The following is a 57,671-nucleotide window of genomic DNA, read 5'->3' as shown; positions in this document are numbered from 1 at the left end:
CAGCATCAGGGCAACCACAAAACCGACATAACGACTGGCGACGCCGGTCAGCTGGATCACGCCATTGTTCTGGCCAAAGCAGGAGTTGGGGAAGGTATTAAACAGCGCTGAGACAAAAGAGTTCAGGCCGTTAGCCAGCACGCCGCCTTTCAGGCGCTTCATATATAGTGGTCCGCTGACGGGTTGCTCAGAGACGTCGGAGGTCGCAGTGATATCGCCAATGGTTTCCAGTGAGGTCACCATAAACACCAGCATCAGCGGAATGATCAGATTCCAGTCGAAGCCCAGACCGTAATAGAACGGCGTCGGAATGGCGATCAGCGAATCACTGGTCGCCGGGCCGCTCTGCGGCAACATATCCAGCGCCCATGCCAGCAGATAACCCACCGCCATGGCGATCACCAGCGAGGCAACGCGCAGATAAGCGTTACGCTGGCGATTCAGCAGAATAATTACCGCCAGTACCACGCCGGCCAGCAGCAGATTTTTCGGCGCGCCAAAGCTGTGATCGTTCATTGCGGCGAAGCCACCGCCAATCGATGTCAGCCCAACCTGAATCAGCGACAGGCCGATAATCATTACCACAATACCGGACACCAGTGGCGTGATAATGCGGCGCGCGAGGTGCAGTACACGCGACAGCAGCATTTCGGTACAGGACGCCACCATCAGGGTGCCAAACAGCGCAGCCATCATCGTGGGCACATCGGCGCCGCCATTTTTCAGTACCAGGCCACCCATAATCAGCGGCGTGACAAAGTTAAAGCTGGTGCCCTGAATCGACAGCAGGCCGGAACCGACCGGTCCCCAGGTCTTAATCTGCAGAATCGAGGCGACGCCCGAAGCGAACAGCGACATGCTGATAATATGCTGCGTATCCTGCGCCGGTAAGCCCAGCGCCTGACAAATCAGCAGCGCCGGCGTAATCACCGCCACAAACATCGCCAGCAGATGCTGACAGGCGGCAAACAGGGTTTGCGGCAGTGGTGGGCGGTCTTCAAGACGATAAATAAGTTCGCTTTTCGCAGCAGGTGTGGGGTTGCGATTGGCTGCGACAGCATCGATTTCGGCGGACATTTTAACGGTTCCCAGGCGGCAAAGTGGCGATTTTAATCTTCTGCCTGGCAAAAGCAATCGTTTGCCAGGCTGATCGCCACAATGTCCTGCTGAACAACCGCATCACAGGCTTATCCACGCGGTCAGATAACCACTACGCTTAAGGCTGTTCCGTAATTCAGCGGAGAAAAGATGAGGTACAGATGAGTCAGGTTTTTATTATTGGTTCCACGGGTGGCGTTGGTCGTCGTTTGAGAAAACAGTTAACCGCATCGGGTCATCAGGTCACCGGCCTGCATCGTAAACCCGAGCAGGCAGAAGAGTTACAGCAGGATGGCGTAACGCCGGTGCAACTTGACCTGCTGACCACCAGCAATAAAAGTCTGGCGGCCGCGATGCGTGGTTGTGATGTGGTGGTGTTCTCCGCCGGTGCGGCTGGCGCGGGTGTGGAATTAACTGACGGCATTGATGGTCGTGGCGCGAAAATCGCAGCAGAAGCAGCACGTATCGCCGGAGTTAAGCGCTTTGTTCTGGTCTCTGCTTTTCCGGACGCAGGACGTGGCAAACAGTTATCGCCCACTTTCGAACACTATATGAAGGTGAAACGTCAGGCCGACGTGATGCTGGCGGCAACCGATCTGGAATGGTAATTCTGCGTCCGGGCACCCTGACCAACCATGCAGGCAGCGGCAGAGTGCACAGCGGACTGGCTATCGCTTACGGTGAGATCCCGCGTGATGATGTGGCGGCGGTGCTGCACAGTCTGGTTGAGCAACCTGAAGTGAAGCGGGTGATTATCGAACTGACCAGCGGTGAACTGCCGGCAAGTGTCGCCGTGCAACAGATGGCGGCATATAGCGGGCGCTAAGCTTTATCAGGCGTTGGTATAACGTTCGGTTTCCGGCAGCCAGCGTTCAATCAGCGCCTGTGCCTGTTCGGGATAGTGCTGATGGATATGGCGCGCCACCCGCTGTACTTCCGGGATCATCGCCTGATCGCGCAGCAGGTCGGCGACTTTAAACTCGGCATTACCGGTCTGACGTGTACCGAGCATTTCACCTGGGCCGCGAATTTCCAGGTCGCACTGGGCGATCACAAAACCGTCATTACTGTCGCGCAGCACCTGCAGACGCTTCTGGGCGGTTTTGCTAAGCGGCGCTTTATACAGCAGCACGCAGTGGGAAGCTACAGCGCCACGTCCGACGCGGCCACGTAACTGATGCAGCTGCGCCAGCCCCAGGCGTTCCGGGTTTTCAATAATCATCAGGCTGGCGTTTGGCACATCCACGCCGACTTCGATTACCGTGGTGGCCACCAGCAGCTGAATATCACCCTGTTTAAAGGATTGCATCACCTGCTGTTTTTCCTGCGGCTTCATGCGGCCATGAACCATACCGACATTCAGATCCGGTAACGCAATTTTCAGCTCTTCCCAGCTCGCTTCTGCGGCCTGAGCTTCCAGCAACTCTGACTCTTCAATCAGCGTACAGACCCAGTAAGCCTGACGTCCCTCATCACTACAGGCGCTTTTCACCCGGGCGATAATATCTGCGCGCCGGGTATCAGGGATCGCTACCGTTGTCACTGGCGTACGCCCCGGCGGTAACTCATCGATAGTCGAGGTGTCGAGATCGGCATAGGCGGTCATCGCCAGGGTGCGCGGAATCGGGGTGGCGGTCATAATCAGCTGGTGCGGATGGAAACCCTGCTCCTCGCCTTTCTCCCACAGCGCCAGACGCTGGTGGACGCCGAAGCGGTGCTGCTCATCGATAATCACCAATGCCAGACCGTTAAACTGTACCTGCTCCTGGAAAATCGCATGGGTGCCGACAATCATCGATACCTGACCGCTGGCAATCGCTTCCTGTTGTGCCTGACGCGCTTTACCTTTCTGTTTGCCCGCCAGCCAGCCGACTTCAATGCCCAGTGGCGCAAACCACTGACGGAAGTTACTGGCATGCTGCTCGGCCAGCAGCTCAGTAGGCGCCATTAGCGCCACCTGCTTACCGTAAGCAATCACATTCAGCGCCGTCAGCGCGGCAACCAGCGTTTTACCGGAACCGACATCGCCCTGCACCAGACGCATCATCGGATAGTCGTGGGCTAAATCGCGTTCAATCTCCGCCACCACCCGTTCCTGCGCCGCGGTGGGCTTAAACGGCAGCGCGGCCAGCAGTTTATCGCTTAGCTCATGGCGTGCGGTCATTGGCAGAGCGTGGTAACGCTGCGCGCCGGCGCGTACCGCCAGCATACTGAGGTTGTGCGCCAGCAGCTCTTCCATAATCAGGCGGCGCTGTGCCGGGTGTTTCCCGCTTTCCAGATCGGCCAGCGCCATATCCGGCGGCGGACGATGCAGGGTGCGCAGCGCCTGTGGCAGGCTAATCATGCCCTGACTGAGATCGGGCGGCAGCAGTTCGGCAATCGCACAAGTTTCCAGCAGCGTCAGCGCCTGCTCAGTAAGATTACGCAGCGTCGCCTGGCGGATGCCTTCGGTGGTCGAATAGACTGGCGTCAGCGTCTCCTGCAGTTCGGTAACGCTGTTTTCGCCCTGCACGCGGTACTCAGGATGAATAATCTCAGCACCGCGCTGGCCGCGTTTGATCTCGCCATAGGCGGTTACGCGTTTGCCGGCGGCGAGGCTGTTTTTCATCCCGGCATTGAAATTGAAAAAGCGCATGGTGAGGATGCCGCTGCCATCGCTGATCTGACAGGTCAGCATGCGGCGGCGACCAAAGCTGATATCACTCTGCAATACTTCGCCCTCTACCGTGGCATAAATCCCCGGCAACAGATCGTTAATCGCATAGAGTTGGGTACGGTCTTCATAGCGCATCGGCAGATGGAGCAGCAAATCCTGCACGGTATGCAAACCGAGTTTTGCCAGTTTGCCCGCCTGACTGGCGCCAACGCCGGAAAGTGTACTGAGGGGTACGGCATCCAGCAGGCGGCCTTTCATTTTTTCACCGAAGACTGCATGGTTGCCCACCAGCTTTCGTCAGCGACCACCTCGCCATCGTCATTGATCAGCGGATACGGTAAGCCTTTATGTTTGGCAACACGAGCCAGCACCGGGTAGCCGCCTTCAAAGAGCAGGCGCTGCTGTTCCGCGTAGTCGAGGGTGCTGCTGGCGCGGTTATACATGCCGGCATTCTGCCGCTGACGCTGGGCTTCATAGAGGATTAATGCCGAGGCGACCGAGACATTCAGCGACTGCACCATGCCGATCATCGGGATAATAATATCCTGATCGGCCAGATCCAGTGCTTGCTGAGTAATGCCGGTTTTCTCTTGTCCCATCAGAATACAGGTAGGGCGGGTATAATCGATTTGGCGAAAATCCACCGCGCTATCAGAGAGATGGGTCGCCAGAATTTGCATTCCCTGCGCTTTAAGCTGACCGACGGCTTCGTTGATCGTCGGATGCGTTTTTACCTGCACCCAGCTGTTGCTGCCGGCGGCGGATGAAACCATAGTACGCATACGGTGGCCAGGCCAGACCGCATGAACTTCATGCACGCCAACGGCGTCTGCCGTACGAATGACGGCAGAGACGTTATGGGGCTTATGAACTTGTTCCATGCAGACGGTCAGATCGTGCTGACGCGCCGCAAGCATCTCGCGAATACGAGCAAAGCGTTGAGCATTCATGCGTTAATTACGGTTACGGTGAACTTTAATCACATCCGGCATAACGCGGATTTTGCGCATGATATTTGCCAGATGAACGCGGTCACGTGCGGTAAGGCGAATAAACGCGCTGTACACACGACCATCTTTCTCTTCAGTATTCAGGCTCTGAATATTGGAACCGGCAGTATTGATCGCGGCGGTCAGGTTGGCCAGTGCGCCCTGGTGGTTAAACATATCCACTTTAATTTCGGCGACAAACTCCTGCTCGGTTTCGGTATCCCACTCTACCGCCATAAATTTCTCCGGTTCCTTCTGGAAGCCACGGATATTACGGCAGGATTCATGGTGCACCACCAGTCCTTTGCCTGGGCTGACATGCGCGACAATCGGGTCACCCGGGATAGGTCGGCAGCATTTGGCAAAGGTAATCAATACGCCATCGGCGCCTTTAATCGGCAACTTACTGCGTGAGCCACCGCTGGCTGGTTGCACCGGTGCGGCCTGTTCGTTCTGTTGCAGGTTTTTTGCCACCACCACGCTCATCGCGTTGCCGAGGCCGATTTCCGCCAGCAGATCGTCCAGCGTCGCGAGCTTCATGCGCTCTAGTTCCTGCTGCAGGTTTTCCGGCGGGATCTCAGCCAGTTTACGGCTGCCGCCCAGCGCGTGATTAAGCAGGCGACGCCCAAGGCTGACCGAGTCATCACGCTTCAGGTTCTTCAGCAACTGACGAATTTTCGCCCGCGCTTTCGAGCTGACGACAAAGTTAAGCCATGCGGCATTCGGGCGTGCGCCCGGCGCGGTGATAATCTCCACTGTCTGGCCGCTGGTCAGCGACTGCGACAGAGGATAGGGCTGGCGATCGACACGTGCGCCAACACAGGCATGACCGATATCGGTATGCACGGCATAGGCAAAATCGACCGGCGTGGCGCCTGCGGGAAGTTCGACGATGCGACCTTCCGGGGTGAAAACGTAAATCTCATCCGGGAACAGATCGGATTTTACGCTCTCAATAAATTCAAATGAACTACCGGCGCTCTGTTGCAGCTCCAGCAGGCTCTGTAACCAGCGCTGGGCGCGGATCTGCGCGGTCGTGCTGCTTTCACCCTGCTCTTTATACGCCCAGTGTGCGGCAACACCCATTTCCGCCATCTGATCCATATCTTCAGTACGAATCTGCACTTCAACCGGCACGCCATGCGGTCCGATCATCGAAGTATGCAGCGACTGATAGCCGTTGGCCTTCGGAATGGCGATATAGTCTTTCACCCGACCAGGACGTGGCTTATACAGGCTATGCATCTGACCCAGCACGCGATAACAGGTATCGACATCGCTGACGATTACGCGAAAAGCATAGATATCCATGATCGAGTGAAAGCGCTGCTCTTTCAGATGCATTTTGCAGTAGATGGAGTAGAGGTGCTTTTCGCGACCACTGACGCGGCAGGAAATACCGGCTTCCTGCAGGCGACCGTCAATTTCCGAGAGGATCTTTTGAATCATCTCTTTACGGTTGCCGCGTGCCGCCTTCACCACTTCTTTGATTACGCGATAGCGGTTAGGGTAGAGCGCTTCAAAACCGAGCTCTTCCAGCTCAGTTTTCAGATGATGAATACCCAGTCGATGGGCCAGAGGGCTGTAGATCTCCAGCGTTTCCAGCGCAATACGGCGACGTTTATCCGGGCGTAATGAGCCCAGCGTGCGCATATTGTGGGTACGGTCGGCCAGTTTGATCAGAATGACGCGGATATCCTGCACCATCGCCATGATCATTTTGCGGAAGTTCTCGGCTTGCGCCTCTTTCTTGTCGCGGAATTTCAGCTTATCCAGCTTGGATACGCCCTCAACCAGTTCGGCAACACTTTTGCCAAACAGCTGCTCCATATCCTGATAGGTGGCGGGCGTGTCTTCAATTACGTCATGCAGAAGCGCGGCCATAAGTGTCTCATGGTCGAGCTTCATTTCAGCGAGAATGCAGGCGACAGCTACCGGATGGGTGATATAAGGCTCACCGCTGGAGCGTGTCTGTCCCTCGTGAGCATCACGTGCGACAAGATAAGCTTGCTTGAGGCGCTTAATCTGGTCCTCAGGCAAGTATTTTTCAATCAGTTGATTGAGGCTTTCAAACAGATACAAGGCGAGCCTTCCGGCAACTAATTAACGACGACCTTCAGCGATAGCGGTGACTGCCTGTAATTCAGCGGCTTCCTGCTCTTGCTGTTCCTGACGATCACGCACATCCAGAATCTGGTTAGTGATCAGGCCTTCTTCGATTTCACGAAGAGCGATAACGGTAGATTTATCGTTTTCTTCCGGAACCAGTGCATCTTTACCGCCAACCTGCATCTGACGTGCGCGACGTGCAGCGACCAGAACCAGGTCAAAGCGGTTGCCAATTTTCTCTACTGCGTCCTGTACGGTTACGCGTGCCATAAGTGTGATACTCCACGGGTGACGAAATGACTCGGCATCATACTGAAAGTGTCTTCAGTCTGCCAATAGTTTGCTGATTAAAGCATCATGTCGGGCTTTTTGACGGCCCATGCGCAGGCGCTCTGCGCGAATAATGTGTTTCAGATCGGACACCGCCAGATCAAAATCATCATTCACAATTAAATAGTCGTACTCGGCGTAGTGGCTCATTTCTGCGACGGCTTGCGCCATACGCTTCGCGATCACCTCTTCGCTGTCCTGCCCACGACCGCGTAAACGGCGATCGAGTTCATCTTTCGACGGCGGCAGCACAAAAATGCTGCGAGCCTGCGGCATTTTCTGGCGAATCTGCTGGGCGCCTTGCCAGTCGATATCGAGGAAAACATCCACACCGGTAGAGAGCACTTGCTCAATAGCCTTGCGAGATGTGCCGTAGTAATTGCCAAAAACTTCAGCATGCTCAAGGAAGGCATCTTCCTGAATCATCGTTTCAAACTCAGGTTTGGAAACGAAATAGTAGTGCTCACCGTGATTCTCACCGGGACGGACGTTACGCGTAGTATGCGAAATGGACACCTGCGTATCGTACAGCGGCTGAGTCTTCAACAGTGCCTGAATCAGACTGGATTTACCCGCGCCACTTGGGGCGGAAATAATAAAAAGCGTGCCTTGAGCCATGATTATTCTTGAAGTGTCTTAAAGTGCGGAGTCTGTTTCCTGCACAGTATACACAGCTTCCGCCCGCCATGCAGCGTTTGCGCCTTTCCGCTGCGCTTTTTCTTTATTTACCCGACAGATTACGCAGATTTTTTCACCATTTTCATCATTGCAGTAAAACTTCTGATACTGATTTCCATATTTTCAGCCTGCCGCTGGTGTTTGCCGTCGGACCTGCGTTAACTGGCCGCAGGTTAACAAGGAGAGCGAAAATGGCAGGGATGCGCTGGCTGGTGATATTGACATGGTTGTTTTGTGGCGGCGGGCAGGCGATCTGTCCGGTATGGGCGCCGGCAACCGCCCGTGAAGAGATTGCGCAATTACAATTGCAGCTGAATCAATGGGACCAGGCTTATTACCAGCAGGGTGAAAGCCCGGTTGATGATGCGCTGTATGACAGTCTGCATCAGCGGTTACAGCAGTGGCAACGCTGTTTCCTCCCCGCTTCCGCGCTGCGGGAGCCGCAAACAGGCGGGGGTGATCACTTGCATCCGATTGCCCATACCGGGGTAAAAAAGCTGGCCGACAGGCAGGCGGTGGCAAACTGGATGCAGGGAAAAGCACCACTTTGGCTGCAACCTAAAGTCGATGGCGTGGCGGTGACGCTGGTCTACCAGCATGGGCAGCTGACCGATGCTATCAGCCGTGGGAGTGGTTTACAGGGCGAGTCCTGGCTGGAAAAAGTGCGTCATATTAAGGCGGTACCGCAGCAGATTGCCACTGAGCGTGAGCGGGTTGTGTTACAGGGCGAGCTCTATTTGCCGATGACCGGTCATCAGCAGGCGACAATGGGCGGTGCAAATGCCCGTGCGCAAGTTGCCGGGGCATTGATGCGCCAGCGGCCATCGTCATTACTGGAAACCCTGGGGATTTTTATCTGGGCATGGCCTGACGGTCCGGCTTCGATGGCGCAGCGTCTGAGTCAATTAACGGCTTTTGGTTTTGGCACGGAATCACACTGGACGCAGCCCGTTAACACGGTGGAAGAGGTAGCGCACTGGCGTGAAAGCTGGTTCCGCCAGCCGCTGCCTTTTGTTACCGACGGCGTGGTGGTGCAGCGTGAACAGCGCTCGGCAGGTAAACACTGGCTACCGGGGCAGAGTAATGAGGTCGCGGCATGGAAATACACGCCGCCGGTGATTACTACTGAAGTGCTGTCGGTCGATTTCCCGATTGGTCGCACCGGTAAAATTGCGGTGGTGCTGAATCTGTTACCGGTGCAGCTGGATGATAAAATTGTGCGCCGGGTAAGTCTGGGTTCTCTGCGGCGCTGGCAGGAAGCGGATATTGTACCGGGCGATCAAATAGCCATTAGTCTGGCCGGACAAGGGATACCTCGTTTTGAGCAGGTTGTCTGGCGGGTAAAGCAGCGCCAGATGCCGCTGGCACCTGCGGCAGATGATTACCACATTCTCAGTTGTCTGCATCCCGTGACGGAATGCCGTGAGCAGTTTCTGGCGCGGCTAAGCTGGCTGAGTCAGAAAGAGGTACTGGATATCTCTGGCATCCAGCGCCGTAGCTGGCAGCGTCTGATACAGATGGATGCTTTCAGCCATCTGTTTGCCTGGCTAAGTTTTAGTCCGCAGCAGTTAGAGACGGTGCCGGGCATTACTGAAGCAAGAGCGCAGCAGCTCTGGCATCACTTTCAGTTGACCCGACAGCAACCTTTTAAGCGCTGGGTAAAGGCTTTGGGGGTGCCAGTGCCGACGGCGGCGCTCAATGCGTTAACCGATGACAGCTGGCAACAGTTAATGGCGCGGAATGAAAAAAGCTGGCAAACGCTGCCTGGTATTGGCGAAGCGCTGGCGCTGCGTATTACGCATTTTCTGCGCGATGAAGATGTCAGGCGGCTGATTGCCTTTTTACAGCATGAACTGGATATGTCCTGAGTCGCGTAACGGCGATTAGTGCTCAGGATGCGGATAATTGAAAATTGGCAGACCCAGTTTAAAGCGTAATGCCAGTAATCTGGCTGTAAAGCCAACCAGCAGTGTAATGGTGATGATCAGTTCATGGGACAACGGGGTTTTCAACAGCAGGATATAAATCCAGCTGGAAGCGAAGGCGATACCAGCATAAAGCTCTTTCTGAAATACCAGTGGAATACGGTTGCAGAACATATCGCGCAACACGCCACCAAACACACCGGTAATCACTGCACTGATGGCGGCGATAATTGACGCATGGCCCATATCAAGCGCGACCTTAGTGCCGATAATCGAGAAAACCACCAGCCCCAGCGCATCAAGTACCAGGAAGACTTTACGTAAGTGGGTCATAAGTGGCGCCACCAGGGTTGTCACCACTGCAGCGGCAGCGACAATCATGATGTATTCGGGATGCTTAACCCAGCCAAGTGGGTAGTGGCCCAGGAGCATATCGCGCACCGAACCACCGCCGATCGCGGTAACCGAAGCGATAATAATGACACCAAACATATCCATCTTACGACGACCTGCCGCAAGCGCACCTGTCATCGCTTCTGCGGTAATACCAATGATATAGAGAACAGTAAGTAACATGGCCAACTCCTGAAAAATCGCCGGCAAGACTAAACGTTTTATGCAGTTCAGACGACTGAGATTTTCTAAGGGTAATCAATTCAGATTATATAAATTAATGATATCAGGACAGGTATATCATATTTAACAAGACGTTATATATTAAATATCCTGGGTTATCAGTTATTTTTTTAGCAGGGTGATTAATCCCTTCTATTTACTCTCACCTTATGGCGGGAAGAAGGGGGATGCAGGTTAGGGCAGAGTATTACGTAATCGAGTTACTCGCTACCTGTGACGACAAAATTTTATAAAAAATCACCTGATCATTTAGATATGGTTGAAAAGTGTCGCGTTAATTATATAGCACACAATCGCAATATTTATCATCTGAAGATGATGGAACAGTTAATTGTCTAATTATTAATATATTTTCAATAATAAGATTCATTATGAGCTGACAGTAAAGTTGCTCTTTTTTTAGTTTAATCAGGATGATACACGGATGTTAACAGTGCAATGCAAAACCAAAAATATGACATCATCTTCTTTTCCTCTGATGTGCTGGCGGCGACAGGCCTTTGCCAGCTTTTGCAGCAATTGCCGATAAGCTTAAAAGTGCTTGAGGTGAATGCGATGCATGATATTGCTTTTCATTGTAAAAAACATCGTCCCAAATTGGTGGTCTGCATCTTTCATGAAAATATGGCGTTAACCGGTACTCTTCACAGCATTTACACCCACCAGCAACACTATCCGGATATTCGCCAGCTGGTTATTACCAGTAAATTGAACTCAGTAATGAGCGCGTTAAAAGAGTATTTACCTGGCACTAATGTGACCTCTCTGAAGACGCCACTGGCAGAACTGTCGTGGATTATTACTGCGGAATTGATGGGGGTTCGCAGTCAGCTGCCCAAAGACAGCGGTGCTGATGTGATGTTGCCTGAAAGACAGTTAAAAGTATTATTAATGCTTTCATGGTCATACAGTGCTGAGCAAGTCGCTCATCGCCTGGGGATAACGGCCAAGACAGTGTATGCGCACAAACTGAATGCACTGGCGCGTCTGCAAATTCACACCAGGCAGGATATCGTTGATCTCTACACCGTAATTGATGAGTTAAGAATGATCGTTACGATGTTACGCCTGAGACGTAAAGATAAAGATGCGTCAGAGAAGCCCGGTAAACAGGGTATACCTGCACTTATCTGGAAAAAATAAAATAGCGTGTCGATTACCCGACACGCTAACAGTGTGAACCGAGTTCATTCACTGGCTGTTCGCTCAAACCGCCTGATTACCCTTATTAAGATCGTGGTTTACTTTAAGTTTGCGGAACAGCATCGCCCGGGTTTCGATTATCACAGGCTCTTTACTGAGCAGCACCATTACAATATAGACAGCTGCTCCACTGAACACTTGTATTGCCAGTAGCGCATTGACTGAGAGCATCTGATCAAAGGCAAATCCTGCCAGATAGCTAATTGCATAGGTTGGTAAAGAGAGTTTGAATGGCATCCACAAACTGTATAAATACGCTTTACCGCTTTTCCCCAGTATTGGCCGGATAAGAAAGAAGTAATTAAGCACGAAGTAGAGAATCTGTAAGGCCAGGAAAGCCAATGCCGCTCCGGTAACGCCGCCAGTCACTACCCCCAGCCAGATAGCGGGAACGGTGATAACCAGACGCAGCGCATTTAATTTCGAGCTCACATTCACCAACGCTGTCGCCATTACCAGAGCGCCAATCGGATTGCTTATTGCCCGCAATAAACCCACCGCACATAAAATCTGCATAACGGGAGCAATAAACAGCCACTTTTCGCCAAACATAAGTAGCACGAAATTGTCAGCAACTGACATTAAACCCAGCAATGCAGCAAAATTAAGCAGTCCAACTATCGACAGCATTTTGTAGAAGTTGTGGCGCAGTCGTGGCTGATCATCCTGAATCCTCGCAAACGCCGGAAACAGTACCCGGGTGATAATCGGATTAATTTTCGCTGGTGGCATCACGGCAATATTAAAGGCCAGGTTATAGCCACCGGTCATCACGGCGCCCAGCACACGAGATAAAATCATGGTGGGGATGTTCATACTAAGCTGGTTGAACAGATTGTCTGTGGTTAAAAAAATACCGTAACGCAGATTGGATTTCACACCATCAAGCTGGAACACCGCTTTTGGCTGATAAATCTCGCGGCCGAACCAGCAAAACATCAGCATACGGACGGAAACGGCAGCGAGAAAACCCCAGATAGCGCAGAGCGCAACTGGCTTAAACCAGGCGCAGGCCAGGGTGACAACAAAACCGACCAGCGCACCGGTCATTTCTGTAACACTGATTTGGGTAAACTCGAGCTCTTTTTGCAATAAAGCACGGAATTGCTGCCCTTGCGGCATGATAATAAAGGCGACTGATAGCGTTTCAATAATTATTTCCAGCTCAGGCTGATGCAGGATCTGGCTAAAAAAATGGCTGCCAAAGAATAAAATAGCAAAAACGCCAACCCCAATAACTACATTGATCCAGTAAAGTGTGGAAAGCTCTGTCTCAGAAATATTCTTGCGCTGAATGATTGAGTTTGATAATCCAAAATCAGAAAATGTATCAACCAGAATTAATATAACCATTGCAATCGTCAGTAAACCAAACTCTTTTGGTTCAAGTAATCTTGCCAGTAATGTCAGTTGCAAAAGTCCAATACCGATAGTTGTGATCGACGACAGTGCCGACCATTTTGCACCATTAAATGTTCTTTCTTTTAAATTCATATATCGCTCCTAATGGCTGGCGCCATAGTGCAGGAGTGTGATTGCCACTCTTTTGCTATGTGGTAAAATTTATAATTATATAATGGCCAGGATAATTCCCTGGTGCTGAGAATTAAAATGTAGCCATCAGGATGCAATAGAAATGCTATCTATTCTGAAGCCCGGTAGTCCATGATTTACCCGCCAAAGCTTGATGACATCCACCATGCTTTTCGGTCCGTTGATATTAAATTCTTCCGGATAGCATATAAGATCGGTACCAGCAGGATGCCCGGAAACTAATACGAACTGCATAGCTGCATTGAGCAGTTCATCAGTTGTCGGGAATTGTGCAAGGAGAATTTTTTCAGCCAGCTCAATAAATTCTTCCTCAGAAAACTGCTGCAAAGATGTTTTTTCCATTTTGATGTTTCCTGGAATTTATATTTTTAGGTAATTGCTGTGTGCAAATGAGTTATACATCCTTTTAAATAAATAAACACCATAAGAAAACTCTGATATTTTTATTGTCAGGGCCGATCAATGAAAGGTTTTAATGGGTGTTTATTTACGATTAATTGTGCCGCACAGGATTGCTTACCAGAAGATTTAATCTTAAAAGCTGCTCATTACACTGCGGTTGGTTTAAGTTATTGTTTTGAAATAATAATGTTATTTTCTTTGTGGGTTGCATTAAGACGAATGCCATTTTTTATGCTTAAGAGATACTGTATAAATCGCGTGATTTTCATTTAGCTAAATGGATTATTGATAATCATGAAAGAGAGGGGGTTATGGTATTAAATCTTCAGGCGGTGAATATAACTCAAATTAAAAATGGCCCTGGCGGAGTGGCAGGGCCTGGAAGGGGCCGTATGGCGCGGAAAATAGCCGAAAAAAAACGTGCTGATAGTGATGAAGTTTTCAGGATGTCATCAATGCATGCAGTGTCTGTAAATCGCGCGTCACCCATTCAATGTCATGGGCAAACTTCTCATCTGACATCAGTGGCTGGCGAAACAGGGTGATTAGCACCTCTGCTCCTTCCTGATTGGCAATCACCCGCATTGGCACATAGACCTCTTTACCAAAACCGGTGTCGACATAGTGATCCATGACACCCAGCGCATTATGCTCAGTGAAGCGGATTTTTATTGCGCCGTCCGGCCCTTTCGCTTTCCAGTAATTCCCTTCGGCCATCAGCGGAGCATGGCTGAGTCCTGATGCCCATTTAGTAAAGAACTCGGGTTTCCAGATTGTTTCATAGAGATCCAGCCAGTTACGGGGGATGGTCTGGCTGATAGTTCGTGATGGCAGCATGTTACCTCCTGAAAAACACTGATAAGCGATTTAAGCATTGAAGTGCAGATAAGGAAACGGCAATGGCTGATTTAGCCGTTTGCTGCCACAGAACAAAAAAATAAAAAATTCACTAAAGTTCTGCGTCAGGGGGCCGATAACCCGATACAGAAGCCATCATTCATGCTGGTTTTGTCGCCTGCAGGTTTCAGCCGAAAAGGTGAGTGAATCTGCTGATAAGCACTGTTTAGCGTCGTTACGCACTGAAGTTCAGACAAAGCCCCATTGCAATGCATGACTCACTTGAACGATGATTTATTGGTACACACCCTCTTTACATTAATCTGTCTATATTAGTCTTGTTATCTGAAAATCTTATATTTTACCCAAATAATATTTGGCAGTTATCATCACTCACCGTTAGTTTGTGCTTTTTTTATTAAATAGACTGGTACTTTATACAGAAGGCAGATAGCGTTTTTTTTACTTGTTATCCTGTTATTGATTAATTTTGTGTATATATAGAAATAATAATTACGCTAAAGATATATATAAAAAATCTAATCATTTCATGCACAAAAAGAAAAGGGTGAATTATTTATTATATGATTAATATGGTTTTTATTTTTTCTCTTTTCACTGTGTTATGCATTATTGTAAAGTTTTATTGATATAACGAATAAGGTTATTCCTATTTACAATGTTTTTTACATTAATTGCTTTCGCTGGGGCTTGATAACTATTAGCGTATTAAATATATTTTTCTTTCAGAAATCGCTCCAGGGTAAATCAAAATGCAACCATCAATGTTGTTTTCATTAGTCATTGTCATGTTTTTTCTCGTTCTTTACTGTCTGTTTAAACACTTAAGAACCACCGCAGAAAGAAAGGTTGTTTTTAAAAGAAGAAACAAAGAGATGCGGAGTTAACAGTCGATGATTTTCACCATTTGTGATTTGAATTTTTATATTAAAAAAAATATAAAGGTGATGTAGCTCTGTATGCACGGATTCAGGGAGTCAGTGTCTTGCATATAAAAAAGTTAATAGAAAATGGCGCAGTTGTTATTAATGGTAAAATCTATATCCCTGTCAGGCATGTTAATAATTAGGGAAAATAAGATTAATTTTTTGGGGCATGGGAATGTATCGCATTTACTCGAATGACAATTTGCTAAAGTTATCTATCACTTCTCTTTTTGCATCATTAACTTATAATAAAAAGAAGCTCAGTGTGAAAGACAGCATTTACTTCACCGATCAGTATTATGATTCGCTGGAAAATGTTGTCAGTCAGTCTCTGGCAGATAAAGATGGCATCATTGTGATTTTCACCCACCAATCTCATAAACCCATCAATATTGGTAGCAGAATTATTCTGATAAGCCTGAATACGGCATTAAGTGCTATCTGCCAGTTTTTATCTGCACTGGTTAAAAGAACACTGCTCTCTTTACATGAAGTCACGCTCTCTAAAACGGAGATGCTGTTCCTGTTCTTATATTACAAGAACTGGAGCGTCGCAATGATGTCGGGCTTTCTTGAGATTCACCAGAAAACGGTCACCAACACCAAGCATTTTTTAAAGAAGAAGTACGGTATCAAAGACGACATTATGTTCGTCACGTTATCGAAAAGTTACTCTTTTTATCTGAACAGCCTCGGTTAACAAAAGTCTCCCTCTGCCCTGCCATCGCTGACGAGGCCCGCTTAACGCAGGTTTTGTCGTTACAGGCGGGATAATTTAATGTGACAAAAATCACTTTTTTCTGATCCCGATCCGGTACCTCAAAGTGTGACCCTTCTCAATCACCTGCTTCCCGCTTTTGCATACTATATCTGCAAGTTGTACATGATTGTCTATAGACAACCCAGGATGTTCAGGTGCGCGCCATGAAATCATTAAGTAAGAATTCCCATATCCCTCTCTACCAGCAGGTAGCTGAGTGGATAAGAGAGAGTATCTACACCGGGGAACTGGTAGAGGATGACCGCATTCCCTCTGAATTCCAGATTATGGATATGCTGGAAGTCAGCCGTGGAACGGTGAAGAAAGCGGTGGCTCAGCTGGTTAAAGAGGGCGTGCTGGTCCAGGTACAGGGGAAGGGCACTTTTGTCAAAAAGGAGAATATTGCCTATCCACTGGGCGAAGGACTGCTGTCGTTTGCAGAATCACTTGAGAGCCAGAAGATTCACTTCAATACCAGCGTGGTGACGGCGCGGATTGAAGCAGCCAATCGTTTTGTTGCTGAAAAGCTGCAGATTGAGCCGGGGCAGGACATTCTTTATCTTGAACGTCTGCGCTCAATTGGCGGTGAAAAAGTGATGCTGATTGAAAATCGCATCAATATAGAACTTTGCCCGGGGATTGCTGAGGTGGACTTTAATAAGGAAAATCTGTTTCCCACCATTGAGCGTCTGTCTCAGCAAAAAATACGTTATTCCGAAAGCCGCTACGCTGCCCGTTTGATCGGTAACGAGCGCGGTCATTTTCTGGATATCAGTGAAGACGCCCCGGTGTTGCATCTGGAGCAGCTGGTATTTTTCTCCCGTGAATTGCCAGTGGAATTTGGCAATGTCTGGCTGAAAGGGAATAAATATTATCTGGGCACCATCCTGCAGCGCAGGGAGATCAGCTGATGTTTTTATTTCCATCTGACTCATCCATTTTTAGTGAGGCGATTTATGCAGGGGATTGAGTTTAAACCCGATTATGTCCAGCATTTACCCGCAGGGCTAACTGTTGAGGCACTGGTTCGCCAGCTGGCGCGGCCGCTTATTGCTGACGGGCAGGTTGTCGAGGATTTTGCTGACTATGTGCTTGCCCGGGAAGAGACATTTCCTACCGGCTTGCCAACCGAGCCTGTTGGCGTGGCTATCCCGCATACCGATCATCGTCATGTGCATCACAACGCATTCGGACTGGGCATCCTGCCTGCGCCGGTGAGTTTCGCCGATATGGCTGGTGAGCCAGATCCGGTGCCGGTACGTGTGGTTTTCCTGCTGGCGCTGAGTGAAAGCAACAAACAACTTAATGCGCTGGGCTGGATAATGGAACTGATTCAGGATAGCGATTTTATGCAGGAATTGCTCACCATGAGTGATAAAGCTATTTATCACGCTATATCAGACAAAATGACCGAAAGAGGTGAAGTATGAGCCAGACTATTTTATTTGTATGTGCCACCGGGGTTGCCACTTCTACAGCTGTGGCCGAAAAAGTAATGGAATATTGCAAGGAGCATGGTCTTAACGTTAATTATTCTCAAACGAATGTCGCCTCTCTGCCGGGAAATACTGATGGCGCGACTTTAGTGGTCTCCACCACGAAGGTTCCGTATGAACTGGATATTCCGGTGGTAAATGCTCTGCCAATTATTACCGGTGTTGGTGAGGATAAAGTACTGGAAAAAATAGTCTCGATCCTGAAGGGACAATAATAACTCGTTTAAACTGTTTTAGATAATTTAACCTTTCCGATTAATTTATTCAGGCGCTAACGCGAGGTCTCGTTACGCCCGCAACAGGGGTTTGCCATGAATGAGATAGCTCATACCCTCTATTCAGTGGTGCAATATATTTTGGGTTTTGGCCCAACGGTACTATTGCCACTGGTACTGTTTATCCTTGCTCTGTTCTTTAAAGTAAAACCGGCAAAAGCACTACGATCGTCCCTGACGGTGGGTATCGGCTTTGTCGGTATCTATGCCATTTTCGACATTCTTACCAGCAACGTCGGCCCAGCCGCGCAGGCGATGGTTGAACGTACCGGAATCAATCTGCCGGTGGTGGATCTTGGCTGGCCACCGCTTTCCGCCATCACCTGGGGTTCGCCGATTGCGCCTTTTGTAATCCCGCTGACCATCCTGATTAATGTGGCGTTACTGGCATTAAACAAGACGCGTACGGTTGACGTGGATATGTGGAACTACTGGCACTTTGCCCTTGCCGGTACGCTGGTTTACTACAGCACAGGCAGCTTCCTGTTCGGATTGCTGGCAGCCGGTATTGCGGCGGTGGTGGTGCTGAAACTGGCAGACTGGTCAGCGCCGATGGTGCAGAAATATTTTGGTCTGGAGGGTATTTCACTGCCCACTCTCTCGGCGGTGGTGTTTTTCCCGGTCGGATTACTGGTAGACAAAATCATCGATAAAATCCCCGGCATTAATCGTATTCATATTGATCCGGAAAACGTGCAGAAAAAACTCGGCATTTTTGGGGAGCCAATGATGGTTGGCACTATTCTTGGCGTATTGCTGGGGATTATCGCTGGCTATGACTTCAAACATATTCTGCTACTGGGGATCAGTATTGGCGGTGTGATGTTTATTTTACCACGCATGGTACGCATCCTGATGGAAGGGTTATTGCCGCTATCCGAAGCCATTAAGAAGTACCTTAACACCAAATATCCTGGGCGCGACGATCTCTATATCGGTCTGGATATTGCGGTGGCAGTGGGTAACCCGGCCATTATCTCTACCGCGCTGATACTGACACCAATTTCCGTATTTATCGCCTTTATTCTGCCAGGCAATCAGGTGCTGCCGCTGGGTGACCTGGCGAACCTGGCCGTGATGGCGTCGATGATTGCGCTGGCCAGCCGTGGCAATATCTTCCGTACCGTGCTGGCCGCCATTCCGGTGATCGTTGCTGACCTGTGGATTGCGACCAAAATTGCGCCGTTTGTTACCGGTATGGCGAAAGACGTCAACTTTAAATTTGCTGAAGGCTCCAGTGGACAGGTTTCCAGCTTCCTTGATGGCGGCAATCCGTTCCGCTACTGGCTGCTTGAGATCTTTAACGGCAACGTCATTGCCATTGGCTTAGTACCGGTGATAGGTCTGGTGCTGTATGGCGTTTTCCGTCTGACCCGGAGTACTGTTTATGCCTGATTTCAGCGCGGCTATCGTCATTGATATCGGCACCACCAATTGTAAAGTCACCTGTTTTTCCTGCCAGGATGCCACACAGCTGGGGAGCAGAAAATTCGTTACTCCTAAACTGATATCGGCACAAGGGACGGTCGATTTTGACATCGACCTGCTCTGGCAGGAGGTTGTGGCGGCGATGTCCAGCCTGGCAGCGGAATCTACGCTGCCGGTAGCACACGTCAGTATTGCCAGCTTTGGTGAGTCTGGGGTGTTTATTGACGAAAAAGGAGAAATCCTGACGCCGATGCTGGCCTGGTACGATCGTCGTGGCGAAGAGTATCTCGCCACGTTAAGTGAAGCGGAAAATGAAAGGTTGTATGCGATCACCGGCTTACCGCCGCACAGTAACTACTCGGCGTTTAAAATTCGCTGGTTGCTGGATCACTGCCATTTGCATGGACGCGACGATATCTGCTGGCTGCACGCTCCTGAAGTGCTGTTGTGGCGCCTGACCGGACAGAGACGTACCGATACCACGCTGGCCAGCCGTACGCTGTGCCTTGATGTCACGCAGGGCAGCTGGTCGCGTGAAGCTGCCAGCATCCTGCAACTGCCATTTACTGCTTTTGCTCCGCTGCTGACGCCGGGTGAGATTGCCGGCTGGGTTACCGCAGAGTTAAGCGACAGCCTGGGTTTCTCCGTGCCTGTCAGCGTAACCCTGGCTGGCCATGACCATATGGTAGGCGCACGCGCGCTGCAAATGATGCCGGGAGAAGTACTGAACTCAACGGGAACCACGGAGGGCATTTTGCTGCTGAATGCCCAGCCAACGCTGAATGCGCAGGCGCGACGCGACAAGCTGGCGAATGGGCGTTACTCGTTACCACAACTCTATACTCTGTTCGCCTCGCTGCCGGTGGGTGGGTTCGCGCTGGAGTGGGTAAGTAACACTTTTCGCTATAGCCCGGAAGAGATTGCAACGGCGCTGACGCTTGGCTATCAACATTATCTGGATGATATCTGGCCGCTGGATGAGGTTCCGCTGTTTATTCCCCATCTGCGTGGTTCCGGTTCGCCACACAAAAACCGCCACACTCGCGGGCTGCTGTATGGTCTGGGCGACGGCCTGCCGATTGATATGCTGATCGCCAGCATTTCTCTGGGGCTGGCAATGGAGTTTGCTAACTGCTTTGCCTGTTTTTCGGTCCCGCAGGGACAAACGCTGAAGGTGATTGGTCCGGCAACCAGCAATCCGCTCTGGTTGCAGCTGAAGGCGGATATTTTGCAGTGTCCGGTTGAGGCCATTGCTTTTGATGAAGCCGTTTCCGTGGGGGCACTGATCACCGCCTGTCCGACTTTAACCCCGCCAGAAGTCACGGTCGCCGCGCGTTATATGCCCGATGCACGACGATATCAGCGATTGTTGAGTTATCAGAGGCGCTGGCGTGAATTTTACCATTTCAAACTTCAGCAAGAAGGCGTAATCAATAAAGCGTTTTTTAATGCGGATTAATTAACCTGAATTTATTTCTATCTGAAAAATTGGCCGACTGCTCCCGTTAACCGAGGGTCCAGCGCGGAAAACAATCATCATTTATCTTTTTGTTATAATGACAGAGGAAAACACCATGCCTTTAGTTAATGGAAAAATCCTGCTCGACCGTATTCGTGAAAAACGTGTACTGGCCGGTGCTTTTAATACGACTAATCTTGAAACGACTATTTCTATTCTGAACGCTATTGAACGTTCCGGGTTGCCTAATTTTATTCAGATTGCGCCAACCAACGCGTTATTATCTGGCTACGATTATATTTACGAAATCGTCAAACGTCATGCCGATAAAATGGATGTGCCAGTGAGTTTGCATCTTGATCATGGCAAATCGCTGGATGATGTAAAACAGGCCGTACGCGCCGGGTTTACCTCGGTAATGATTGATGGCGCTGAATTTTCTTTTGAAGAGAATATTGCCTTTACCCGTGAGGCCGTTGATTTTTGTAAATCATTTGGCGTGCCGGTTGAAGCGGAACTGGGCGCTATTCTTGGTAAAGAAGACGATCATGTCAGTGAAGCGGATTGCAAAACCGAACCGGAAAAAGTGAAAGCATTTGTTGAAAGAACTGGCTGCGATATGCTTGCGGTCTCAGTGGGCAATGTTCATGGCCTGGAAGATATCCCGCGTATTGATATTCCACTACTAAAGCGTATTGCCGGGATCTCACCGGTGCCGCTGGTGATCCACGGCGGTTCCGGGATAGATGAAGAAACGCTGCGCAGCTTCGTTAATTACAATGTGGTGAAAGTGAATATTGCCAGCGATCTGCGCAAAGCGTTTATCACTTCAGTAGGTAAGGCTTATGTTAAAAATAACAACGAAGCCAATCTGGCGCGGGTAATGGCGAGCGCCAAAAGCGCAGTGGAAGATGATGTGTATGGCAAAATTCTGATGATGAATAAAGACCACCAATATATTCGTCAGGCATCCTGATATTCACTCTAAAGGCTGATAACGATATGATCAGGCAAAGTGTAAAAGTCATGAACAGTACGGGGTTACACGCCCGGCCAGCTGCCTCTTTAGCAAAGATAGTAAAGAAGTATGATTCATCGCTGATTCTGATTAACAACGGCAAGGAAATTCAGATTAAAGGGATGATGAGCATTTTAGGTGCTGGAGTGAAAGGAAATGCGATGATCGACCTGATTTGCGATGGCCAGGATGAGCATCAATTAATGGATGAGCTGAAAACTGCTTTTGCCAGTGGCTTTGGCGAAAAAGAGTAGCGTTTTTAGTTAATTATTTTACGGAGTTTAAGCCGGGGTCAGGTCAGGGATCCCGGCTTTTTTATGTAAGTCAGGGGGGCTTCAATGCTGTCATAGGCGCCTTGCAGCCGCCTCAACGCTAGTGCTCAGGGCTGATATGACAACGGGCATTTTAGTTTTGGATTGGGCTGTCGTGTCTGGCTGATCAGGCAATTAAACTAACTTAAAAGAAGAAACGTGCTTATTTTAAGTTAGTCGTTAAGTTAAAATAAGCATCAGTTTAATTTTAACTTAGCGGAGGATGAATTATGCATCGCGGACTTACAGGGGGGGCGCGTGTAAAAGGGAAAATATCCTACGCCAGGGCTGTTTTTTAAGCATCGGTGTTTAGCAACTGCTTGAATTGACGATGCTGTGTCGTTTCTGCATCCGAAACCGAACGATTGCGCACGCCATGCCGATAACGTGTACGAAAGTAAGCAAACCTTTAACGGACAGTTAGATCGTTCCGTACATCCCTTACAGGTCATTTTGTACCGAGCATTGCAGGCGGGGTCGGCTGCAAGGCGTTTGTGCCTCGCCCCTTGCCTCCTTCGCCATCTTTACAAATCGACACCAGACTGCAAAAAAGCATCAATGACGCCAATCGGGCGATTATTGATACCTTTGATACTCGTTGAAGCAAAAATGTTGCGACAGCCTTTGCATTATCTGTCTGTTTTCTTTAAAAAATACCGCCATATTTATTATGAGCGTTTGCAGAAAACCAGAATCTCGGGAGACTGGGAACAGTGATTACTGTTTTTTGTCGATGCTGTCGCTGATACGGCTACACAAGCGGTTAATACTGCCCAAACCCTGAATGAAGAACATAAAGCATTGTTACCTGCGTTAGGTCGCCTCTCCGGCTCAGCTAATCAGACTCTGGACGCACTGTTTGTGCAGCCTGTTGTAAACATTGGCAAACTGGTTGAACTTACTGGGCTGACGAACACTCGCCAGTTATGCGTTATCACACAGTAATATCGCTTTTCACATCAAGCAGGTATGGGGACAAGTTAAACGCGTATCTTTATATGCTTTCCTGAAAGCTAATACGCATAAAAAAGCCCGCTGTGAGGCGGGCTGTTTGCTGACAGTCAGTAAATCTTTATTCGATATTCTGAATCTGAATGTTGATTTATATGAAATTTTTTAGTTAATACAATGAATTAACTATATTTTATAACGGTTTTTTAAAGTTTATACCCATATAGCTACCCGCTAAGTTTTATTTTCCACTCGATACTGCCTTCTTAGGGCTTTCCAATACCCCAAAACATCAAGATTAGTAAATTGTAAAATTTTTCTTTAAGATTAATCTGCTTTCTGGTAAAAAAATAGCGTGGGATGAACAACTCACTTGATGAACAAGGAAGCGTGTAGCAAAAAGCATGTCCTTTAAGTTCGGGACGACCGTAAGGTCTTTCTGGGTGCACTCTGGCGAGCCATGCGAAAGCTAGACCACGGAGTACAGTACACAGTTGGAAAAAGTTAGTGAAGATTGGGTGGATTTTATACTTTTGCGTTGCTTCCTTCGGATTCGACTACCCTTTCTGGCCGCGAGGACGCTAACTTTTATCTAAGAAGGATTATATGGCTAGTTCATTCTCATTCAAAGAAACGTTTACGCCTATTCAAAACGTTCAAAGTCTTATAAATCTTCTTGGTATCAAAGATACTCAGAAATTTGAAGATTTGATCATTAATGGTGCTGAAAGTTCTTACTATGTAAAACCTCCAATTAAGAAAAAGAATGGAGGGGAGAGGATCGTTTATGCACCCAATAAAATGCTTAAATCATTACTTCGTAAAATTAATCAAAAAATCTTCACTCAAATAAACTATCCTGATTATCTTTTTGGATCCATTCCTGATATAGAAAACCCACGGGATTACATATTGTGTGCAGAGCAACATTGCAAAGCTAAGGTTTTGATTAAGATAGATATAGAGAATTTTTTTCCTACTATGAGGGAAGAATATGTTTACAATATCTTCAATAAATTATTAAAGTGTTCTGAAGAAGTTTCAAATATATTAACTAAGCTAACAACTTTTAATGGTTATGTACCGCAAGGAGCACCGACTAGCACATATTTAGCTAACTTGTACTTTTTTGATACTGAGCCAAAAAAAGTACAGCACCTACGTAAGCAAGGTTTTCGTTATACTCGGTTAATTGACGATATCACGATATCTCGCCCAACAAAAGAAGGTAGCTGGAAATACATTGAGTCGTATATTAGTCAGTTTATAACTCAAAAAAGCCTTTCAATTAATAAAGAAAAAACCACTTCAATATCTTCATGTTCGCCTCAGCAATTTAAAGTACATAGTTTAAGTGTTGAGGGTGATAAGCCAAAGTTCCCTAAAGTAGAAAGATTAAAAATTAAAGACCAAGTTCATCGAGTGGTGAAAACAGGGTACGGCAAAGATAATGAACGGATGAAAAAAAGTTTTCATAGCTTTTATTTCTCTGTAAGAGGAAAGATCACTAAGCTTAAAAGAGTAAAATGCTCTGATTATCCACTTTTTAGGGGAATGTTAAAAAGGCATTGCGACCCATTACCTGACCATAAGGAAATTATTCGGATAAATAGGGTTATCTCAAATCTATCTAAGGATTTTAATGCTATAGGTGATTCAGAAAGATATAAAAGTCGATACTTTCAAGTTTTGTTTAGGTTAAGTATATTAAAAAAACTATACCCGAAAGAATCAGAAGAATTTAAAAAAAGACTTAAATCAATAAGCCCCAAAAAAAATGAAAAATGAATATAGGATCATGCTTATTTTATCGATAATGACATTAAGTATTACAGTTGTTATTTTTATTTCAATGATATTGATTTCATTGATTTTATTTTTTGATATTTACAGCAGTAATCACTTAATTTTCTGTTTTTCTGAATCTTGCTTTAAATATTCTATAAGTTTATTTTCTACACCTCTATCTATTCTCAAGCAATCATTGGTATTTATACCTGTATTTGTATTCTTCATAGGATTATATAATTTTAAACTTGCATTAGTAAACTCAAAATTAACAAATTGTATGAATAAAGAAAGGGATTTTTATTCATATCTTAAGGAGAATCCTTTTAAGGAAAAAGAAATTTTCGAAGCGCTAAATAAGAAAAAACTGTATGGTGCTTTATTTATGAATGACCTTAAATTTAACTCAAATGCAAAAGAAATAATAGAGAAATTTTATGAAAAGCGGAAAAATTACGGTGTTCTAAGTTCGATCAAGGAAGAAAAAAGGATGGCTTATAGACTTGATCTTTTGGCTATTTCTTCATTTTTTGGAATGACTCTTGAAGATGAAGTGGATGTTGAAAGAATGAATGATATCGTGACTTCATTATGTGATTCCGTAAACGAAATAATTTTAATATGGTTTGACGTAGATATAGATATTTCTTGATGTATTTTAAAAAATAAAAAATTTAATAATAAAAAGTAATTCCGGGCAGTATTTTTCATTATACACTAGGGCATATTAAAGATGTTTATCTTGATTTTAAGTTAAATATTAAACTTAACTATTTATAGAAGAGAGTTTTATGTCCAAAAAAATTATGCCTTTAAATATTTTTTTAGCCGATGATTTATATTCATCTAAAGACTTTGACTTTTTCGTTTCAAAGAATTGTAAAGCCTACAAAATAGATGGCATTGATGGCGTAGTAGGTTCTTGCTTTATTAAAGAAGTTAAGGAGAATACGCCTAAATGGAAAGAGTTTTTTGAAAGTTTCACTGGAAATAAAATAGATGATATCATAACTAAATCAAGTTCCGCCGTTATTATGATTAAATCTAAATCAAGGATCTTTGCAGTTACCTTCGGTTATGGTCGGAGTTTACTAGAACAGTCTTATTTTGTAGCAGATTTTGGAATTAAAACTGCACTTAATATGTTAAAACATGATTCATTAAGGAGTGTAGATACTTTTACTATTGACGACTCACCTGTTCAGAAAAAGACACAAGCTTCGCTGGGTACTGAAATATCCATGTTTGGTGTAGATGTATCAAAAGATATTCTAAGATCAGTTACAGGTTTTCCTTTGGATGGAGTGCCTTTTAAAAATATTTGTGGTGGTGACAATTCATTACAAGTTAAAGTAGAATTGGAGCCCAAAGAATTAGTGGGTTATCTTAATGAATGTTTGGATCGTTATGGGAATGATGAGTATTTAAAACAATTTTCTTGGGTTGATAATCTAAAAAAAGTTGTCCTATCAGGTACTATCAATAGTTTAGATGATCTGTTGATTAAAACTATAAAATCTAAAATCTTTGACGACATTAACATTGTTGTGCCGGAAATTATGAACGAAGAAGATATTGAGTATTTTAGCTTTACCAGAAACAAGCAGTCAATAGCTTATAATATAGATAAAGCATTGTATTTCAATTCGATTGAATACTCCAATTTTGATATAGAAAAATTAAAAAGAGATAAGCTTTTTGCATTTAATAATCAAGGGTCTGAAGCAAAAAGCTATTCAATGTACAAATGTCTTAGTTTGGAGGTTAATTATAACAACAAAAACTATATGTTATTTTTAGGGCAATGGTTTGAGATCGAGAAAAAGTTTTTTGATTATGTGGAAAGAGAACTAAAAACCATACCTGTACATAGTAAAACCTTCCCTGATTTAGAAAGAGTTATTGACAAAGCTACGAATAAAGAAAAGTTAGAGTCTGAAGGTGATTATAATTTACGTATTAGTAATACTCAAGGTTATATTCTTCTTGATAAGAAATTGGTTAAAAGTAGTAGGGCAACGACTTCAATTGAATTATGCGACTTAGCAGATGTATCAAACAAAACTTTAATTCATGCAAAACATAGGAAAGGTGGCTCATCAGGTTTGAGCCATTTGTTTTCGCAGGCTAATGTAGCTTCTGAGCTAATTTTACGTGACGCTGAGTTTCGAAAAGCAGCTAGAAGGGTACTCAAGAAGCATTGCGGAACTAGAAATGTTGACTTGATTCCTCTCAATAATTTTAAAAGTAGTGATTATGAAGTGGTGTTATTAATTCTTGGTTGTGATAATGCAACTTTCTTAACCGACTTACCTTTTTTTAGTAAAGTTAATTTAATCAACGCACATTCCAACTTAAAGCAGCGTGGATTTAGGGTTTCTGTCGCTTCTGCAAAATGATTTGTTTAAAAAGCAAGGTCTAACTCAGCGAAGCTGAGTAGCCTTGCTTTTTTCTTCCCTTCGGTTTGTAAAAAGGAAAGTCAATCCAGGATGTTGACAGAGTCCAGCTATTGGATATAAAGGATATGAGCATAAGGAATATGCACATATTAAAATAATAGAAAAGGAGCTTCAATGAATACTACGTTTCCCCCCTTTCCCTTAGAAAAGTTACGCATTTATTGCGTCAGCGTCAGGCTTAACAACGCCGAACTTTTAAAGCTTAATGAAGAGCGCAAGCAATTTGCAAAAGGCGAATGGCTTCGCATGTGCTTCATGAAAAACCAACCTGCTGTCATACCTGAAATCAACCGAAGCGCCTGGACGATTTTCGGTGAGATAAATCAAAGGCTCAATGGAATCCTGAATCACCTGAATGCTAAGCAGTCATGCAACCCTTTGACTAATACAGAGCTATTTGTCGTGAAACGCCAAATCAGCGATCTTCGCTCACGTCTGCTATCTACTGAAATATGGAGTGTTCCTTCCTCATGAAAGGCATGCAGAGGATCAAGCGAGGTAAGAACTTTGCAGGGGTGGTTCTCTACGCTTTAAAGACAGGCGCACACCATAGAACCGATCCTGTTGTTATAAGCAGTAACATGCTTGAACATTCAGCAAGAGGGCTAATCGCTGAGTTTACTGCTTCTGCTTCACTTCGCCCAGACGTTATGAAACCTGTATGGCATAACTCGCTTCGTTTACCAAAAGGAGATTCTGTTCCTAACGAACAGTGGGTGAAGATTGCCGACGATTACATGACTCGCATGGGGTTCAGTGATACTCATTTACGCTGTTATGTCATGCATGACGATGAGACCGGTCAGCATATACATATCATTGCCAGTCGAGTCGATGTAATCAGTGGAGGTAAGCTCTACTTGGGGAGGAATGAAAACCTTGTTAGCGGAAGGATCATTCAGGAGCTTGAAATCGATTATGGTCTGACACGGACAAAAGGTTTTTCTCCTTCGCATAGGCCTTGCCATGCAAGCAATCGCAAGAAGTTGTCTCGCAACGAACAACAGAAGGAGAATCGCGAGCAGGTTTTGGCTCCGAAGACATTCCTGCAGAACACTATCGACGAGATTTTAACGAGTCCCAGTAATATCTCGAGCTTCGTTGAAGCGCTCCGAGAGAACGGTATAACGCCAGTACCTAATATTGCTTCTTCAGGCCGCATGAATGGTTTCTCATTTGAGTATGCTGGAATCGCTTTCAAAGCCTCCCAGTTAGGTAAAGCTTACTCATGGGCGACTCTGCAAGAGAAGCTCCGCTACACACCTGAACGTGACAATCTCCTGCTCTTTGCTTTGAAAGCTCCGTCTATGAGAAGTAATGAGACGGTTGATTCAGGAGCAGAAGCCAGGAAAGATACTACGCCGTCATTACTGACTACTTCAGAGTCAGAAGTTGTTGCACGTCCTCCACAGCACGAACATAGAGTTGAGATAGGTGAAACCTGCGAAGCATATGCGCCTGTCAGCAGTGTACTAACAGCATTGGAACCAGAAAGGAAGAAAGACTACCTCATGACTGCAGTCATAAAATGGCTACTGAGCATTCCTTACCTTCAAGCCTTTGCAACATTGCTCAAAAAGGCCGGTAAAACATTTCTCCACAGAAAATCCTCATTTTCCACTATTATAACGGATGAAAAAATTCTTCATGAATTAGACCATTTTGTCAGTAAATTGTGTTCACGATTTAATGTGCAAATCGAACTTAAATCATTCGTTCGCTCTTTTTTCCAAGTAAAACATAATCGTTTAGAGACAACCTACATTCCAAATTTTGATAAATACGACATCGATCAAAAAGAATATGTGCTAAATCATTTTTTCGGAAAAAACACTGAAAATATGACAGATAAGGAAATTACCTATCAATTTAACATTAGAATATCTAAACAAGTAAAAGATATTGAAAGCGATCTTAAAAGACTGGGTTATTAGACCAATTTTAATTAATGCCTTTTTCGATGATCATTTTTTTTAATAGCTTGAGGCTTTTTACATCATAGTTCTTATCGAAGAGGGTTTCATTGATATATTCATAAGTATATCCATCCTGTATCATCTTCGCTGCTTTAGCCATTTCTGTTGTTCTATATAATGTATAGTTGCATTTGTGTATAAGGTCTGAATTTGGACACTTGTCATTGCGGGTCTGACTGTTATATTTTTGCAAATACAATTCAAGTTCATCTTTAGCATTAAGATATTTGTAAAGCTTTATCATGGATTTTTGGTATTCAACATGATTGTTATAATATACACTTTCAACAAAAGCATCGTTGATTCTTTTATTTTTAAATGAGCTGCTATTTGTCGATAGTGATTCGTACTTCAATCTGTATTTTATTGCCTCTGAAATTAGTCTTTCTTGGACAACGTTATCACTATCTAATGTTTTTGCTTCCGATGGTTGTTGAAATAATACGTAACTTGCTAACACAATAGGAAAAACATACATCATCTTCATAAATTACTTCCTCGCTTCATCTCTTTATATATTCAATTAAAAATTTGTCAAGAAAAGCGAGGTTTATTTTACTTGAGATTTTTATTATTATAGATAATATCTACCTCGTCGCAATTAAAACCAGGTTTCGAAATTTCCGGTAAAAGACTTAGCATGTTTACTACCCTTTCTGCTTGCTTTTCACTAATGCCAACTTCCATAGACATGATACTATTTTTCAATGATTCATTTGACATTGAAGGATTATCGTTTTTAATCTTACACCCCTCTTTCAGTAATGCTATATCCCTATCAGGTACTAAAGATGGCGGTTTAAATGCTTGAGCACTCAATGAAACAATAAACAAGGCTACAGCTAGTTTGATACGCATAAACGTTCCTTTATATGAATTAAATTAATTATCTTAAGAATGTAAGTTGATCTACTTTTACACAAAGATTCTTTCTAACATTTTGTCCATTCGGTTTAAAGCTTTTTTCCTCTCCTCATAGTAATCGTAACGGTCATAAATTCCCTGCACCCCTTCTATTTTGTGATTGAGACACCGCTCTGCAATATGAGGCGGTACGGACAATGAAGCCAGCAAACTTCGGCAAGTCCTTCTCAAGTCATGAACGGTAAAGTATTCAAGATTTTTCATTTTATTTGGTGGCTGAATCTTCTTACCAGGCTCCTGACCGAATAGTTTTGCTAGCGCTCTGTTAAGCGTATCTTTGCCCATATGAGGTGTTTTGCTTACTCGCCTGTTTGGAAATACATACTCTGAACCACATGCACGAACCTTTAATTCGTTGAAAAAAGTCAATGCTAGTGGTGAAAGAGGTATGGCGATCTCTCTACCAGTCTTACTTCTGTCAGCAGGTAACACCCACTTGCTATCTTCCAGTCTGTACTCTGTCCATTTGCTTTCGGTAAGTTCTGTCTTTCTGACACCTAACAAAATCAAAAGTGCGCATGCGATATAGTTATCTCGACTGAAACTATCCGAGTTTTCCTTAAATTTTTCGAAAACGAAGCCAATTTCTTCAAGTGTCAGTGCTCTTTCCCTGCTTTTCTCCACTCCACCTGCGTCGTTTACTCTGAAGGCCGCTGCGGGATTGTTCATGGTCAGGCCAAGTTTAATCGCATGATTGAACAGTTGCTTCATGTAAAGCAGAGCGTCATTAGAAATTGAAGGTCTTCCGCTATCAGAAATCTTGCGAATGACTGCTCTAACGTCCAATGGTGTCACTTTGTCGATTGCCAATAGGCCTATCTGAGGTGAAATGTCTTTTTTGAATACCCTTGCTGGGATTTGCGGGTTTTTGAGTCTTTTTTGTAATTCAATCAACCAGTCGGTAAACAATTCATTTACTGTAGTGATAGCAGCAGGGCGGTTTAGCTTACGTTCCGCGACTGGGTCATTACCGGATCTAACCTTCTTACGTGCTGCGTCTGCTTCAGATCGAGCCTCTGCAAGCGACAAATCCGTTTGCTTACCCAGGGTAAGCGCTTTTCTTTTACCGTTGATAGTGTATCGGATCATCCAGTATGGAGAACCTTTGGGGGGAAGCATGAGATAAAGACCTTCCCCGTCTCCATATCGACCAGACTCACCCTTTCTGACGATAGCCTGTACTTCCTTAACCGTTAACGTTCCCATATAAGCCTCTGATCAGCCCAGGCACGGATAGTTAGCTCTGGGAAGTGTGGTTGGGTAGTAGAAGGTTTATATGGTACATAAAAGGGGAAGTAAAGGGATTTAGTACCCAAATCACTACCCACTTATCTCTGGATTTAAATGGATATTGGTGGAGGTTAGTAAAATAAAATCCATAAAAAAGGCCTTTATTTCATGGCCTTGTGGATTTTTCTGGATATTGGTGATATTTACTCGATATTCTGAATCTGCTCGCGCATCTGCTCAATCAGTACCTTCAGCTCGATAGCGGAAGTCGTAATCTCAGCATTGATTGATTTCGAAGCCAGAGTATTCGACTCGCGGTTGAACTCCTGCATCATAAAGTCGAGACGGCGACCAACTGCTTCTTTCTTCTTCAGGATGTTATAGGTTTCTTTCACATGCGCTTCCAGGCGGTCCAGCTCTTCCGCCACGTCGATGCGCTGCGCCATCATTACCAGTTCCTGCTCCAGACGGGTGTTCTCCAGCTGAACTTCTGCCTCTTCCAGTTTGCTCACCAGGCGTTCACGCTGCCATTTCACCACTTCTGGCATCTGTGTGCGCACTTTCGCCACTTCGGTGCTGACACCTTCCAGGCGCTGCTCAATCATTGCCTTCAGGGCGTTACCTTCGGTTTCACGCGCGATAATGAAGTCGTCAATGGCACCATCCAGCGCCTTTAGTAGTTCGGCGGTGATGGCATCCAGATCTTGCTCTTTAGCAGACATCACACCAGGCCAGCGCAGAATATCCAGCGGATTAATCTCGCCCTCATCGCTTTGCATTTTCACCCAGTTTGCCGCCTGAACCAGCTGTTTTGCCAGTGGCTCATTCAGCAGCAGCGAGCTTTGCGCGCTTGGATCGGCATCGAAACGCAGGTTACATTCCACTTTGCCACGCGTCAGGCGATTACGCAGGCGCTCACGAATAACGGGCTCAAGGCTGCGGAACTGCTCCGGCAGACGAATATAGGTTTCCAGGTAGCGTTGATTAACGGAACGAAGTTCCCAGGCTGCGCTGCCCCATTCGCCTTTAGTTTCACGACGTGCATAGGCGGTCATACTGCGGATCATTTTGCGTACCTGTATCAGAGAAATATGAGGGAATTATAGCGATGCATGTGGATGCATGATAGGTATTTGCTCTCAGTCCTGAAACCGTCGCGCCCGCTAAGGGTGATAGCCTTTTTTTTCTGCTAAAGGATGATAATGAAAATAACCAATCCCAAAATAATGATGATCACTGCCGCACTGTTGTTAAGCGGCTGTGTGGCGTCGCCCAAAAACGTGACGGTGCCAGACTGTGCGGTGGGAGAGGCCATGACGCAAACCACGCTCTATTTTGGACTGAACCGTCCGACCGGCCCGGTAATCAGCGCCGCCGAGTGGCAGGCGTTTATTGATAACGATGTTACGCCACGATTTAAAGATGGACTGTCGGTATTTGAGGCCCAGGGTCAGTGGCTGGGTAATGATGGTAAGCTGGCGCGCGAAAACAGCAAAGCACTGTTGCTGATTCATGCGCCAGATAAAGAGAGTGAAAGTCGAATTGAAGTGCTGCGCACTATCTATAAACAGCGCTTTGTTCAGGATTCAGTGATGCGGGTGGATACGCCGGTTTGCGTCGCGTTCTGAATAAGCATCCGGCGGCTGACGCCGCCGGACAGGGTATTACAGCATCAGTCCGGCAAAGGCTGCGGACAGTAAACTGACCAGCGTCGCACCGTAGACCAGCTTCAGACCAAAGCGTGATACCACATTGCCCTGCTGCTCGTTCAGGCCTTTGATGGCACCCGCAACAATGCCGATAGAAGCAAAGTTAGCAAAGGAGACGAGGAACACCGAAAGGATCCCCAGACCACGCGGCGTCATTTCGGCCGCCACTTTCTTCAGCTCAATCATCGCGACAAATTCATTGGCGACCAGCTTGGTCGCCATAATGCTGGCAGCCTTCAGGATATCCTGAGTGGGAATGCCCACCAGCCAGGCAAATGGCCAGAAAACATAGCCAAGAATCTGCTGGAAGCTAATGCCAAATACCGCGGCAAACAGCGCGTTAACCGCGGCGATCAGCGCAATAAAGCCAATTAACATCGCCAGAATAATCATCGCGACTTTAAAACCGGCGAGAATATATTCGCCGAGCATCTCAAAGAAGCTCTGATCTTCATGCAGCTTATCCAGCTTGATATCTGGCTCATCACCCGCCGGGGTCGGGTTGATAATCGACAGCACAATAAAGGTGCTGAACATATTCAGCACTAACGCCGCGACGACATATTTGGCATCAATCATCGTCATATAGGCGCCGACAATCGACAGGGAAACCGTTGACATCGCGGTGGCGGCCATCGAATAGAGGCGACGTGGCGAGATATCGGCCAGAATGCCTTTATAGGCGATAAAGTTCTCTGACTGTCCGAGGATCAGGGTGCTGACGGCGTTAAACGACTCCAGCTTACCCATGCCGTTAACCTTTGACAGCAGCGTTCCCACCAGGCGAATCAGCAGCGGCAGAATGCGCCAGTGCTGCAAAATACCAATCAGCGCCGAAATAAAAATAATCGGGCAAAGTACGCCAAGGAAAATAAACGCCAGCCCCTGCGAGCTCATATTACCAAACACAAAATCCGAACCCTGCGCGGCAAAGGTCAGCAGCGTTTCGAAGAAGCCGGCAACATGCTGAACGATCCACAGGCCACTGGCGGCGTGTAAAAAGAACCACGCCAGTGCGGCTTCAATTACCAGCAGTTGTACAATATAGAGCGGACGGATTTTTTTGCGGTCAGTACTGACCAGTAACGCCAGGGCGAAAATAACCACCAGCGCCAGAATAAAATGTAAAAGCTCAGGCATATAAAATTCAGATTTTGGGGGGGAAAGGGGCATTTATACATAGTTCGCGGCTTTTTTCATTAACTCTCTGTTTTGCAGATTTAAAAATATTGCCCTCAGGCGTCGGTAGGCAGCGGCGCATGAAGCCCGTATAATGCGCAGCCACTATTAGCAAGCCGGAGAGAAACCATGCGTCCAGCAGGCCGTAGCGCACAACAGGTGCGTCCCGTCACATTGACACGTCACTACACCAAACACGCAGAAGGTGCTGTGCTGGTTGAATTCGGCGATACAAAAGTATTGTGCACTGCCACCATTGAAGAAGGCGTGCCGCGTTTCCTGAAAGGTCAGGGACAGGGTTGGGTTACGGCGGAGTACGGTATGTTGCCGCGCGCCACCCACAGCCGTAACGCGCGTGAAGCGGCCAAAGGTAAGCAGGGCGGTCGTACTCTTGAGATTCAGCGTCTGATTGCCCGCTCATTGCGTGCGGCGATCGATCTGAAAGCGCTGGGTGAGTTCACCATCACGCTGGACTGCGATGTGCTGCAGGCCGACGGTGGTACCCGTACCGCATCAATTACCGGCGCTTGTGTGGCGCTGGCCGATGCGCTGAACCATCTGGTGGCGCAAGGTAAACTGAAAGCCAACCCGATGAAAGGGATGGTCGCGGCGATTTCCGTTGGTATTGTTAACGGCGAAGCGCTGTGCGATCTCGAGTATGTGGAAGATTCTGCTGCTGAAACCGATATGAATGTGGTGATGACCGAAGATGGCCGCATGATTGAGGTGCAGGGCACTGCTGAAGGTGAACCGTTTAGCCACGATGAGTTGCTGAAGCTCCTTGAGCTGGCGCGGGGCGGCATCGACAGCTTAATACAGGCGCAGAAAGCAGCGCTGGCAAACTGATTTTTACAGGCGACCTGAGGGTCGCCTTTTTTATGAAAACATTTTGAGGAGAGAGTGATGAAACCCTGGCAGCGTCAATTTATCGAGTTTGCACTAAACAAACAGGTATTAAAATTTGGTGAATTCACCCTGAAATCGGGCCGCAAAAGTCCTTACTTCTTTAATGCCGGACTGTTTAATACCGGACGCGATCTGGCGCTGTTAGGTCGTTTTTACGCTCAGGCGCTGGTTGATTCTAAAATCGATTTTGACCTGCTGTTTGGCCCGGCTTATAAAGGCATTCCGATTGCCACCACCACTGCGGTTGCGCTGGCCGATCATCATGAGCGTGATGTGCCATACTGCTTTAATCGTAAAGAAGCCAAAGATCATGGCGAAGGCGGCACGCTGGTGGGCAGTCCGTTACAGGGCCGCATTATGCTGGTGGACGATGTGATTACCGCAGGTACCGCCATTCGCGAATCAATGGAAATTATTACTGCTAATGGCGCGACGCTGGCTGGCGTACTGATTTCTCTGGACCGTCAGGAACGCGGACGTGGGGCGATTTCCGCCATCCAGGAAGTTGAGCGTGATTACCAGTGTCAGGTTATCGCCATCATTACGCTGAAAGATCTGATCGTTTATCTGGAAGAGAAGCCGGAAATGGCCGACCACCTGGCGGCAGTACGTGCGTACCAGAAAGAGTACGGAATCTGATAACAAGCCCTGACTGGCGCGGAGAGTAACGCGTGGAAAACCACTTATATGCAGGAAAAGCAGCCACCGCGGCAGGCAGAGCGGTGCGACGGTTACAGTCTCAAGGCCAGATCTCTCTTGCGACCCAACACGCTATTTTACAGCTGATTGGTGCGCGGCCAGATGCGCAGGGATGGCTACTGTTTCTGCGCGCCACCTTTGCGCTGATTGGCACATTGTCACTGGTTTGCGGGGTGATATTCTTTTTTGCCTGGAACTGGCACACGCTGCCGCGCATGCTGAAGTTTGCGCTGGTTGAGGGCATGATTATTGCGCTGGCGGTGCTGGTGTGGTGGCGCTGGGCGCAGAACAGCGCCCGTCTGGCGCTGATTGCCATCGGCATGCTCACCGGTGTGCTGTTTGCTGTTTATGGTCAGGTCTATCAGACCGGCGCCGAGAGCTGGACGCTGTTTCGTGCCTGGGCCGTGGCGCTGTTCGCTATAGCCTGCTTTGCCCGTGTTACCGCACTCTGGTTGCTCTGCTGGCTGGTGGCCAATGTCGCCTTCTTATTGCGGCTGGATGGCTGGCAGGATTTCCCGTTTAATCACGGGTTTAGCCTGATTTACCAGCTCTCGCTGCTGGCCGCGCTGGTTGTCTGGTATGCGATTACCCGCAACAACAACGGGTTGTTTCGGGTAATGGTGTTCTGGACGCTGGTCACCCTGACGGTCGCCAGCGCCAGCGAATTGTTTGGCGATCACCATCCATACGGCCTGCTCAGCGCGGTGTTGTGGCTGGCGATGCTGGTGGCGGGTTATTTGCTGTTCTATCGCCGTCAGCGCGATCTGTTTATCCTCACCTGTGGTTTATTCAGCATCAGCTTTTTGCTGGTGGCGGGAGTGCTGCGGCTATTTATTGAGGTCGATATTATTCTGACCTTAGTGGTCGCACTGGTGGTGTTATGCCTGTGCGCCGCTCAGGCCAGCCGCTGGGTGTTAAAGTTACGTGCGCAAAATCCTGACGAGCTGCAGCCTGAAGAGCGTAACGAGCAGCAGGCCATCTGGTCGCGGCTGCAGCAGCAGGCGTTACTGACGCCACAACAGATCGCGTTGCTGCAACAGGATAACGATGACGAGTTACCCTGGTATGTGCGCGCTGCGCTGGTATTAAGCGGCTGGTTTGCCGGCGTGATGGCTTTTGCCCTGCTGGTGCTGTCCTGTTTCCTCTACGGCCTGTTTGATAAATTTGAAGTGCTGACCTTTGTGCTGATCGCGCTGTTCAGTGGCGTTCCCGGCTGGCTGTTTTTAGGTAAACCCGGCCTTGCTCAGCGCCAGATTGGTTTATCCTGGGCGATTGCCTGTAGCTTTAGCAGTTGTGTCGCGGTGGCGCTGTGGATTGATGACCGTAACTGGATTAGCGGCCAGATGTGTCTGGCTTTTGTGCCGGTGCTGGCGCTGCTGTTTATTCTGTTTCGCGATAACTTTTATCGCTTCCTCAACAGTGCTGCGCTGGTATTTTTCCTTGTCAGCGGCCTGACCTGGTTTACCAGCAGTTTGCCGGTCGCCGTCTCTGCGCTGATCACTATCGGTGTTATTCTGGCTGGCATTGACGATCGCTACACCTGGCGTTTCCGTCCCTGCCTGTTAGGGGTGAGCAGCGGTCTGCTGGCGCTCTGCTTCTATGGCTCGGTGCCGATGGAAAATCTGCTGCTGATTAATGAAGTGGCGCCGCGCGGCGGTGATTTTTCTACTCTCAATGAGGGTATTGCCGCCGGATTACTGATTGCTGCATTGATTCTTGGTCGCCGGGAAGGGGTGCCGGGCGCCTGGCAGTTGCTGCTGATTGCCACCGTGCTGGCGGCGATGAGCCTGTTCGCGCCGGGTATCGCGCTGGCGTGGTTATTGCTGCTGCTGGCACGTTTCCAGAACAGCAAAGTGCTGATGATGGCCGCCGCTGTGCTGCTGGTGCTCTATACCATCGACTGGTATTACTTCCTCGGTACTTCCTTGCTGGATAAAGCGCTGCTGCTGTTTGCCGCCGGAGTGGTGCTGCTGCTGATTGCGGCGCTGGCACATCGCCGTTTACAGGGAGGTGAATATGCGTAAGTGGCTGCTGTTTGCTGTGTTATTAGTGATCTTACTGGCAACCAATCGGGCGATTTATCAAAAAGAGCAGTTACTGGCGCACGGCAGCGTAGTGCGACTGGCGCTGGCGCCGGTCGATCCCCGTTCGCTGATGCAGGGGGATTATATGGCGCTGAATTATGCGCTGAATAACCGTCTGTCTGGCGAAGAGATGCCGCAAAATAAACGTGTCATCATTACGCTAAATGCGCAGCATATTGCCACCGATGTCAGCTGGGATCGCGGTCAGCCATTGAGCGCCAACCAGCTTTATCTGCAGGTCCATCGTGGCAATCAGGGGATTGAGGTAGCCAGTAACGCGTGGTTTTTCGAGGAAGGACATGCCGAAGATTTTGCTAATGCGCGCTATGGCGAATTGCGGGTGGCTGAGGATGGTACGGCGCTGCTGGTGGCTTTACTGGATGAACAGTTAACCCCCTTATCAACAGCGCCGTAGCGATTACACCAGCTGAGACGCCAGCAGTGGCCAGCGTGCGTCAAAGTCCACGGTAGGACGATAGCGAAATTCGGAACGGACAAAACGCGACAGCATGCCTTCACAGTATGCCAGCAGCTGGCTGGCCAGCAGGGTTTCATCGGTGGTGAAGCCTTCCCCTTCACGCATTTTCCGTTCGCGCATTACCTGGCGCAACTGGACTTCAATTCGTTCAAACAGCTGGTTAATGCGCCCCTGCAGGCGATCCTGTTCAAACATCAGGGCATGGCCAGTCAGAATACGCGTCAGGCCAGGGTTACGTTCACCAAAGCCGAGAATCAGTTGTACGATCAGGCGCAGGCGCGGCAACGTCTCTTTTTCATCATTTAAGATCAGATTGATACGGGTGATCAGGCTGTCTTCAATAAATTCAATCAGACTGTCAAACATCCGCGTCTTGCTGGGAAAGTGGCGGTAAAGCGCCGCTTCGGAGACGCCAACATTGGCAGCCAGTTTGGCGGTAGTAATGCGCTGGCTACCATCACTGGATTCCAGCATCTGCGCCAGAGCCTGCAATATTTCCTCGCGACGATTCCTTTTCGCACTCTTTTTTTCTGCCATGACTTAAAAGACCCCTGAAAATTCACCATAAACGGGCAAATACCCACGTAACATCCGTGAGAGAGCGTCTCACGGCATTAAAGAGTAAACGGCTATAATACGTTACGAGGGTTGTTCGTTATGCGTTACTGGCGGCCTGAGTGGCCAAAACCACCTTCACCACGCGCGCTGGCATCAAAATCTTCAACCAGATTGAACTCGGCCTGCACTACTGGCACAAAGACCATCTGTGCAATGCGCTCACCGGGTTGAATAGTGAAAGTATCCTGGCCACGGTTCCACACCGATACCATCAGTTGTCCCTGGTAGTCAGAGTCAATCAGACCTACCAGATTGCCCAGCACCACGCCATGCTTATGGCCCAGCCCGGAGCGTGGCAGAATCACCGCCGCCAGTTCAGGGTCAGCAATATGAATCGCTAATCCGGTTGGCACCAGTGTGGTAAGGCCCGGAGCCAGCTCAATAGCCTCATCAAGGCAGGCGCGCAGATCAAGACCTGCCGATCCCGAGGTAGCGTAAGTTGGCAGTGGGAACGCATTGCCTACACGCGGATCCATAATCTTAACGTCGATTTTTTTCATCATAACGGCTGACAATCTCGTCTATTAACTGTTGGCCAAGGAGTGACTTATCGCTGAGCGGTAAGACTTTATCTCCCTCCTGCCAAAAAAGGTGAAGAGCATTGGTGTCGCTATTGAAACCCTGCCCGGCTTTTGACACATCATTGGCGCAGATTAAATCCAGATTCTTTCGCGCACGTTTTTGTTGGGCGTATTCTTCCACATTCTGGGTTTCAGCGGCAAATCCTACCACATAGGGACGGCTATCGGTCATTGCGCCGACGCCCGCCACAATGTCGGGGTTTTTTACCATGGTGAGTGTCACTTCATCACCCTGTTTTTTAATTTTTTCTTCGGCGATGCTGGCCGCGCGGTAGTCTGCCACGGCTGCGCTGCCAATAAAAATATGCTGGCGGGTAATGTGCGCCATCACCGCTTTTTCCATCTCCAGCGCGCTGGTGACGTCAATACGCTGCACCCACGGCGGGGTCGCCAGGTTTACCGGACCAGCGACCAGCGTGACACTGGCGCCGCGTGCGGCGGCGGCGGCGGCAATGGCAAAACCCATTTTTCCCGAGCTGTGATTGCTGATATAGCGCACCGGATCCAGCGCTTCGCGTGTCGGCCCGGCGGTGATCATAATATTAAGATGTTGCAGGTCGTTGACCGGTGTTGACCACTGCACGGCGTGATCGACAATCGCCAGCGGGTCCAGCATGCGACCCGGGCCAATATCGCCACAGGCCTGGCTGCCACTATCGGGACCCCAGATCAATACACCGCGATCGGCCAGTACTTTAAGGTTGTGCTGAGTTGGCAGCGCGCGATACATCTGCTGATTCATCGCCGGCACCACGGCAACAGGCGCAGCCGTCGCCAGGCAGATGGTGGTCACCAGATCGTTGGCCATACCGGCGGCAACACGCGCAATCAGATCGGCAGTGGCTGGGGCAAGAATCACTAAATCCGCCCATTTCCCCAGCTCGATATGGCCCATCGCGGCTTCAGCCGCTGGATCAAGCAGGTCATCATAGACCGGAAAACCGGAGACCGCCTGCAGGCTAAGCGGAGTGATAAAGGCTTTCGCCGCACCGGTCATCACCACCCTTACTTCGGCGCCGCGATCGCGCAGGCGACGAACCAGGTCAGGTGCTTTATAAGCGGCGATACCGCCGCTAACGCCCAGTACGATGTGTTTACCGGTTAATCCCGTCATAGTGTTATCCGTCATCATTACCTTAGCCAGACGCGCTGATTGGCGTCACGATTTGCGTATTTTATCACACTCCGCAGATGTAACTCTTTAGCATACTGGCACCTTTGCGAGATGCCTCGAAAACTGACAATTTGCCACTACTCAGCCGGAGCAGTGGCAGGCATGCTGCCCTTTTATCAGGGAGAGATGCGATATGGAAGCGCCATGGCAGCAATTGATGCCGCGAGAGAAGTTGCGGAAGATGGGGGCAGAGGTACTAACGGATGCAGAGCTGTTGGCGATCTTCTTGCGTACCGGCTCCATCGGGCTACCGGTAATGACGGTGGCCAGTCAGCTATTACAGCATTTTGGTTCGTTGTACCGGGTAATGACCGCTGATAAACAGGCGATATCGCAGGTGAAAGGGGTGGGGGAAGTTAAATTAGTGCAACTGCATGCGGTGGCGGAGCTGGGGCGACGTTTTTTTGGTTCTAAAATGGCGCGTGAAGATGTGATTGCCAACCCGGAGGCCACCCATCAATACCTGGTTGGGATGCTGGCGCATCAGGAACGGGAAATTTTTATGGTTATTTTCCTCGATAACCAGCATCGGGTGATGACGTCGCGCGAGATGTTTGCTGGCAGTATTAACAGTGTCGAGGTGCATCCGCGGGAAATTATGCGTGAAGCGTTAAAAATCAATGCGGCGGCACTGATTCTGGCGCACAATCACCCCTCCGGGATGGCGGAACCCAGCGCTGCCGATCGCGATATCACCCAACAGATTATTAACGCCGGCTTATTATTGAATATCAGGATATTAGATCATCTGGTTGTCGGCCATGGTCACTATGTCTCATTCGCCGAACGTGGTTGGTTGTAAAACAGGCAATAACGCCGACCAGATGGCCCGGATTGCGCTTTTTATCAGCGGTTTCCTGACCAGGTGCGGCTATTTTGCGCGATCCGCCGGGATCTTTATCTGTTCGGGACTTGAGCAGCGGCGCTACAGGGCGTATACTACGCCACCTTTGAGAATCTCGGGTTTGGCGTTTGGGCCTGCTAAGCGGGTTTACATAAGAACTCGCCTGGATGGGCTAAGAGCCTGACGAGGCGGCCAGGACCCTATTTTTAAAGCTCGAGCTGAATTTGATTTTTGGAGAATTGACATGTCACGAGTCTGCCAAGTAACTGGCAAGCGTCCGGTGAGCGGTAACAATCGTTCCCACGCAATGAACGCGACGAAGCGCCGTTTCCTGCCGAACCTGCACAAGCACCGTTTCTGGGTTGAAGACGAAAAGCGCTTTGTTACGCTACGTGTATCTGCTAAAGGTATGCGTGTTATCGATAAAAAGGGTATTGAGACGGTTCTGACCGAAATCCGTGCCCGTGGTGAGAAGTACTAAGGAACTGAATCATGGCTAAAGGTATTCGTGAGAAAATCAAGCTGGTTTCTTCTGCTGGTACAGGTCATTTTTATACCACCACGAAGAACAAGCGCACCAAGCCGGAAAAACTGGAACTGAAGAAATTCGATCCAGTTGTCCGTCAGCACGTGCTCTACAAAGAAGCTAAAATTAAGTAATTAATTTAGCGACTTAAGAAAAACCCGGCTTCGGCCGGGTTTTTTGTTTTATAAGACAACACAACCCAAGGAGTTGGCATGCCTGAGTTACCTGAGGTCGAAACCAGTCGGCGCGGAATCGAGCCGCATCTGGTCGGTGAAACCATTTTGCATGCAGTGGTACGTAACAGCCGCTTGCGCTGGCCGGTATCACAGGAAATTCATGCACTGAGCGATCAGCCGGTATTAAGCGTACAGCGCCGGGCCAAGTACTTACTGCTGGAGCTGCCGACCGGCTGGATTATTATTCACCTCGGTATGTCTGGCAGCCTGCGGGTATTGCCGGAAGATGTTCCTGCCGCAAAACACGATCATGTCGATTTGGTGATGAGCAACGGTAAAGTGCTGCGCTATACCGATCCACGCCGCTTTGGCGCATGGTTGTGGAGTGTCGATCCGCAGGCCAGCAATGTGCTGGCGCATTTAGGGCCGGAGCCGCTGAGTGAAGAGTTTAGCGGCGACTGGCTGTATACCAAATCGCGCGTGAAACGCACGGCGATCAAACCCTGGCTGATGGATAATAAGCTGGTGGTGGGGGTTGGCAATATCTATGCCAGCGAATCGCTGTTTGCGGCGGGGATCCTGCCCGATCGTCCGGCAATGTCACTGACGCAGTCCGAAGCGGCGCTGCTGGTCGCCACCATTAAAGCAGTGCTGTTACGTTCAATCGAGCAGGGTGGCACCACGCTGCGTGATTTTCTGCAGACGGATGGTAAACCGGGGTATTTTGCGCAGGAGTTGCAGGTCTATGGCCGCGCGGGTGAAGCGTGCCGGGTATGTGGCACCTTAATTGAGAAAGCCATCCACGGTCAGCGCAGTACCTTTTTCTGCCGCGGTTGTCAGAAATAAGCGCATATGCGGGCTATTTGTAACGTCCGGTGGGCGGCGAGAACACCGCCGCTACGAAACATTGATTCTTTTGTAGGGGAGCCGTTATCGGCTCCCGTTTGGCATTACAGTTTGGCGATTAGCGCCTGATGCACCACTGGTGGCAGAAAGGCCTGCACATCGCCCTGATGGCGCGCCACTTCCTTCACCAGTGAAGAAGAGATAAAGGAATAGTCTGCCGACGGCATCAGAAACACGCTTTCCAGCGTCGGCAGCAGATGGCGATTCATATGCGCCAGTTGAAGTTCATACTCAAAGTCCGCCACGGCGCGTAAACCGCGCACCAGCACATTGGCATTCTGCGCTTTGGCGAAGTTTGCCATCAGATCGCTAAAACCGACCACTTCAACATTATCGAGATGCGCCGTAACCTGTTGCGCCAGCGCCACGCGTTCATCCAGCGAGAACATCGGTTTCTTACTCGGGCTGGCGGCAATCGCCAGTACGATATGATCGAACATCAGCGCTGCACGGGTGACAATATCGAGATGACCGTTGGTCATCGGATCGAAAGTACCGGGATAGATCGCTTTAGTGCTCATAAGCTCCCTTTCTCTGCTGCCTGATTTAGCGCCCACAGGGCGGCGTATTTGTTAAAAGTGTACTGTGCATTAACCACTGCCAGTATCCAGCCCTGTTTACCATCGAGAAAGCCGGCGCGCAGCACCAGCGTTTTCACAAACGCGCTGATGGTATGACTGAAAATGGAGAATACCGAACAGCCTTTTCCCTGCTGGTGACGCTGCTTAGCCCAGGCTTCCGCATAGGCAAACTGTTTACGCTGAAACGCAGAGAAGTCACGGCAGGTAAGGTGCAGCAGATCACCACGCAATGGCACAACGTGCGCATCGCGGGCATTCAGCGACTCATGCACCTGGTTATCATTGTAGTGGTAGTCGCGCGGATAGAGACGGGTCACACGGTCGGGATACCAGCCGCTGTGGCGCATAAAGCGTCCGAGAAACAGATTACGCCGGGCAATACTGTAAACCGTATGTGGCTGCGGATGTTCCAGTACGCGCTCAATCGACGCGCGCAATTCGGCAGTTACCCGCTCATCGGCATCGATCATCAAAATCATTTCGCCACTGGCATAGCTTTGCGCATGCTCGCGTTGCAAGCCATAACCGGGCCAGCCTTCAGAGTGATAAACCTGAACATTGTGCTGGCGGGCAATTTCGGCGGTGTTATCGCTGCTGCCGGAGTCGAGCAGAATGATTTCATCGGCCCAGCTCACTGAAGCCAGGCAATCGGGCAACAGCCCGGCCTCGTTTTTGGCGATCATCACCACCGAAAGTCGTTGGCGAGCGGTCATTTAGTGATTCCGTGGTGGCAAATGGGGTTCGAGTAACTGTAGCAGACGCTGAAGGGCGCCCTGATTCTGATGCAGCACTTCCACCGCGTGACGGCCGTGATAGCGGCGATAGTCATCATCGGTCAGCAGGTTGCCGATCTCTTTATCCAGTGAGTCCGCATCGGTGACGGTAATCAGGCCATCAGCCTGCTGGAGTTTGCTACAGATATCTTTGAAGTTGAAGGTGTGCGGCCCCATCAGCACCGGAATGGCGTGCGCAGCCGGCTCCAGCGGGTTATGACCGCCGCGCTCTACCAGGCTACCGCCGACAAAAGCCAGGTCAGCAATGCCGTACAGCAGCATCAGTTCACCCATGGTATCGCCAATCACTACCTGAGTGCTGCCGGAAGGAATTTCACCGCTGCTGCGCAGGATATAACTGAAGTTGCCTTTTTGCGTCATATCGCGCGCATCGGCAAAACGTTCCGGATGGCGCGGCACCAGAATCAGCAGCAGATTGGGAAAACGCGCCAGTAATTTACGGTGGGCGGCCAGAATAATACTCTCTTCGCCTTCGTGGGTACTGGTGGCAATCCACACCGGACGCCGTGGCGCCCACTGGCTGCGCAGCGTGATGGCGCGTGCCGCCAGCTCTGGCGTCACGGAAATATCAAATTTCAGGCTGCCGGTGACCGTCAGATGCGAACGTTTTAAGCCGAGACTGACAAAGCGCTCGCCATCTTCCTGATTCTGCGCGGCAATCAGCGTGATGCGCTGCAGTAACTGGCGCATAAATTTACCCAGCTTTTTATAGCCAGCGGCGGAACGTTCAGAAAGGCGCGCATTGGCAATCACCAGCGGGATCTTACGATCGTGCAGGGCTTTGATAATATTGGGCCACAGCTCGGTTTCCATAATAATCACCAGCTTTGGGCTGGTGGTATCAAGGAAGCGATGGATCGCGCCAGGCAGGTCGTAAGGCAGGTAAACGTGGTGAACATCTTTACCGAAAGCGGACTGCGCGCGTTCTGAACCGGTTGGCGTCATGGTGGTGACGGTAATCGGCAGCGTGGGGTAGCGATGGCGCAGCGCACGTACCAGCGGTACGGCGGCGAGGGTTTCACCCACTGATACCGAGTGCAGCAAAATACCGTCTGGCTTTACCTTTCCTTCACAAAAACCATAGCGTTCGGCCCATCTTTTACGATAGGCAGGTGCTTTCCGGCCGCGCAACCAGAGGCGCAGCCAAATCAGCGGCTGAATGAGATAGAGCAGAACGGTGTAAATTGTCGTCATACAGGTTTTTACGACACTAATGCGTCAAATATTATCCCAAAGAACAATCCGGCATGTTAGCAGATAACTTGCCGGCGCTCATCTTACTTAATCATGCTGTTGCAATACTTGCTGATAAAGCGAATGTAATTCTGCAGCAAGGCATTGAGGGGTATAAGGCAGGATTCTGGCGCGTGCGGCCTCACTCATGGCTGAATCGACTACTTTTGCCGGAATAGCATTGACGGCATGTTGCAATGCGTTGATATCTAATGCATCACAGACGAAGCCTTCCTGACCATCGGTAATAAATTCCGCTCCCCCACACCCAAAGCTGGTGATCACTGGCAGTCCACAGGCCATTGCTTCTAAAATCACATTCGGAAAAGGGTCATATAGCGTCGGCAGTATCAGGCCGTCAGCGGCATGATAGAAAGAGACAACATCTTGCTGCACGCCGACAAAACGGATGCGGTTCAGGCAATTAAGCTGATTAGCCAGCTGTTGATAGCGGCTTAATTGCTTATCCTGGCCGACAACAATCAGGTAACGATCGCTACGAGCTATGGCCTCAATGGCGGCGCGCAGGCCTTTACGTTCAAAACCGGATCCAACATAGATAAGTGCACAGGCATCAGCCGGAATACGCAACTGCTGGCGCGCAGCATGACGTGTAGCATCGTTTGACGGCTGAAAACGCTGCGAGTCGATGGCGTTATAGATGACGGCAAATTTCTCTTCCGGCACCTGGAAGCAGCGAATGATGTCACGTTTCACCATCTCGGAGTTACAGATGATTTTTTTCAGAGACGCTGAGCGAAACATCTCCTCTTCCGCCTGCATCACATAGCGATGATAAGGGCTTAATGTCGTCGCCAGACGCTGTAACGGTTTGATAATACGCGCGCGTTGCTCCAGCCAGACACGATGCACGCCATCGCCAGCACGAAAGATATCGCAGCCTTCGATCCGTTCATGGCTCTGTACAATATCAAATTTTTCCCGCTGCCAGCATTCACGTGCGGCGCGGGCAAAACCACGCTCGCGTGAAATACGTCCCCATTTCTTCGGGTTACAGATATGCAGATGCCAGTCAGGATTTGGTGTGCCCTGCCAACTGCGGGTAATGATATTCAGATCGAGCTGGTCGCTTTCCAGCGCTTCCAGTGCGCGCGAGATAAAGCGTTCTGCGCCGCCGTCAGGGCGATATTTTTGTCTGACGATAGCGAGGCGGACTTTATTCATCCAGATAACTCCTTGCGGCTTTCACGACGTCCTCTACCGGAATAGCAGTGAGATAGCGCTGTTGGGTGTTGGTATTAATGGAGTCTGGATCGGGAAGAGGTGCATAATCACCAGCCCAAATCACCTGATTATTTTCACCCCATGGTCGCCAGAACTGCAATTTGGTGGGACCAAAAAGCGCAATGCAGGGGGTATTTAGTGCGGCAGCCATATGCATCGGTGCAGAATCGACGCCGATAAAAAGCCGGGCGTGCGCGATAAGCGCTGCCAGTTGTGTCAGGGTCAATTTTCCGGCAATGGAAACGACATCCCCACTTTTACACAATGACAAAATATTATCGATCATCGCCTGCTCTTTCGCATCTGGCGCGGCGGTTAATACCACCTTCAGGCCGGGTCGGGCTAGCTGATCAATGACTTCTGCCATTTTGTCATCTTCCCAGCATTTAAATATCCAACGCGAAGTGGGCTGAATCACGATATATGGCTGAGAGAACTGCTGCGCCAGTAGATGTTTGGTATGTTGCCAGTCACTGTCGCTGTAATGCATCGACGCGTGAACCCCTGCAACCGGAATATTTAACGGTTGTAGTGCCGAAAGATTTTGTTCAGCGGTGTGCAACTGGTGATGGTTATCGGTTGGAACCAGGTAGTTATGGCAAAATTGCCACAGAGGATTACGGCGCTTTTCAAAATCAAAGCCAATACGCACCGAAGCGCCAGACAAGCGGGTAATTATGGCGCTGAGCCATTGATCGGCAAGGTTAATTACCACATCATAGTGACGCGATCGCAAATGAGTGGCTACGGCCATTTCATGTTTGAAACGTTGCCAGCCGCCCAGTTTTTTCCAGTTTCTGTCGATAGCATGGATTTCGCCAATAGCCGGATGAGCCTGCAAAATCGGGCGGGTTTCTGCGTATAGTAATACATCAATGATGGCTTGTGGATAACGTTGATGTAACGCATTGATCACCGGCGTTGTCAGCAACATGTCACCATGATGACGTAACTTAATCAGCAGAATTTTACGTGGCGTAAACGTTGAGGGTATCGGGCTTGCCATACTTATGGTTTCTCAAAGTTAAGTGGAGAGATTGTAGGGGAAACCACTGACAGGTTAAAGCCGCCCGAAACGATAAACTGATCAGAAGAGAGTAAACTCGGAATGCTCTATGCAGTCAGAATGAGACGCAAGTTATAAAATTTGCTGAACTTCTCTCACTTGCGCAGTCAAAGCAAACAAACGGTTCCATTAATGAGCTAAGTAATGAAGCATTTTTTGATTATACGCCGTGATAATATCGGCGATCTGGTATGCACTACTCCCTTAATTGAGGGGATTAAAATTGCTTATCCTGATGCCAGGATTTATCTGCTGATAAATAGCCTTACGCAAGATGTCGTAAAGCATAATCCCCATATTGACCAGATTTTTGTCTATAAAAAAGCTAAGCATAAAGCGCAGGGCGAGACAACGCTTGGCGTTTATGTCGAGCGTCTCAAAATGTTTATGCGGTTACGAAAAACAAAATTTGATGCGACTATCCTCGCCAATCCCGTTCCCTGCAAATACAGCTTACGGCTGGCAAAACTGGCAGGGGCCGGGAATATCATTGGTGCTGATAGCGGCGACATGAAAATTAATTTCCCGTTCAGCAAAGATAATTTTCAAGGCAAGCACCAGGTTGAGCATACCTTCAGCTATTTGTCTGCTATCAGCGATCGCAAGATGCAAATCCCGCCGGTACGTGTCTGGTTAACCGATGAAGAACGCCAGCAGGCGATGTTGCGTGTAACCGCGCTATTGCCTGCTGACAAACCGGTGATTGCAGTTCATATCAGCAGTCGCAGTGCCAGAAGGCGCTGGCCGCTGGAACGTTATGCGGAAGTTATTAATCGTCTGCATACCGAACGTCGAGCTTCAGTACTGATTTTTTGGTCTCCGCAAGGCACGCTGGGGCCAGATGATGTCGGTGATGAGCATCGCGCGCAGCAGTTGCTGAAGCTATGTCATCATCAGAATGCGGCCTTGTATCCAACCTCGTCAGTGCGAGAGTTGCTGGCGGCTTTTGAGCGTTGTGATCTGGTGCTCTGCAGCGATGGCGGGCAGATGCATCTGGCCGCAGCGCTGAATAAGAAACAGGTGGTATTTTTTGGTGATACCAACCCGGAGATTTGGCACCCCTGGTCGGGTAAGTATCAGATACTGCAGAGTGATTCCGGAGACTGCGCTGATATTTCCGTTGAGGATGTCTGGCAGTACCTGTAACAGCCGGATTGATTGCCTGCCAGACTTTCTGTAATCGTTAATGTGATGTCAGGCGTTAAATCCTTGAGGATTGTTTGATTGCCAGCGCCAGGCATCGCGCATCATGGTATCCAGGTCGCGCTTTGCTTCCCATTCCAGGCCTGTCTTAGCTAGCGCCGGATCGGACCAACATTCACCGATGTCTCCCTCCCGACGCGCGACGATTTGGTATGGAATTTTGCGACCGGATGCCCGTTCGAATGCCTGCAACATTTCCAGTACCGAATAGCCAACGCCGGTGCCAAGGTTATAAACCGCTACGCCATGATGGCGGTCGATAAATTCAATGGCCTTCAGATGGCCCTCGGCGAGATCCATGACGTGGATATAATCACGTACACCAGTGCCATCTTTGGTTGAATAGTCATCGCCAAAGATAGCCACTTTTTCCAGCTTGCCGATTGCCACCTGGGCAATATAAGGCATCAGGTTATTGGGAATACCATTCGGATCTTCGCCAATCATTCCAGAAGGATGGGCGCCAACGGGATTAAAGTAGCGCAAAATGATAATGGTAAAAGCAGGTTCAGCACGGGAAAAGTCTTGCAGCACTTGCTCGATCATTAACTTTGAGGTGCCATACGGATTAGTTGTGCCGCCAGTACGCGATGTCTCTACCAGAGGTATCTGCTCCGGCTGGCCATAGACCGTGGCTGATGAACTAAAAATCAGTTTCATCACACCCGCCCGACGCATTTCATCCAAAAGCACTAACGTACCGCTAAGATTATTATGATAGTACTCAAGTGGTTTGCGCACCGATTCACCGACGGATTTTAGCCCGGCAAAGTGGATTACCGCTGAAATAGCGTGAGTGGCGAAAATATCCCTGACTTTTTCAGCATCACATACATCCCCCTGATAGAAGATGGCAGTTTTACCACTCAGCTTTTCTACCCTGCTAAGGGAAACAGCAGAGGCATTAATAAGGTTATCCAGCACCACCACCTCTTCGCCCTGCTCAAGCAGTGTGAGCACTGTATGTGAACCGATGTAGCCTGCACCCCCGGTAACCAGAATTGCCATATAAATCCTTTCTCAATAGGTCATGATGTTATTCGACCGCGAGCTTGAGATAACGGTCAATAATTAAATTAATATCGAATCTGGCATACATTGCGGCAGTGATGATTGGCGGCGATTGCCATCCAAGACGTAACTTTTCTGCCAGCGATGCGGCATCAAGTTCCGCCTGATAGGGGGCCAGTTCACCGACCATGATTTCACCTACACCACCAGGGCAAGCGGTGCTGACAATGGGTGTGCCGCATATTAGTGATTCAATTAATACTGTAGGTAACCCTTCACTATCCGAGCTTAAAGCGAACAACCGTGCGCCTTTGATCATTGGCAACGGATTCTTTGAGAAGCCGGCCAGAATGACCTTTTGTTGCAGGTTCAGCTCGATGATCTTCGCTTTGAGTCGCGCCGTGGCGGTCTCTTCTCCCTGACCAATAATCACCAGCTTCGCTGGCAAATCAGCCTGTGCGAAGGCTTCCAGCAAGCGGTCCTGACGTTTGACCTGGTGAAAGCGTCCAACATGCAGAATATAATCTTCGCCAGCAAACGGATTCTCTTCCATGGCTCGCTGCTGTATCTGCTCTACATCAAATGGATTATAAATGGTGATCAACTCACGTGGGACAATCCCCATCACTTTTACCAGATCCTCTCCTACAGCGTCCGATACCGTAATGATCTTGCGTCCGCGATACACCTGTTGGATTTTGGCTCTTTTCAGATAGCGCGCCAGCGGTTTTTTGTTGCCCAGGTAAGAGCGTGAATAGATGCCATGAACACAATGCCATACATTACAACGGCTTAATTGCTTTGATTTCACCACTATACGATCAGTTTTATGCAGGCTGGAAATCACCAGAGCCGGACGGCCTTTATCGATAAATAACTGTTCCAGCTGATGATCGAGAGAGCGAGCACGCCGTGAAAGCTCAGTTAGTTTACGCAGTGGACCATGGCCATTATCATGATCAACACGATAATCAACATTGGCTGGAATGTCGTAATCCAGCCGGTTGTTCAGTGACAGCAGGGTGACAGCGTGCCCACGGTCGGCCATACCTCCCGCCAGGGTTAGTGTGACATTTTCAGCGCCACCGCCCGGTAAACCATCAATGATAAAAAGAATGTGCGTGGTCATGGCATATGCTGCCCTGGATGATAAGTCATGAGTAAATTCTAATGGAGTCACAATGCTGTGGCTACTGTTGCAGATTTTTCCTGAGCCTGTGTTAGCTAAATTACTTTGCGCTAATAAGGCCTGCTGCGTAACATAACTGCTCAGTTTTTATGAGGTCAGAAAAGATATGGCAAGGCCCGCATTTCTCATCACGATTGACACTGAGGGTGACAACCTCTGGGAGAATCATGACAAAATCGATACACACAACGCGGCTTTTTTACCGCGATTCCAGTCCCTGTGTGAGAAATATGGTTTTAAACCCACCTGGCTGACCAACTACGAAATGGCTATTGATCCGACTTACGTGGAGTTTGCCAAAGATGTAATCGCACGTAACCAGGGGGAAGTCGGTATGCACCTGCATGCATGGAACAGCCCCCCGCTGCACGATCTCACGGGTGATGACTGGCGACATAAGCCATATCTGATTGAATATCCGCAAGATGTTATCAGAGAGAAAGTGGTTTATATGACCAGGCTGCTCGAACAAACTTTTCAGACGAAAATGTTAAGTCATCGCGCCGGACGCTGGGCATTTAATGAGTATTATGCCTCATTGCTGATTGAGCTGGGTTATGTGGTCGACTGTTCTGTTACGCCACGCGTAGACTGGCGTCAATCACCGGGCAATCCGCAGGGCGACGGCGGCACCGACTATCGGGATTTTCCGCGTCACGCCTACTTTATCGATCGACAAGATATTGCTAAAGCCGGAAACTCGCCGCTGCTGGAAGTGCCGATGAGTATTCAAAACAAGTACTCACCGTTGATGAACAGTTTTAAGCAGGGTATTAATCGCTTGCGCGGTAAAAGGCGTGGCCCGTCAGTAAACTGGTTGCGTCCTGTAGGTGGTAATCTGGATAAGATGAAGCGTGTGGTTGAACAGTCGCTGGCTGATGGTGCTGATTACGTGGAATTTATGCTGCACTCCTCAGAATTTATGCCGGGGGGCAGTCCAACATTTAAAAATGAAGCAGATATTGACCAGCTTTATGCCGATCTGGAACAGCTGTTTAGCTGGCTGCAGTCGCGTACTTTGGGGATGACATTAGCTGAATATTATCGGCAATTTAAGGATGCCAGATGAGAAAACGTTGGAAGTTTCGCGCAGTCGATTTGTTTTTGCGGCTGTATACCGGGCAAAAAGGGCGGTTAGCATCACGTGACAGCTTTTTTCAGGAACAGCAGTTTGCCAACATCGTAATCTATTCCACCACGGCGCTGGGGGATTTTATGATGAATACGCCAGCTATCCGTGCAGTGCGCCAACGTTTTCCTGACGCCATTATTACATTGGTGGCGCATCAGAAATTCCGTGATTTTATGGAAGGCGGCGAGGACTGGGATCGTGTGGTGTACTGGAACAGTAAGGTTAAAACGCTACCTGTTCTGATTAAAGAGCTTAAAGAAAAGGGAAAACCTGACTTAGCTTTAATTTTGCATTCCCATGAGCCCTACGACTATCTTAGTGCGGTGATGTCCGGTGCTAAATATATCTTTCGTGATAACTATTCTGATGATAACCCCTGGCGCGACCGCTGGCTGACTAATTTCACCTATGGTTTTAAAGGTCATCTGGTACAGCGTAAGCTTGAACTGATTGCGCCGTTAGGTTGTGATATCAGCAATGGCGCCATGAAAGTGCCACGACCGCCAATAGCGAAAGTGGCTAAGTCTGATAATCAAAAAATTATTGGTTTTCAGATGGGCGCCTCTTCAGCTGAGCGTTGCTGGCCAGCGGAAAGCTTTGCCGATGTTGCTAATACTCTTTTGAAAGAGAATCCTCAGGCCAGCGTGGTGTTAATTGGCGGCCCGGGGGAGAAGCATCTGGAAAATCCTTTTATCGAAAAGGTCGAACCGACGCTACGTGCACGTATTCATAGCCAAATTGGCAAGACGACGCTTCCAGGGTTGATAGAAACCATTAACACATTTGATGTGATGCTGACCGGTGATACCGGGCCTTTGCATGTGGCCATCGCGCTGCAAGTGCCTACCCTCAGCCTGTTTGTTACTGAGGAACCGTCGTCAAGTGGACCATATCAGGATCGCGAAATACACCAGGTTTTATATGGCGTGCGCATGGCACTTAAGCCAGGGTCGTTGTCTGGCGAAGCGATGAAGACAATTACTTCAGCTCAAGTCATTGCATGTTTACGCAATGAATTTTCTATTTTTTGCTGATTCAACGGCTAATGTAACCAGGCAGGAAGAGAATGTCTTTACTCCAACAGTTAAAGGATTACCGTCGGACGTTGTTTTACACCGTTTTGATGTTAGTTTTACTGTCAAATCTGACTATGTTTTATAGTGTTAAATCTGCTAAGGTTATGTTTTACTGGGCTTTTTACTTTTCTTTGCTTGGTGTTATCTGTGATTTCCATTGGCTGAAAAAGCGTCACTGGTGGGTTATTGCGCCCATCGCCCTGCTGGGGGCCAGTGATCTGATCTGGTTTGCATGGATCTATATCGGTAACCCAGACTTTGATGAATATAATGGCTATCTGAATGCTGGTAAACGCTTAATCCTGGCGGCGATAATTGGCTATTATCTGCTCAGTGTTGTGTCCAGATATCATGAGATAAGCCGCTCAGTTATCAGGGTTACGCTGATTTTGACCTTCATTGTTGCCAGTGGCGTAGGAATTTATCAGCATCTGTATATTCCAGGGCGGGTTGACTTCTTTCTTGGCCGTGCCACCAATGCTGCCTACGATTATTCTATTCTCTCAGCGGCGTTGATATTCTTGCTGGTTTACGAAAACATCAACCGAAAAACCATGTTCTGCAGCCTGCTGATTTTTGCCGTTTCTTATTACATTATCTTCCAGACTGGAACTCGTAATGTGATGGCGACTTATCCACTGCTGATTATCTTTGTCGGTATCGTGAAGCTGCGTCATTTAGGCTTTAAGCCGCTTATTTTTGTGGTGCTATGTATTACCGCCGTAGCGACGCTAAGTTATCAGCAGGTAATTAAGCCTAAATTCGATGCGACAAGAAGCGAGTTTAGTCGTTATGAAAGCACCAATGGCAATGTTGACGGTTCACTAACCAGTCGCCTGGCGATGTGGAATATTGGCATTAACTTGATTACCGATCATCCTCTAGGAAATAGTCTCGAGCAGCGCTGGAGCTATGCTCAGGAATATGTAAAGGAGCATAACGCTGATAAGAGTGGGTTACCTTATATCCAAAAGGTCCATCTGCATAATGAAGTGATTGAAATAGCCAGCTTATTGGGGGTGCAGGGGGCGATGGTATTACTTTTCTATTATTTCTCGTTGCTGGGGTTCGCTTATTACACCCGCAATCCACCACTTTTTGCGGTGATGATGGGACTCATTGTCTGTGGTCTTACGGATGTACTGCTGCTCAGTCGCGAACAAGCCATTATGCTGAATCTGTTAATTATCTCCCTGGTGTTGTGGCATAACGATCGATTGCCGTCATCCGATCGCGAATAATCTGTTCTCTGGCTGGCGTCAATCAGCGCGTCAGCCAGGCGACTTTTAACAACTTACGTTTATAGCTAAAGCGAATACGACTGTCGGCTAAAAATGCCAGTTTACCTATCGCTCTGATGCGCTGTCTGGTTTTCTCCAGCTCCTTTGTACCCGTCATTTTCCGACTATAACGATTGAAAAGATCGAGCCAGTGACAGGCAATCAGATGGCTGAAGCGGGCAGGAAGAACGCGATCCATATTATCCAGTGTCTGGTATAAGCACAGGATCTTGGGAAGATTGATCTGCCCGGAAAGGCTGCTGTTACGCTTGATATACAAGTAAAAGCCGCTGCGCGAATAGATTATCTTCTCACTCTGTGTAAGCAGAGCAGGAAATACCCAGCTATCTTCGTAGCAGGTGAAATCCGGGAAAGGGATAGCGATTAACAACTTACGCTGGATAAACTGCCCGATAACATGAGCCTGGAAATCGCGATGGATCAGGAAGCGTTCGATAGCGTTTCCCTGCGACAGAACTTCGGGTGCCACCGTGTTTTTCGCTTCATGGGGTGCGCTATTTTCTTCAGTCTCAATCAGCTTACTGATCAGCAAATCCGGCCGTTGCTGTTGTAAGAGCTGAAACTTCTCGGAGAAGTTCTCCGCCAGCAGCAGATCATCACCATCCACCATCAGGATATATTCACCCTGGCATTGAGCAATGGCGAAGTTTCGTACCTTACCAATATTAGCAAGTTGCAGAACAAAGGTTTTCGTCGCCGGATAACGTATCGCAAATGCGTCGATAATTCCCTGCGTATTATCACCGGAGCTATCGTTAGTAATAATCAGCTCGCACTCTGGCAGTGCATTGCCGACGGCGTTAATTACGCTATCCAGCGTGGCAGCCAGATACGCCTCACCATTATGGGCGGTGATAATAATGCTTAATAGCGGTGACATCGACATAATCTGCTGTTACTCAACCTGGAGCGATAAAATAGTGTGCAGGGTTTCCGCTATGCGCGCCGCAGGAATATCGCTGATGCTATTGCCGTTTTCAGGCTTAACCACAAACTGATTCTTGCCATACCCCCCAATCAGACCGGGATCGGTTGGGCCATATAGCGTGATGTTAGGGCGGTCGAGCGCTGCGGTTAAATGACTCAAACCGGTATCAACAGACACCACCGCTTTAGCTCCGGCCAGGGTACGCGCCACTTCTTCCAGCGTCAGTTTAGGTAATACATCAACGTGGTCAAAACCTTCCGCCAGCCGCTCTGCGCGCTGACGTTCATGCTCGGCGCCCCACGGCAACTTAATCCGTAGTCCGGTAGCGGCAACTAAACCGATCAGTTCACGCCACTGCTCTTCCGGCCAGTGTTTGCTGTCACGGGTCGTAGCATGCAGAAACACCAGGTATGGATGACTATCGACCGGCGGTTCCGCCAGAAAATGCGACGCAATAGCGTAATCGCCAGCGGTTGCGGGTTTTTCGTAACCCAGACTTTTAGCGAACAGTTCGCGCGTGCGCTCTACTGCATGCTGCTGCTTATCGATTTCATGGCGTGTGTCATACCACCAGCTGGCGAAAGGCTCACGAGCGCTGCGACTGTCCTGACCATGTTTCACGCCTTTCGCCAGTCGCGTGACCAGCGCCGCGCTTTTAATCAAACCCTGAGCATCAATGACTACATCATAACTACGCGATTGTAACTCGCGTTTAAATTTCACGCGTTCTTCGCGCTGCTGACTACCAAACCAGTGTTTGCGCCAGCGACGAATTGCCACTGGCAACACGCGGTCAACGGCTGGATGCCATGAGGGGATCTGGGCAAAGCCCTCTTCCACCGCCCAGTCAAAGCGGATGCCAGGAATGGCATGCATCGCATCGGTCAGCGCGGGTAGCGTATGCAGAACATCGCCCATCGATGACGTTTTAACAATCAGAACCTGCATTAACTCTCCTGGCCCGCTGCGAGCAGATTTTCCAGCTCAGTCATAACGCGAGCGGGCTGAATATCAATCAAGCTTTGGTGATAGCCCTGCTCTGCATCACCTTTGCGAACTTTGTGATAGCCGGTAATCAGGCGGATAACGCGCGCTTGCTGCGACAACGGCGGGGTAAAGTCCGGGCTGCTGGGGCCATACAGCGCCACCAGTGGGCGATTCAGCGCCGCAGCAATATGCATCAAACCCGAATCATTACTGACCACCGCACTGCAGTGGGCCAGCAGGATCACCGCTTGTTCCAGCTGCGTTTCACCCGCCAGATTGCGGCAGAATGGACGCGCGGCTTCCGGCAGCGACTGAATAATCTGCTCGCCGGTTTCATGATCTTTCGCCGAGCCAAACAGCAGCACCTGCTTGCCTTGCTCAATCAGCTGTTGCGCCAGCGCCGCATAGTGATAATGCGGCCAGCGTTTGGCCGGACCAAATTCAGCGCCGGGACAAAAGCCGATGGCCGGACGTTCCGTGGTGAGCGCAAAAGCGGCCGCCGTGGCCACTTTTTCCTCTGCGCTAACCTGTAGTTGTGGCCATAGCAAGGGTTGCGGCAGGTCGCGTGCGGTTTTGATCCGATCTTTGTCATAAGCCAGCGCCACA

Annotated in this window: 56 protein-coding genes and 1 pseudogene (2 of these 57 cut by a window edge); 29 read left to right on the top strand and 28 right to left on the bottom strand. The window is 48.6% G+C overall.

From position 1 onward, the window contains the following. Positions 1–1,077, bottom strand: partial view of a nucleobase:cation symporter-2 family protein gene (locus N5923_RS03690; protein ID WP_267142823.1) — the 5' portion only. Its footprint begins 318 nt before the window's first position; the window shows 1,077 of its 1,395 coding nt (coding positions 1–1,077); its start codon is at positions 1,075–1,077; the stop codon falls past the left edge of the window. Between the two features lie 182 nt (positions 1,078–1,259). On the opposite strand from N5923_RS03690, the pseudogene N5923_RS03685 reads away from it, so the two are divergent. Further along, a pseudogene (locus N5923_RS03685) lies at positions 1,260–1,924 on the top strand (SDR family oxidoreductase). Positions 1,925–1,930: 6 nt separating this feature from the next. Here N5923_RS03685 and recG read toward each other — a convergent pair. From recG to gmk, 5 genes are read right to left on the bottom strand one after another with little or no spacing between them, the layout of a single operon-like run. After that, the gene (recG, locus tag N5923_RS03680) at positions 1,931–4,012 is read right to left on the bottom strand and encodes an ATP-dependent DNA helicase RecG (RefSeq protein WP_267142916.1); all 2,082 of its coding nucleotides are present in this window, start codon (positions 4,010–4,012) and stop codon (positions 1,931–1,933) included. Beyond that, positions 4,009–4,704 (bottom strand): tRNA (guanosine(18)-2'-O)-methyltransferase TrmH, encoded by a 696-nt coding sequence (gene trmH, locus N5923_RS03675; protein ID WP_267142824.1) that lies wholly within the window; start codon positions 4,702–4,704, stop codon positions 4,009–4,011. The genes recG and trmH overlap by 4 nt, the downstream gene beginning before the upstream one ends. Positions 4,705–4,707: 3 nt before the next feature. Beyond that, positions 4,708–6,825, bottom strand: a complete 2,118-nt coding sequence (gene spoT / locus N5923_RS03670) for a bifunctional GTP diphosphokinase/guanosine-3',5'-bis pyrophosphate 3'-pyrophosphohydrolase (RefSeq protein WP_267142825.1) — start codon at positions 6,823–6,825, stop codon at positions 4,708–4,710. A 21-nt stretch (positions 6,826–6,846) separates the two neighbouring features. After that, positions 6,847–7,122, bottom strand: coding sequence for a DNA-directed RNA polymerase subunit omega (gene rpoZ, locus N5923_RS03665; RefSeq protein WP_017801603.1), 276 nt, complete (start codon positions 7,120–7,122; stop codon positions 6,847–6,849). A gap of 54 nt (positions 7,123–7,176) precedes the next feature. Next, positions 7,177–7,800 (bottom strand): guanylate kinase, encoded by a 624-nt coding sequence (gene gmk / locus N5923_RS03660; protein WP_267142826.1) that lies wholly within the window; start codon positions 7,798–7,800, stop codon positions 7,177–7,179. 251 nt (positions 7,801–8,051) lie between these two features. Here gmk and ligB point away from each other — a divergent pair, with 251 nt between their 5' ends. Continuing rightward, positions 8,052–9,728: an NAD-dependent DNA ligase LigB gene (ligB, locus tag N5923_RS03655; protein WP_323372722.1), complete on the top strand. Its 1,677-nt coding sequence runs from the start codon at positions 8,052–8,054 to the stop codon at positions 9,726–9,728. 15 nt (positions 9,729–9,743) lie between these two features. On the opposite strand, the gene N5923_RS03650 is transcribed toward ligB, so the two are convergent. After that, positions 9,744–10,361 (bottom strand): trimeric intracellular cation channel family protein, encoded by a 618-nt coding sequence (locus N5923_RS03650; RefSeq protein WP_267142827.1) that lies wholly within the window; start codon positions 10,359–10,361, stop codon positions 9,744–9,746. Between the two features lie 498 nt (positions 10,362–10,859). Between N5923_RS03650 and N5923_RS03645 the strand changes: the two genes are divergently transcribed. Continuing rightward, positions 10,860–11,564 (top strand): helix-turn-helix transcriptional regulator, encoded by a 705-nt coding sequence (locus tag N5923_RS03645; protein ID WP_267142828.1) that lies wholly within the window; start codon positions 10,860–10,862, stop codon positions 11,562–11,564. Positions 11,565–11,627: 63 nt separating this feature from the next. Here the strand turns inward: N5923_RS03645 and N5923_RS03640 are convergent, their stop codons facing one another. The 3 genes from N5923_RS03640 to N5923_RS03630 form a co-directional block, all read right to left on the bottom strand. Beyond that, positions 11,628–13,118, bottom strand: coding sequence for an MOP flippase family protein (locus N5923_RS03640; RefSeq protein WP_267142829.1), 1,491 nt, complete (start codon positions 13,116–13,118; stop codon positions 11,628–11,630). A gap of 126 nt (positions 13,119–13,244) precedes the next feature. Next, complete coding sequence (locus N5923_RS03635; RefSeq protein ID WP_267142830.1) at positions 13,245–13,520, bottom strand: bacteriocin immunity protein; 276 nt, start codon at positions 13,518–13,520, stop codon at positions 13,245–13,247. A gap of 501 nt (positions 13,521–14,021) precedes the next feature. Continuing rightward, positions 14,022–14,417: a polyketide cyclase gene (locus tag N5923_RS03630; protein ID WP_267142831.1), complete on the bottom strand. Its 396-nt coding sequence runs from the start codon at positions 14,415–14,417 to the stop codon at positions 14,022–14,024. A gap of 1,212 nt (positions 14,418–15,629) precedes the next feature. On the opposite strand from N5923_RS03630, the gene N5923_RS03625 reads away from it, so the two are divergent. From N5923_RS03625 to N5923_RS03565, 13 genes are all read left to right on the top strand, one after another. Next, positions 15,630–16,064 carry a hypothetical protein gene (locus N5923_RS03625; protein WP_267142832.1) on the top strand — a complete coding sequence of 145 codons (435 nt, stop codon included), beginning with the start codon at positions 15,630–15,632 and terminating at the stop codon, positions 16,062–16,064. A gap of 224 nt (positions 16,065–16,288) precedes the next feature. After that, complete coding sequence (locus tag N5923_RS03620) at positions 16,289–17,035, top strand: GntR family transcriptional regulator (protein ID WP_017801593.1); 747 nt, start codon at positions 16,289–16,291, stop codon at positions 17,033–17,035. Positions 17,036–17,080: 45 nt separating this feature from the next. Then, positions 17,081–17,554 (top strand): PTS sugar transporter subunit IIA, encoded by a 474-nt coding sequence (locus N5923_RS03615; protein ID WP_267142833.1) that lies wholly within the window; start codon positions 17,081–17,083, stop codon positions 17,552–17,554. Beyond that, the gene (locus N5923_RS03610; protein ID WP_267142834.1) at positions 17,551–17,835 is read left to right on the top strand and encodes a PTS sugar transporter subunit IIB; all 285 of its coding nucleotides are present in this window, start codon (positions 17,551–17,553) and stop codon (positions 17,833–17,835) included. Before N5923_RS03615 ends, N5923_RS03610 begins: the two co-directional genes overlap by 4 nt. A gap of 96 nt (positions 17,836–17,931) precedes the next feature. Beyond that, the gene (locus tag N5923_RS03605; protein WP_267142835.1) at positions 17,932–19,290 is read left to right on the top strand and encodes a PTS galactitol transporter subunit IIC; all 1,359 of its coding nucleotides are present in this window, start codon (positions 17,932–17,934) and stop codon (positions 19,288–19,290) included. Further along, positions 19,283–20,782 carry an FGGY-family carbohydrate kinase gene (locus N5923_RS03600; RefSeq protein ID WP_267142836.1) on the top strand — a complete coding sequence of 500 codons (1,500 nt, stop codon included), beginning with the start codon at positions 19,283–19,285 and terminating at the stop codon, positions 20,780–20,782. Before N5923_RS03605 ends, N5923_RS03600 begins: the two co-directional genes overlap by 8 nt. A gap of 115 nt (positions 20,783–20,897) precedes the next feature. Beyond that, positions 20,898–21,758, top strand: a complete 861-nt coding sequence (locus tag N5923_RS03595) for a class II aldolase (RefSeq protein ID WP_267142837.1) — start codon at positions 20,898–20,900, stop codon at positions 21,756–21,758. Positions 21,759–21,784: 26 nt separating this feature from the next. Beyond that, positions 21,785–22,054 carry an HPr family phosphocarrier protein gene (locus N5923_RS03590; RefSeq protein WP_017801587.1) on the top strand — a complete coding sequence of 90 codons (270 nt, stop codon included), beginning with the start codon at positions 21,785–21,787 and terminating at the stop codon, positions 22,052–22,054. A 1,614-nt stretch (positions 22,055–23,668) separates the two neighbouring features. Beyond that, entirely contained in the window at positions 23,669–24,850 is a 1,182-nt protein-coding gene (locus N5923_RS03585) for a reverse transcriptase family protein (RefSeq protein WP_267142838.1), read from the top strand. Positions 24,851–24,860: 10 nt separating this feature from the next. Then, entirely contained in the window at positions 24,861–25,502 is a 642-nt protein-coding gene (locus N5923_RS03580) for a retron Ec48 family effector membrane protein (RefSeq protein ID WP_267142839.1), read from the top strand. A gap of 139 nt (positions 25,503–25,641) precedes the next feature. Next, positions 25,642–27,249, top strand: a complete 1,608-nt coding sequence (locus N5923_RS03575) for a TIGR04141 family sporadically distributed protein (protein ID WP_267142840.1) — start codon at positions 25,642–25,644, stop codon at positions 27,247–27,249. A 174-nt stretch (positions 27,250–27,423) separates the two neighbouring features. Beyond that, on the top strand, positions 27,424–27,783 hold the full coding sequence (locus tag N5923_RS03570; RefSeq protein ID WP_267142841.1) for a hypothetical protein: 360 nt from the start codon (positions 27,424–27,426) through the stop codon (positions 27,781–27,783). Further along, complete coding sequence (locus tag N5923_RS03565) at positions 27,780–29,243, top strand: relaxase/mobilization nuclease domain-containing protein (protein ID WP_267142842.1); 1,464 nt, start codon at positions 27,780–27,782, stop codon at positions 29,241–29,243. The genes N5923_RS03570 and N5923_RS03565 overlap by 4 nt, the downstream gene beginning before the upstream one ends. 7 nt (positions 29,244–29,250) lie before the next feature. On the opposite strand, the gene N5923_RS03560 is transcribed toward N5923_RS03565, so the two are convergent. From N5923_RS03560 to N5923_RS03545, 4 genes are all read right to left on the bottom strand, one after another. Then, the gene (locus N5923_RS03560) at positions 29,251–29,772 is read right to left on the bottom strand and encodes a hypothetical protein (protein WP_267142843.1); all 522 of its coding nucleotides are present in this window, start codon (positions 29,770–29,772) and stop codon (positions 29,251–29,253) included. Between the two features lie 68 nt (positions 29,773–29,840). Further along, positions 29,841–30,143 (bottom strand): hypothetical protein, encoded by a 303-nt coding sequence (locus N5923_RS03555; RefSeq protein WP_267142844.1) that lies wholly within the window; start codon positions 30,141–30,143, stop codon positions 29,841–29,843. Positions 30,144–30,200: 57 nt separating this feature from the next. Beyond that, a complete protein-coding gene (locus N5923_RS03550) occupies positions 30,201–31,415 on the bottom strand; it encodes a tyrosine-type recombinase/integrase (RefSeq protein WP_267142845.1) in 1,215 nt (404 codons plus the stop codon). Positions 31,416–31,642: 227 nt separating this feature from the next. Further along, positions 31,643–32,506: a YicC/YloC family endoribonuclease gene (locus N5923_RS03545; RefSeq protein WP_267142846.1), complete on the bottom strand. Its 864-nt coding sequence runs from the start codon at positions 32,504–32,506 to the stop codon at positions 31,643–31,645. Between the two features lie 135 nt (positions 32,507–32,641). On the opposite strand from N5923_RS03545, the gene N5923_RS03540 reads away from it, so the two are divergent. Continuing rightward, positions 32,642–33,067 carry a DUF3574 domain-containing protein gene (locus N5923_RS03540; protein WP_267142847.1) on the top strand — a complete coding sequence of 142 codons (426 nt, stop codon included), beginning with the start codon at positions 32,642–32,644 and terminating at the stop codon, positions 33,065–33,067. Positions 33,068–33,103: 36 nt separating this feature from the next. On the opposite strand, the gene N5923_RS03535 is transcribed toward N5923_RS03540, so the two are convergent. Further along, positions 33,104–34,288 carry a NupC/NupG family nucleoside CNT transporter gene (locus tag N5923_RS03535; protein ID WP_267142848.1) on the bottom strand — a complete coding sequence of 395 codons (1,185 nt, stop codon included), beginning with the start codon at positions 34,286–34,288 and terminating at the stop codon, positions 33,104–33,106. A gap of 168 nt (positions 34,289–34,456) precedes the next feature. Here N5923_RS03535 and rph point away from each other — a divergent pair, with 168 nt between their 5' ends. The 4 genes from rph to N5923_RS03515 are packed head-to-tail and all read left to right on the top strand — an operon-like array spanning position 34,457 to position 38,431. Beyond that, entirely contained in the window at positions 34,457–35,173 is a 717-nt protein-coding gene (rph, locus tag N5923_RS03530) for a ribonuclease PH (protein ID WP_267142849.1), read from the top strand. A gap of 57 nt (positions 35,174–35,230) precedes the next feature. Then, a complete protein-coding gene (gene pyrE, locus N5923_RS03525) occupies positions 35,231–35,872 on the top strand; it encodes an orotate phosphoribosyltransferase (RefSeq protein WP_267142850.1) in 642 nt (213 codons plus the stop codon). Between the two features lie 32 nt (positions 35,873–35,904). Continuing rightward, on the top strand, positions 35,905–37,956 hold the full coding sequence (locus tag N5923_RS03520) for a DUF4401 domain-containing protein (RefSeq protein WP_267142851.1): 2,052 nt from the start codon (positions 35,905–35,907) through the stop codon (positions 37,954–37,956). Beyond that, a complete protein-coding gene (locus tag N5923_RS03515) occupies positions 37,949–38,431 on the top strand; it encodes a GDYXXLXY domain-containing protein (protein ID WP_407704374.1) in 483 nt (160 codons plus the stop codon). Before N5923_RS03520 ends, N5923_RS03515 begins: the two co-directional genes overlap by 8 nt. 3 nt (positions 38,432–38,434) lie before the next feature. On the opposite strand, the gene slmA is transcribed toward N5923_RS03515, so the two are convergent. The 3 genes from slmA to coaBC form a co-directional block, all read right to left on the bottom strand. After that, complete coding sequence (gene slmA, locus N5923_RS03510; protein WP_267142853.1) at positions 38,435–39,031, bottom strand: nucleoid occlusion factor SlmA; 597 nt, start codon at positions 39,029–39,031, stop codon at positions 38,435–38,437. 125 nt (positions 39,032–39,156) lie between these two features. Next, a complete protein-coding gene (dut, locus tag N5923_RS03505) occupies positions 39,157–39,615 on the bottom strand; it encodes a dUTP diphosphatase (RefSeq protein WP_267142854.1) in 459 nt (152 codons plus the stop codon). After that, entirely contained in the window at positions 39,593–40,807 is a 1,215-nt protein-coding gene (gene coaBC, locus N5923_RS03500) for a bifunctional phosphopantothenoylcysteine decarboxylase/phosphopantothenate--cysteine ligase CoaBC (RefSeq protein WP_267142855.1), read from the bottom strand. Before coaBC ends, dut begins: the two co-directional genes overlap by 23 nt. Positions 40,808–41,000: 193 nt before the next feature. On the opposite strand from coaBC, the gene radC reads away from it, so the two are divergent. From radC to mutM, 4 genes are all read left to right on the top strand, one after another. After that, positions 41,001–41,669, top strand: a complete 669-nt coding sequence (gene radC / locus N5923_RS03495; RefSeq protein WP_267142856.1) for a RadC family protein — start codon at positions 41,001–41,003, stop codon at positions 41,667–41,669. Positions 41,670–41,955: 286 nt separating this feature from the next. Beyond that, positions 41,956–42,192, top strand: a complete 237-nt coding sequence (gene rpmB / locus N5923_RS03490) for a 50S ribosomal protein L28 (RefSeq protein ID WP_026111758.1) — start codon at positions 41,956–41,958, stop codon at positions 42,190–42,192. Between the two features lie 11 nt (positions 42,193–42,203). After that, complete coding sequence (gene rpmG / locus N5923_RS03485) at positions 42,204–42,371, top strand: 50S ribosomal protein L33 (protein ID WP_003024094.1); 168 nt, start codon at positions 42,204–42,206, stop codon at positions 42,369–42,371. Positions 42,372–42,449: 78 nt separating this feature from the next. Beyond that, positions 42,450–43,259 carry a bifunctional DNA-formamidopyrimidine glycosylase/DNA-(apurinic or apyrimidinic site) lyase gene (gene mutM, locus N5923_RS03480; protein WP_267142857.1) on the top strand — a complete coding sequence of 270 codons (810 nt, stop codon included), beginning with the start codon at positions 42,450–42,452 and terminating at the stop codon, positions 43,257–43,259. Between the two features lie 104 nt (positions 43,260–43,363). Here mutM and coaD read toward each other — a convergent pair whose 3' ends face one another. The 5 genes from coaD to rfaQ form a co-directional block, all read right to left on the bottom strand. Next, complete coding sequence (coaD, locus tag N5923_RS03475) at positions 43,364–43,840, bottom strand: pantetheine-phosphate adenylyltransferase (RefSeq protein WP_267142858.1); 477 nt, start codon at positions 43,838–43,840, stop codon at positions 43,364–43,366. Then, positions 43,837–44,613: a glycosyltransferase family 2 protein gene (locus N5923_RS03470; RefSeq protein ID WP_267142859.1), complete on the bottom strand. Its 777-nt coding sequence runs from the start codon at positions 44,611–44,613 to the stop codon at positions 43,837–43,839. Before N5923_RS03470 ends, coaD begins: the two co-directional genes overlap by 4 nt. Beyond that, positions 44,614–45,888, bottom strand: coding sequence for a lipid IV(A) 3-deoxy-D-manno-octulosonic acid transferase (gene waaA, locus N5923_RS03465; RefSeq protein WP_267142860.1), 1,275 nt, complete (start codon positions 45,886–45,888; stop codon positions 44,614–44,616). An 87-nt stretch (positions 45,889–45,975) separates the two neighbouring features. Further along, positions 45,976–47,112 carry a glycosyltransferase family 4 protein gene (locus N5923_RS03460; RefSeq protein WP_267142861.1) on the bottom strand — a complete coding sequence of 379 codons (1,137 nt, stop codon included), beginning with the start codon at positions 47,110–47,112 and terminating at the stop codon, positions 45,976–45,978. After that, entirely contained in the window at positions 47,105–48,178 is a 1,074-nt protein-coding gene (gene rfaQ, locus N5923_RS03455; RefSeq protein WP_267142862.1) for a putative lipopolysaccharide heptosyltransferase III, read from the bottom strand. The genes N5923_RS03460 and rfaQ overlap by 8 nt, the downstream gene beginning before the upstream one ends. A 204-nt stretch (positions 48,179–48,382) precedes the next feature. Here rfaQ and N5923_RS03450 point away from each other — a divergent pair, with 204 nt between their 5' ends. Beyond that, positions 48,383–49,384 (top strand): glycosyltransferase family 9 protein, encoded by a 1,002-nt coding sequence (locus tag N5923_RS03450; RefSeq protein ID WP_267142863.1) that lies wholly within the window; start codon positions 48,383–48,385, stop codon positions 49,382–49,384. A gap of 48 nt (positions 49,385–49,432) precedes the next feature. Here the strand turns inward: N5923_RS03450 and galE are convergent, their stop codons facing one another. Then, on the bottom strand, positions 49,433–50,449 hold the full coding sequence (gene galE, locus N5923_RS03445) for a UDP-glucose 4-epimerase GalE (RefSeq protein ID WP_267142864.1): 1,017 nt from the start codon (positions 50,447–50,449) through the stop codon (positions 49,433–49,435). A gap of 28 nt (positions 50,450–50,477) precedes the next feature. Continuing rightward, the gene (locus N5923_RS03440) at positions 50,478–51,581 is read right to left on the bottom strand and encodes a glycosyltransferase (RefSeq protein WP_267142865.1); all 1,104 of its coding nucleotides are present in this window, start codon (positions 51,579–51,581) and stop codon (positions 50,478–50,480) included. A 166-nt stretch (positions 51,582–51,747) separates the two neighbouring features. Here N5923_RS03440 and N5923_RS03435 point away from each other — a divergent pair, with 166 nt between their 5' ends. The 3 genes from N5923_RS03435 to N5923_RS03425 are packed head-to-tail and all read left to right on the top strand — an operon-like array spanning position 51,748 to position 55,090. Next, positions 51,748–52,710: a polysaccharide deacetylase family protein gene (locus tag N5923_RS03435; protein WP_267142866.1), complete on the top strand. Its 963-nt coding sequence runs from the start codon at positions 51,748–51,750 to the stop codon at positions 52,708–52,710. After that, entirely contained in the window at positions 52,707–53,807 is a 1,101-nt protein-coding gene (locus N5923_RS03430; protein WP_267142867.1) for a glycosyltransferase family 9 protein, read from the top strand. Before N5923_RS03435 ends, N5923_RS03430 begins: the two co-directional genes overlap by 4 nt. 32 nt (positions 53,808–53,839) lie before the next feature. Further along, positions 53,840–55,090 (top strand): O-antigen ligase family protein, encoded by a 1,251-nt coding sequence (locus N5923_RS03425; RefSeq protein WP_267142868.1) that lies wholly within the window; start codon positions 53,840–53,842, stop codon positions 55,088–55,090. Positions 55,091–55,112: 22 nt separating this feature from the next. Here the strand turns inward: N5923_RS03425 and N5923_RS03420 are convergent, their stop codons facing one another. The 3 genes in view from N5923_RS03420 to rfaF are tightly spaced (at most 15 nt apart) and all read right to left on the bottom strand, a layout consistent with a single transcriptional unit that may run on beyond the window. Beyond that, positions 55,113–56,030 carry a glycosyltransferase family 2 protein gene (locus N5923_RS03420; RefSeq protein ID WP_267142869.1) on the bottom strand — a complete coding sequence of 306 codons (918 nt, stop codon included), beginning with the start codon at positions 56,028–56,030 and terminating at the stop codon, positions 55,113–55,115. Positions 56,031–56,045: 15 nt separating this feature from the next. Then, positions 56,046–57,026, bottom strand: a complete 981-nt coding sequence (gene rfaC, locus N5923_RS03415; protein ID WP_267142870.1) for a lipopolysaccharide heptosyltransferase RfaC — start codon at positions 57,024–57,026, stop codon at positions 56,046–56,048. Beyond that, positions 57,026–57,671: the 3' portion of an ADP-heptose--LPS heptosyltransferase RfaF gene (gene rfaF, locus N5923_RS03410; protein ID WP_267142871.1), read on the bottom strand. Its footprint extends 404 nt past the window's final position; only the last 646 of its 1,050 coding nucleotides appear in the window; the start codon falls outside the window, past its right edge; it ends in the stop codon at positions 57,026–57,028. The genes rfaC and rfaF overlap by 1 nt, the downstream gene beginning before the upstream one ends.

This window comes from Winslowiella arboricola, from assembly GCF_025527015.1.
GTDB lineage: Bacteria > Pseudomonadota > Gammaproteobacteria > Enterobacterales > Enterobacteriaceae > Erwinia > Erwinia arboricola.
Note: the sequence above shows the minus strand (reverse complement) of the source record. Positions and strands in the feature narration are given on the sequence as shown.

Bases quoted from the DNA above. Each gene is read 5' to 3' on its own strand.
- N5923_RS03640 (WP_267142829.1), bottom strand. From the start codon at position 13,118: ATGAATTTAAAAGAAAGAACATTTAATGGTGCAAAATGGTCGGCACTG.
- N5923_RS03635 (WP_267142830.1), bottom strand. From the start codon at position 13,520: ATGGAAAAAACATCTTTGCAGCAGTTTTCTGAGGAAGAATTTATTGAG.
- dut (WP_267142854.1), bottom strand. From the start codon at position 39,615: ATGATGAAAAAAATCGACGTTAAGATTATGGATCCGCGTGTAGGCAAT.
- N5923_RS03600 (WP_267142836.1), top strand. From the start codon at position 19,283: ATGCCTGATTTCAGCGCGGCTATCGTCATTGATATCGGCACCACCAAT.
- N5923_RS03555 (WP_267142844.1), bottom strand. From the start codon at position 30,143: ATGCGTATCAAACTAGCTGTAGCCTTGTTTATTGTTTCATTGAGTGCT.
- N5923_RS03540 (WP_267142847.1), top strand. From the start codon at position 32,642: ATGAAAATAACCAATCCCAAAATAATGATGATCACTGCCGCACTGTTG.
- N5923_RS03585 (WP_267142838.1), top strand. From the start codon at position 23,669: ATGGCTAGTTCATTCTCATTCAAAGAAACGTTTACGCCTATTCAAAAC.
- N5923_RS03620 (WP_017801593.1), top strand. From the start codon at position 16,289: ATGAAATCATTAAGTAAGAATTCCCATATCCCTCTCTACCAGCAGGTA.
- rfaQ (WP_267142862.1), bottom strand. From the start codon at position 48,178: ATGGCAAGCCCGATACCCTCAACGTTTACGCCACGTAAAATTCTGCTG.
- N5923_RS03605 (WP_267142835.1), top strand. From the start codon at position 17,932: ATGAATGAGATAGCTCATACCCTCTATTCAGTGGTGCAATATATTTTG.
- recG (WP_267142916.1), bottom strand. From the start codon at position 4,012: ATGAAAGGCCGCCTGCTGGATGCCGTACCCCTCAGTACACTTTCCGGC.
- N5923_RS03565 (WP_267142842.1), top strand. From the start codon at position 27,780: ATGAAAGGCATGCAGAGGATCAAGCGAGGTAAGAACTTTGCAGGGGTG.
- rpmG (WP_003024094.1), top strand. From the start codon at position 42,204: ATGGCTAAAGGTATTCGTGAGAAAATCAAGCTGGTTTCTTCTGCTGGT.
- N5923_RS03425 (WP_267142868.1), top strand. From the start codon at position 53,840: ATGTCTTTACTCCAACAGTTAAAGGATTACCGTCGGACGTTGTTTTAC.
- N5923_RS03470 (WP_267142859.1), bottom strand. From the start codon at position 44,613: ATGACCGCTCGCCAACGACTTTCGGTGGTGATGATCGCCAAAAACGAG.
- radC (WP_267142856.1), top strand. From the start codon at position 41,001: ATGGAAGCGCCATGGCAGCAATTGATGCCGCGAGAGAAGTTGCGGAAG.
- N5923_RS03615 (WP_267142833.1), top strand. From the start codon at position 17,081: ATGCAGGGGATTGAGTTTAAACCCGATTATGTCCAGCATTTACCCGCA.
- N5923_RS03630 (WP_267142831.1), bottom strand. From the start codon at position 14,417: ATGCTGCCATCACGAACTATCAGCCAGACCATCCCCCGTAACTGGCTG.
- ligB (WP_323372722.1), top strand. From the start codon at position 8,052: ATGGCAGGGATGCGCTGGCTGGTGATATTGACATGGTTGTTTTGTGGC.
- N5923_RS03515 (WP_407704374.1), top strand. From the start codon at position 37,949: ATGCGTAAGTGGCTGCTGTTTGCTGTGTTATTAGTGATCTTACTGGCA.
- pyrE (WP_267142850.1), top strand. From the start codon at position 35,231: ATGAAACCCTGGCAGCGTCAATTTATCGAGTTTGCACTAAACAAACAG.
- N5923_RS03430 (WP_267142867.1), top strand. From the start codon at position 52,707: ATGAGAAAACGTTGGAAGTTTCGCGCAGTCGATTTGTTTTTGCGGCTG.
- gmk (WP_267142826.1), bottom strand. From the start codon at position 7,800: ATGGCTCAAGGCACGCTTTTTATTATTTCCGCCCCAAGTGGCGCGGGT.
- N5923_RS03595 (WP_267142837.1), top strand. From the start codon at position 20,898: ATGCCTTTAGTTAATGGAAAAATCCTGCTCGACCGTATTCGTGAAAAA.
- N5923_RS03460 (WP_267142861.1), bottom strand. From the start codon at position 47,112: ATGAATAAAGTCCGCCTCGCTATCGTCAGACAAAAATATCGCCCTGAC.
- N5923_RS03645 (WP_267142828.1), top strand. From the start codon at position 10,860: ATGCAAAACCAAAAATATGACATCATCTTCTTTTCCTCTGATGTGCTG.
- N5923_RS03575 (WP_267142840.1), top strand. From the start codon at position 25,642: ATGTCCAAAAAAATTATGCCTTTAAATATTTTTTTAGCCGATGATTTA.
- N5923_RS03440 (WP_267142865.1), bottom strand. From the start codon at position 51,581: ATGACCACGCACATTCTTTTTATCATTGATGGTTTACCGGGCGGTGGC.
- galE (WP_267142864.1), bottom strand. From the start codon at position 50,449: ATGGCAATTCTGGTTACCGGGGGTGCAGGCTACATCGGTTCACATACA.
- coaD (WP_267142858.1), bottom strand. From the start codon at position 43,840: ATGAGCACTAAAGCGATCTATCCCGGTACTTTCGATCCGATGACCAAC.
- rpoZ (WP_017801603.1), bottom strand. From the start codon at position 7,122: ATGGCACGCGTAACCGTACAGGACGCAGTAGAGAAAATTGGCAACCGC.
- N5923_RS03535 (WP_267142848.1), bottom strand. From the start codon at position 34,288: ATGCCTGAGCTTTTACATTTTATTCTGGCGCTGGTGGTTATTTTCGCC.
- rpmB (WP_026111758.1), top strand. From the start codon at position 41,956: ATGTCACGAGTCTGCCAAGTAACTGGCAAGCGTCCGGTGAGCGGTAAC.
- N5923_RS03590 (WP_017801587.1), top strand. From the start codon at position 21,785: ATGATCAGGCAAAGTGTAAAAGTCATGAACAGTACGGGGTTACACGCC.
- N5923_RS03545 (WP_267142846.1), bottom strand. From the start codon at position 32,506: ATGATCCGCAGTATGACCGCCTATGCACGTCGTGAAACTAAAGGCGAA.
- rph (WP_267142849.1), top strand. From the start codon at position 34,457: ATGCGTCCAGCAGGCCGTAGCGCACAACAGGTGCGTCCCGTCACATTG.
- N5923_RS03580 (WP_267142839.1), top strand. From the start codon at position 24,861: ATGCTTATTTTATCGATAATGACATTAAGTATTACAGTTGTTATTTTT.
- N5923_RS03610 (WP_267142834.1), top strand. From the start codon at position 17,551: ATGAGCCAGACTATTTTATTTGTATGTGCCACCGGGGTTGCCACTTCT.
- N5923_RS03450 (WP_267142863.1), top strand. From the start codon at position 48,383: ATGAAGCATTTTTTGATTATACGCCGTGATAATATCGGCGATCTGGTA.
- slmA (WP_267142853.1), bottom strand. From the start codon at position 39,031: ATGGCAGAAAAAAAGAGTGCGAAAAGGAATCGTCGCGAGGAAATATTG.
- coaBC (WP_267142855.1), bottom strand. From the start codon at position 40,807: ATGACGGGATTAACCGGTAAACACATCGTACTGGGCGTTAGCGGCGGT.
- rfaC (WP_267142870.1), bottom strand. From the start codon at position 57,026: ATGCAGGTTCTGATTGTTAAAACGTCATCGATGGGCGATGTTCTGCAT.
- trmH (WP_267142824.1), bottom strand. From the start codon at position 4,704: ATGAATGCTCAACGCTTTGCTCGTATTCGCGAGATGCTTGCGGCGCGT.
- N5923_RS03560 (WP_267142843.1), bottom strand. From the start codon at position 29,772: ATGAAGATGATGTATGTTTTTCCTATTGTGTTAGCAAGTTACGTATTA.
- N5923_RS03650 (WP_267142827.1), bottom strand. From the start codon at position 10,361: ATGTTACTTACTGTTCTCTATATCATTGGTATTACCGCAGAAGCGATG.
- mutM (WP_267142857.1), top strand. From the start codon at position 42,450: ATGCCTGAGTTACCTGAGGTCGAAACCAGTCGGCGCGGAATCGAGCCG.
- N5923_RS03550 (WP_267142845.1), bottom strand. From the start codon at position 31,415: ATGGGAACGTTAACGGTTAAGGAAGTACAGGCTATCGTCAGAAAGGGT.
- waaA (WP_267142860.1), bottom strand. From the start codon at position 45,888: ATGACGACAATTTACACCGTTCTGCTCTATCTCATTCAGCCGCTGATT.
- N5923_RS03420 (WP_267142869.1), bottom strand. From the start codon at position 56,030: ATGTCACCGCTATTAAGCATTATTATCACCGCCCATAATGGTGAGGCG.
- N5923_RS03570 (WP_267142841.1), top strand. From the start codon at position 27,424: ATGAATACTACGTTTCCCCCCTTTCCCTTAGAAAAGTTACGCATTTAT.
- N5923_RS03435 (WP_267142866.1), top strand. From the start codon at position 51,748: ATGGCAAGGCCCGCATTTCTCATCACGATTGACACTGAGGGTGACAAC.